53 protein-coding genes (1 of these 53 running past the window's edge) are annotated in these 57,671 nt (G+C 68.7%); 22 read left to right on the top strand and 31 right to left on the bottom strand.

Going from position 1 to position 57,671, the window contains the following annotated elements:
- Window positions 1–439: the 3' portion of an SIR2 family NAD-dependent protein deacylase gene (locus H7J06_RS00630; protein ID WP_264036043.1), read on the top strand. It extends 404 nt beyond the left edge of the window; only the last 439 of its 843 coding nucleotides appear in the window; the start codon falls outside the window, past its left edge; its stop codon occupies window positions 437–439.
- On the opposite strand, the gene H7J06_RS00625 is transcribed toward H7J06_RS00630, so the two are convergent.
- Entirely contained in the window at window positions 436–1,704 is a 1,269-nt protein-coding gene (locus H7J06_RS00625; protein ID WP_264036041.1) for a cytochrome P450, read from the bottom strand. The two genes, H7J06_RS00630 and H7J06_RS00625, sit on opposite strands and share 4 nt — an antisense overlap.
- Before the next feature lie 66 nt (window positions 1,705–1,770).
- On the opposite strand from H7J06_RS00625, the gene H7J06_RS00620 reads away from it, so the two are divergent.
- On the top strand, window positions 1,771–2,400 hold the full coding sequence (locus H7J06_RS00620) for a TetR/AcrR family transcriptional regulator (protein ID WP_264036039.1): 630 nt from the start codon (window positions 1,771–1,773) through the stop codon (window positions 2,398–2,400).
- On the opposite strand, the gene proB is transcribed toward H7J06_RS00620, so the two are convergent.
- From proB to H7J06_RS00540, 16 genes are all read right to left on the bottom strand, one after another.
- Window positions 2,397–3,500, bottom strand: a complete 1,104-nt coding sequence (gene proB / locus H7J06_RS00615) for a glutamate 5-kinase (RefSeq protein ID WP_264036037.1) — start codon at window positions 3,498–3,500, stop codon at window positions 2,397–2,399. The two genes, H7J06_RS00620 and proB, sit on opposite strands and share 4 nt — an antisense overlap.
- Entirely contained in the window at window positions 3,497–4,951 is a 1,455-nt protein-coding gene (gene obgE, locus H7J06_RS00610) for a GTPase ObgE (RefSeq protein ID WP_264036035.1), read from the bottom strand. The genes proB and obgE overlap by 4 nt, the downstream gene beginning before the upstream one ends.
- An 83-nt stretch (window positions 4,952–5,034) precedes the next feature.
- On the bottom strand, window positions 5,035–5,301 hold the full coding sequence (gene rpmA, locus H7J06_RS00605; RefSeq protein WP_149482550.1) for a 50S ribosomal protein L27: 267 nt from the start codon (window positions 5,299–5,301) through the stop codon (window positions 5,035–5,037).
- Window positions 5,302–5,317: 16 nt separating this feature from the next.
- Window positions 5,318–5,629, bottom strand: coding sequence for a 50S ribosomal protein L21 (gene rplU, locus H7J06_RS00600; protein WP_264036031.1), 312 nt, complete (start codon window positions 5,627–5,629; stop codon window positions 5,318–5,320).
- A gap of 193 nt (window positions 5,630–5,822) precedes the next feature.
- Complete coding sequence (rne, locus tag H7J06_RS00595; RefSeq protein ID WP_264036029.1) at window positions 5,823–8,528, bottom strand: ribonuclease E; 2,706 nt, start codon at window positions 8,526–8,528, stop codon at window positions 5,823–5,825.
- Window positions 8,529–8,830: 302 nt separating this feature from the next.
- Window positions 8,831–9,241, bottom strand: coding sequence for a nucleoside-diphosphate kinase (ndk, locus tag H7J06_RS00590; RefSeq protein WP_264036027.1), 411 nt, complete (start codon window positions 9,239–9,241; stop codon window positions 8,831–8,833).
- Between the two features lie 18 nt (window positions 9,242–9,259).
- Entirely contained in the window at window positions 9,260–9,598 is a 339-nt protein-coding gene (locus H7J06_RS00585; protein WP_264036187.1) for a DUF4233 domain-containing protein, read from the bottom strand.
- A gap of 59 nt (window positions 9,599–9,657) precedes the next feature.
- The gene (gene folC / locus H7J06_RS00580) at window positions 9,658–11,106 is read right to left on the bottom strand and encodes a bifunctional tetrahydrofolate synthase/dihydrofolate synthase (protein WP_264036026.1); all 1,449 of its coding nucleotides are present in this window, start codon (window positions 11,104–11,106) and stop codon (window positions 9,658–9,660) included.
- Entirely contained in the window at window positions 11,103–13,769 is a 2,667-nt protein-coding gene (locus H7J06_RS00575) for a valine--tRNA ligase (protein ID WP_264036024.1), read from the bottom strand. The genes folC and H7J06_RS00575 overlap by 4 nt, the downstream gene beginning before the upstream one ends.
- Before the next feature lie 73 nt (window positions 13,770–13,842).
- Window positions 13,843–14,370: a DUF937 domain-containing protein gene (locus H7J06_RS00570; protein ID WP_264036022.1), complete on the bottom strand. Its 528-nt coding sequence runs from the start codon at window positions 14,368–14,370 to the stop codon at window positions 13,843–13,845.
- Between the two features lie 69 nt (window positions 14,371–14,439).
- Window positions 14,440–15,693, bottom strand: coding sequence for a saccharopine dehydrogenase family protein (locus H7J06_RS00565; RefSeq protein ID WP_264036020.1), 1,254 nt, complete (start codon window positions 15,691–15,693; stop codon window positions 14,440–14,442).
- Between the two features lie 20 nt (window positions 15,694–15,713).
- A complete protein-coding gene (locus H7J06_RS00560) occupies window positions 15,714–17,696 on the bottom strand; it encodes a S9 family peptidase (protein WP_264036018.1) in 1,983 nt (660 codons plus the stop codon).
- Window positions 17,693–18,679, bottom strand: a complete 987-nt coding sequence (locus tag H7J06_RS00555; RefSeq protein WP_264036017.1) for a heme-dependent oxidative N-demethylase family protein — start codon at window positions 18,677–18,679, stop codon at window positions 17,693–17,695. Before H7J06_RS00555 ends, H7J06_RS00560 begins: the two co-directional genes overlap by 4 nt.
- Window positions 18,676–19,611, bottom strand: coding sequence for a PDR/VanB family oxidoreductase (locus H7J06_RS00550; RefSeq protein WP_264036015.1), 936 nt, complete (start codon window positions 19,609–19,611; stop codon window positions 18,676–18,678). Before H7J06_RS00550 ends, H7J06_RS00555 begins: the two co-directional genes overlap by 4 nt.
- Window positions 19,608–20,114: a dimethylamine monooxygenase subunit DmmA family protein gene (locus H7J06_RS00545; protein ID WP_264036013.1), complete on the bottom strand. Its 507-nt coding sequence runs from the start codon at window positions 20,112–20,114 to the stop codon at window positions 19,608–19,610. The genes H7J06_RS00550 and H7J06_RS00545 overlap by 4 nt, the downstream gene beginning before the upstream one ends.
- A 33-nt stretch (window positions 20,115–20,147) precedes the next feature.
- The gene (locus tag H7J06_RS00540) at window positions 20,148–21,512 is read right to left on the bottom strand and encodes an MFS transporter (protein ID WP_264036011.1); all 1,365 of its coding nucleotides are present in this window, start codon (window positions 21,510–21,512) and stop codon (window positions 20,148–20,150) included.
- A 24-nt stretch (window positions 21,513–21,536) separates the two neighbouring features.
- On the opposite strand from H7J06_RS00540, the gene H7J06_RS00535 reads away from it, so the two are divergent.
- Window positions 21,537–21,926 (top strand): winged helix-turn-helix transcriptional regulator, encoded by a 390-nt coding sequence (locus H7J06_RS00535; protein ID WP_264036009.1) that lies wholly within the window; start codon window positions 21,537–21,539, stop codon window positions 21,924–21,926.
- Complete coding sequence (locus H7J06_RS00530; RefSeq protein WP_264036005.1) at window positions 21,923–22,447, top strand: PaaI family thioesterase; 525 nt, start codon at window positions 21,923–21,925, stop codon at window positions 22,445–22,447. Before H7J06_RS00535 ends, H7J06_RS00530 begins: the two co-directional genes overlap by 4 nt.
- Window positions 22,448–22,505: 58 nt before the next feature.
- Here the strand turns inward: H7J06_RS00530 and H7J06_RS00525 are convergent, their stop codons facing one another.
- Complete coding sequence (locus H7J06_RS00525) at window positions 22,506–24,398, bottom strand: carbohydrate-binding domain-containing protein (RefSeq protein WP_264036003.1); 1,893 nt, start codon at window positions 24,396–24,398, stop codon at window positions 22,506–22,508.
- Window positions 24,399–25,318: 920 nt separating this feature from the next.
- Between H7J06_RS00525 and H7J06_RS00520 the strand changes: the two genes are divergently transcribed.
- On the top strand, window positions 25,319–26,491 hold the full coding sequence (locus H7J06_RS00520; RefSeq protein WP_264036002.1) for an FAD-dependent oxidoreductase: 1,173 nt from the start codon (window positions 25,319–25,321) through the stop codon (window positions 26,489–26,491).
- On the opposite strand, the gene H7J06_RS00515 is transcribed toward H7J06_RS00520, so the two are convergent.
- The 7 genes from H7J06_RS00515 to H7J06_RS00485 all read right to left on the bottom strand — a co-directional run bounded on the left by H7J06_RS00515 (window position 26,457) and on the right by H7J06_RS00485 (window position 34,462).
- On the bottom strand, window positions 26,457–26,960 hold the full coding sequence (locus tag H7J06_RS00515; protein ID WP_372515204.1) for a transglycosylase family protein: 504 nt from the start codon (window positions 26,958–26,960) through the stop codon (window positions 26,457–26,459). The two genes, H7J06_RS00520 and H7J06_RS00515, sit on opposite strands and share 35 nt — an antisense overlap.
- Before the next feature lie 231 nt (window positions 26,961–27,191).
- Window positions 27,192–27,518, bottom strand: a complete 327-nt coding sequence (locus H7J06_RS00510; RefSeq protein WP_275078806.1) for a transglycosylase family protein — start codon at window positions 27,516–27,518, stop codon at window positions 27,192–27,194.
- 1,030 nt (window positions 27,519–28,548) lie between these two features.
- Window positions 28,549–29,157: a molybdenum cofactor guanylyltransferase gene (gene mobA / locus H7J06_RS00505; protein ID WP_264036000.1), complete on the bottom strand. Its 609-nt coding sequence runs from the start codon at window positions 29,155–29,157 to the stop codon at window positions 28,549–28,551.
- Entirely contained in the window at window positions 29,129–30,238 is a 1,110-nt protein-coding gene (locus tag H7J06_RS00500; RefSeq protein WP_264035998.1) for a 2-oxoacid:ferredoxin oxidoreductase subunit beta, read from the bottom strand. Before H7J06_RS00500 ends, mobA begins: the two co-directional genes overlap by 29 nt.
- Window positions 30,235–32,181, bottom strand: a complete 1,947-nt coding sequence (locus H7J06_RS00495; RefSeq protein WP_308205658.1) for a 2-oxoacid:acceptor oxidoreductase subunit alpha — start codon at window positions 32,179–32,181, stop codon at window positions 30,235–30,237. The genes H7J06_RS00500 and H7J06_RS00495 overlap by 4 nt, the downstream gene beginning before the upstream one ends.
- A gap of 338 nt (window positions 32,182–32,519) precedes the next feature.
- Complete coding sequence (locus tag H7J06_RS00490) at window positions 32,520–33,368, bottom strand: PfkB family carbohydrate kinase (protein ID WP_264035994.1); 849 nt, start codon at window positions 33,366–33,368, stop codon at window positions 32,520–32,522.
- Window positions 33,369–33,457: 89 nt separating this feature from the next.
- Entirely contained in the window at window positions 33,458–34,462 is a 1,005-nt protein-coding gene (locus H7J06_RS00485) for a LacI family DNA-binding transcriptional regulator (RefSeq protein WP_264035992.1), read from the bottom strand.
- Between the two features lie 96 nt (window positions 34,463–34,558).
- Here H7J06_RS00485 and H7J06_RS00480 point away from each other — a divergent pair, with 96 nt between their 5' ends.
- The 5 genes from H7J06_RS00480 (at window position 34,559) to H7J06_RS00460 (ending at window position 39,616) form a co-directional block, all read left to right on the top strand.
- Window positions 34,559–35,722, top strand: coding sequence for a phytanoyl-CoA dioxygenase family protein (locus H7J06_RS00480; RefSeq protein ID WP_264035990.1), 1,164 nt, complete (start codon window positions 34,559–34,561; stop codon window positions 35,720–35,722).
- On the top strand, window positions 35,719–36,726 hold the full coding sequence (locus H7J06_RS00475) for a Gfo/Idh/MocA family protein (protein ID WP_264035988.1): 1,008 nt from the start codon (window positions 35,719–35,721) through the stop codon (window positions 36,724–36,726). Before H7J06_RS00480 ends, H7J06_RS00475 begins: the two co-directional genes overlap by 4 nt.
- Complete coding sequence (locus H7J06_RS00470) at window positions 36,723–37,592, top strand: sugar phosphate isomerase/epimerase family protein (protein ID WP_264035986.1); 870 nt, start codon at window positions 36,723–36,725, stop codon at window positions 37,590–37,592. Before H7J06_RS00475 ends, H7J06_RS00470 begins: the two co-directional genes overlap by 4 nt.
- Window positions 37,589–38,569, top strand: coding sequence for a Gfo/Idh/MocA family protein (locus H7J06_RS00465; RefSeq protein WP_264035984.1), 981 nt, complete (start codon window positions 37,589–37,591; stop codon window positions 38,567–38,569). The genes H7J06_RS00470 and H7J06_RS00465 overlap by 4 nt, the downstream gene beginning before the upstream one ends.
- Window positions 38,570–38,839: 270 nt before the next feature.
- Window positions 38,840–39,616 carry a TIM barrel protein gene (locus H7J06_RS00460; RefSeq protein WP_264035981.1) on the top strand — a complete coding sequence of 259 codons (777 nt, stop codon included), beginning with the start codon at window positions 38,840–38,842 and terminating at the stop codon, window positions 39,614–39,616.
- Here H7J06_RS00460 and H7J06_RS00455 read toward each other — a convergent pair.
- Window positions 39,613–40,089 carry an SRPBCC family protein gene (locus tag H7J06_RS00455; RefSeq protein ID WP_264035980.1) on the bottom strand — a complete coding sequence of 159 codons (477 nt, stop codon included), beginning with the start codon at window positions 40,087–40,089 and terminating at the stop codon, window positions 39,613–39,615. The two genes, H7J06_RS00460 and H7J06_RS00455, sit on opposite strands and share 4 nt — an antisense overlap.
- A 61-nt stretch (window positions 40,090–40,150) precedes the next feature.
- Between H7J06_RS00455 and H7J06_RS00450 the strand changes: the two genes are divergently transcribed.
- Together H7J06_RS00450 and H7J06_RS00445 are read left to right on the top strand one after the other, a co-directional pair.
- The gene (locus tag H7J06_RS00450) at window positions 40,151–40,807 is read left to right on the top strand and encodes a TetR family transcriptional regulator (protein WP_264035979.1); all 657 of its coding nucleotides are present in this window, start codon (window positions 40,151–40,153) and stop codon (window positions 40,805–40,807) included.
- A 77-nt stretch (window positions 40,808–40,884) separates the two neighbouring features.
- Window positions 40,885–41,820, top strand: coding sequence for a class I SAM-dependent methyltransferase (locus tag H7J06_RS00445; protein WP_264035978.1), 936 nt, complete (start codon window positions 40,885–40,887; stop codon window positions 41,818–41,820).
- A gap of 66 nt (window positions 41,821–41,886) precedes the next feature.
- Here the strand turns inward: H7J06_RS00445 and H7J06_RS00440 are convergent, their stop codons facing one another.
- The 4 genes from H7J06_RS00440 to H7J06_RS00425 form a co-directional block, all read right to left on the bottom strand.
- Window positions 41,887–42,705: an ATP-binding cassette domain-containing protein gene (locus H7J06_RS00440; protein WP_264035977.1), complete on the bottom strand. Its 819-nt coding sequence runs from the start codon at window positions 42,703–42,705 to the stop codon at window positions 41,887–41,889.
- Window positions 42,706–42,709: 4 nt separating this feature from the next.
- Window positions 42,710–43,768: an ABC transporter permease gene (locus H7J06_RS00435; protein WP_264035976.1), complete on the bottom strand. Its 1,059-nt coding sequence runs from the start codon at window positions 43,766–43,768 to the stop codon at window positions 42,710–42,712.
- 14 nt (window positions 43,769–43,782) lie between these two features.
- Window positions 43,783–44,775: a substrate-binding domain-containing protein gene (locus H7J06_RS00430; protein ID WP_264035975.1), complete on the bottom strand. Its 993-nt coding sequence runs from the start codon at window positions 44,773–44,775 to the stop codon at window positions 43,783–43,785.
- A gap of 165 nt (window positions 44,776–44,940) precedes the next feature.
- Complete coding sequence (locus tag H7J06_RS00425) at window positions 44,941–45,672, bottom strand: GntR family transcriptional regulator (protein ID WP_264035973.1); 732 nt, start codon at window positions 45,670–45,672, stop codon at window positions 44,941–44,943.
- A gap of 154 nt (window positions 45,673–45,826) precedes the next feature.
- Here H7J06_RS00425 and iolC point away from each other — a divergent pair, with 154 nt between their 5' ends.
- The 8 genes from iolC to H7J06_RS00385 all read left to right on the top strand — a co-directional run bounded on the left by iolC (window position 45,827) and on the right by H7J06_RS00385 (window position 54,819).
- Window positions 45,827–46,798, top strand: a complete 972-nt coding sequence (gene iolC, locus H7J06_RS00420; protein WP_264035971.1) for a 5-dehydro-2-deoxygluconokinase — start codon at window positions 45,827–45,829, stop codon at window positions 46,796–46,798.
- Window positions 46,791–47,684 carry a Cgl0159 family (beta/alpha)8-fold protein gene (locus H7J06_RS00415; RefSeq protein WP_264035969.1) on the top strand — a complete coding sequence of 298 codons (894 nt, stop codon included), beginning with the start codon at window positions 46,791–46,793 and terminating at the stop codon, window positions 47,682–47,684. The genes iolC and H7J06_RS00415 overlap by 8 nt, the downstream gene beginning before the upstream one ends.
- 1 nt (window position 47,685) lies before the next feature.
- The gene (gene iolB / locus H7J06_RS00410) at window positions 47,686–48,552 is read left to right on the top strand and encodes a 5-deoxy-glucuronate isomerase (protein ID WP_264035967.1); all 867 of its coding nucleotides are present in this window, start codon (window positions 47,686–47,688) and stop codon (window positions 48,550–48,552) included.
- A gap of 2 nt (window positions 48,553–48,554) precedes the next feature.
- On the top strand, window positions 48,555–50,501 hold the full coding sequence (gene iolD / locus H7J06_RS00405) for a 3D-(3,5/4)-trihydroxycyclohexane-1,2-dione acylhydrolase (decyclizing) (protein WP_264035965.1): 1,947 nt from the start codon (window positions 48,555–48,557) through the stop codon (window positions 50,499–50,501).
- Between the two features lie 11 nt (window positions 50,502–50,512).
- The gene (locus H7J06_RS00400) at window positions 50,513–51,388 is read left to right on the top strand and encodes a sugar phosphate isomerase/epimerase family protein (RefSeq protein ID WP_264035963.1); all 876 of its coding nucleotides are present in this window, start codon (window positions 50,513–50,515) and stop codon (window positions 51,386–51,388) included.
- Window positions 51,389–51,396: 8 nt separating this feature from the next.
- Window positions 51,397–52,890 (top strand): CoA-acylating methylmalonate-semialdehyde dehydrogenase, encoded by a 1,494-nt coding sequence (locus H7J06_RS00395; protein WP_264035961.1) that lies wholly within the window; start codon window positions 51,397–51,399, stop codon window positions 52,888–52,890.
- 89 nt (window positions 52,891–52,979) lie between these two features.
- Window positions 52,980–53,831, top strand: a complete 852-nt coding sequence (locus tag H7J06_RS00390) for a sugar phosphate isomerase/epimerase family protein (protein WP_264035958.1) — start codon at window positions 52,980–52,982, stop codon at window positions 53,829–53,831.
- 7 nt (window positions 53,832–53,838) lie between these two features.
- Window positions 53,839–54,819: an adenosine deaminase gene (locus H7J06_RS00385; protein ID WP_264035956.1), complete on the top strand. Its 981-nt coding sequence runs from the start codon at window positions 53,839–53,841 to the stop codon at window positions 54,817–54,819.
- Here H7J06_RS00385 and H7J06_RS00380 read toward each other — a convergent pair.
- Window positions 54,816–56,357, bottom strand: coding sequence for an alpha/beta hydrolase (locus H7J06_RS00380; RefSeq protein WP_372515200.1), 1,542 nt, complete (start codon window positions 56,355–56,357; stop codon window positions 54,816–54,818). The genes H7J06_RS00385 and H7J06_RS00380 overlap by 4 nt on opposite strands.
- 127 nt (window positions 56,358–56,484) lie before the next feature.
- Between H7J06_RS00380 and H7J06_RS00375 the strand changes: the two genes are divergently transcribed.
- Together H7J06_RS00375 and H7J06_RS00370 are read left to right on the top strand one after the other, a co-directional pair.
- Complete coding sequence (locus tag H7J06_RS00375; protein WP_264035954.1) at window positions 56,485–56,658, top strand: hypothetical protein; 174 nt, start codon at window positions 56,485–56,487, stop codon at window positions 56,656–56,658.
- Between the two features lie 56 nt (window positions 56,659–56,714).
- Entirely contained in the window at window positions 56,715–57,506 is a 792-nt protein-coding gene (locus tag H7J06_RS00370; RefSeq protein ID WP_264035952.1) for an enoyl-CoA hydratase/isomerase family protein, read from the top strand.
- Window positions 57,507–57,671 lie beyond the last annotated feature (165 nt).

Here is a 57,671-nt window from a genome sequence, read left to right as displayed (position 1 = left end):
GCAGCTGGCCGACGAACTGGAGGCGCTCAACCCCGGCTTCGTCGAACGCGCCGAGGCGGTCGGCGGCATCGCCGTGGCCCCCGACGCCGACGCGATGGTCGAGGAGACGTCGTCGTTCCGGTACGTCGACTGTCCGCGCTGCGGCGGAATGCTCAAACCCGACATCGTCTACTTCGGCGAGAGCGTTCCGAAGGACCGTGTGGCACAGGCATATTCGATGGTCGACGCCGCCGACGCCCTTCTCGTCGCGGGCTCGTCGTTGACGGTGTTCTCGGGGCTGCGCTTCGTGCGGCACGCCGCCGCGGCCGGCAAGCCCGTCGCGATCATCAATCGCGGGGTCACGCGCGGTGACGAGTTCGCCGCGGTCAAGCTCGACGCGGGATGTTCCGAGCTGCTGGTCCTCCTCGTCGACGAGCTCTCGCCGATCCCGGCTCCCTAGAAGGTCACCGGCAGCGAGCGCACGCCGTGGACGAAGTTGCCCGCGACGTAGGACGGCTCGCCCGCCGAGATGCCGGGCAGCTGGGTCAGCAGTTCGCCGAACAGTGCCCGCAGCTGGGCCCTGGCCACGTGTGCGCCCAGGCAGAAGTGGCGACCGCCGCCACCAAAGCCGAGGTGCGGGTTGGGTTTACGCGAGAGGTCGAAACGACCGGGCTCGTCGAAGGCCGCGTCGTCGAAGTTGCCCGACGCGTAGAACATGACGACCTTCTCCCCCGCGGCGACGTCCTGGCCACCGGGGCGGCAGTCGACGGCAGCCGTGCGGCGGAACGTCATCACCGGCGTCGCCCACCGCACGAACTCCTCGACGGCACCGCCGATGCGGTCGTCGAAGTCGGCCGTCAGCCAGGCGCGCTGGTCGTCGAAGTCGGTCAGCGCCTTCATGGCATGGCTGGCCGTCTGCCGGGTGGTGTCGTTTCCCGCGACGGCCAGCAGCACGAAGAATGCGGCGATCTCCGCGTCGGTGAGCCGGTCCCCGTCGACTTCGGCCTGCACCAGCGCGCTGATCAGATCGTCGCCGGGGTGGTCTCGCCGGTCGGCGGCGAGCGCGCCGCACACCTGATGCAGGTACATCTGGCTTCCGATCAGCACCTCCAACGGGTTTCGGCCGTTGAGGTACAGCGGGTCGCCCCACGACACCATGGCGTCCGCGGCGTCGGCCACCTGCAGTCGTTCGGATTGCGGGATGCCGACCATGTCCGACAGCGTGCGGATCGGTAGTTCCTTGGCGCAGAGGTCGACGAAGTCGGCGCCGGTGCCCGCCTCCCGCAACTCCGCGACGATGTCGGATGCGTTGGCCTTGATCGAGTCCTCGATGCGGCGCACCTGCCGCGGCGTGAACGCGGCGTGCACCACCTTGCGAATCTTGGTGTGCCGCGGCGCATCCATGGCCAAGAACGACTGCGAGGCCTCGAGCAGCTCCTCGGGCACGTTCTCGAACAGCACGCCCTTGCCGGACAGGAACGTCTCGCTGTCCCTGCTGACGGTGACGATGTCGGCGTGCCGGGTGACCGCCCAGTAGCCGCGGTCCTCGGGGTCGTGCATCAGCGCGTCCTCGACGGGCGGGTGCCAGCTGACCGGCCGGTCGCGGCGCAGTTCGGCGAAGGCTGTCTCGCGGTCGGCGGCGGTGGTGGACCAGAACGCCTTGGAGGAGAGGTCGATCGGGTCGTACGGGCGAGCCGTAGTCGGTGTGAGCGGCGACACAGTCATGGCGCTGACGATAGGTCTAGACAGTGTGTCTAGTCAAGATGTGCGCGTGCGGTCTACGCTGCCTGCATGCCGTCAGTGACCCGGAAGCCGCAGGCCGGCCGGCAGGAACGGCGCGGGCAGATCGAGCGCAAGCTGCTCGACGCCACCGAACGGCTGATGGCCGACGGCGCCAGCTTCACCGAGCTCAGCGTCGACCGATTGGCCACCGAGGCCGGCATCTCACGCGCCAGCTTCTACATCTACTTCGAGGACAAGGGCCATCTGCTGCGCCGGTTGGCGGGGCAGGTGTTCGACGACCTCGCCACCGCCGCCGAGCGGTGGTGGAGCGTGTCGCGGCGTCGCGACCCCGCCGACGTGCTGGCCGCGATGACGGCCCTGGTGGCCACCTACCGGCGCCATCAGCCGTTGTTGGTGGCGCTCAACGAGATGGCGGGGTACGACGCCGCAGTGGGCGCCACGTACCGGGAGATCCTCGCCGCGATCGCCGCGCGTCTGGCGACCGTCATCACCGAGGGACAGGACGACGGCTACATTCGCCGGGAGTTGTCGGCGCAGACGGCGGCCACCGGTCTGACCTGGATGGTCGAGCGCACCTGTCAGCAGAGCTTGCCAGGGGCCCCGGAGTCCGGCGACGGCGAGCTGGCCGCCACCCTGACCCAGATCATCTGGGGCGCACTGTATCTCGAGGCGCCCTAGACCGCGACCAGGTCGTCGGCGTGCACTGCGGGACGGCGCATGTCGGCGGGCAGGTCCGTCGTCGACCGGCCGACCATGGTGCTCAGTTCCGCGGCGTCGTAGGCGACGACGCCGCGTGCTACCACCGTGCCGTCGAGACTGCGGAGCTCGACCACGTCGCCCCCGTGGAAACGGCCCGACACCTCGGTGATGCCCGCAGGCAGCAGCGACCGCCGATGCTCGACCACGGCCCGCACCGCGCCGTCGTCGAGCATCAGCGCGCCCGTCGACTCGGCGGCGTACCGCACCCAGAACCGGCGCGACGACATGCGTTCGGGGCGTGGCGCGAAGACCGTCCCCACCGATGCCTCCGACAGTGCCGCACCCGCATCGGCGGCCGCGGCCAACAGCACCGGCACCCCCGCGTCGGCCGCCAGCAGCGCCGAGGACAGCTTGGACGCCATGCCACCGGTGCCGAGACTGCTTCCACCGCCGGCGATGACGCCGTCGAGATCGTCCGCCCCGGCCACCTCGGAGATGAAGCGGGCGTTGCCCTTTCGCGGGTCCGAGTCGTAGAGGCCGTCGATGTCCGACAGCAGGATCAGCGCGTCGGCACCGACGAGATGGGCCACCAGCGCGGAGAGCCGGTCGTTGTCGCCGAAGCGGATCTCGTTGGTGGCGACGGTGTCGTTCTCGTTGACGATGGCCACCGCGTGCAAGGCGCGCAGCCGATCCAAGGTGCGCTGAGCGTTGGTGTGCTGCACGCGCATCGCGATGTCATGGGCGCTCACCAGCACCTGCCCCACGGTGCGGTCGTAGCGGCCGAAGGCGGCGCTCCACGCGTTGACCAGGGCCACCTGCCCGACGCTCGCCGCGGCCTGCTTGGTGGCGAGGTCGGTCGGGCGCCGCGACAGCCCCAGCGGCTCGATACCGGCCGCGATCGCGCCCGACGACACGATCACCACGTCGGAGCCGGCCTTCATCCGCGCTTGAATCGCGTCGGCCAATGACGCCAGCCGGCTCGCGTCGAACATGCCCTTCGGCGTCGTCAACGCCGTCGTGCCGATCTTGACGACCACGCTGCGGGCCGTCCGGATGGCGTCGCGGTGCGCGCCGGTCACGACTGCTCGTCGTACTGGCGACTTTCCCGTCGCTGCTTGCGGGCGATCTTGCGCTCGTCGGCGCGAACCCGGTCGTCCTGTTCGAGTCTGAGGTCGGTGCCACGCCCCGACATGGTGACCTCCACGCCGGCAGGCGTCTGCGGCTCCCAGTCGAAGGTCATGTCGCCGATGGTGACGGCGCACCCCGACGTGGCGCCCTGCTTGAGCAACTCGTCCTCGACGCCCAGGCGGGCCAGTCGGTCACCCAGGTAGCCGACGGCCTCGTCGTTGGTGAAGTCGGTCTGGGCGATCCACCGCTCGGGGCGCGTGCCGCGCACCACGAAGCCGCCCTCGCCGTCGGGGGTGACGGTGAAGCCACTCTCGTTGACCGGAATGGGCCGGATGACGGGGCGCCGCGGCGCCACCACCGGCTGCGCCGCGCGATACGACGCCACCATCTCCCAGAGGGCGAAGGTCAACGGCCGCAAGCCGTCTCGCGTCACGGTGGAGACCTCGAAGACGGGCCAGCCGTACTTGGCGGCGACCTCCTCGCGGACGAAGTCGGCCAGTTCCCGGGCGTCGGGCACGTCGATCTTGTTCAGCACCACCGCGCGGGGACGCTCGGCGAGGTCGCCCAGCGAGGAGTCGCCCTGCAGCGTCGGGGTGTATGCGGTGAGTTCGGCTTCGAGCGCGTCGATGTCGGAGACCGGATCGCGGCCGGGTTCCATCGTGGCGCAGTCGACGACGTGCACGAGCACCGCGCAGCGTTCGATGTGCCGCAGGAAGTCCAGTCCGAGACCGCGGCCGTCGGAGGCGCCTGGGATCAGGCCGGGGACGTCGGCGACGGTGAATGTGTGCTCCCCCGCCGACACGACGCCGAGGTTGGGCACCAGAGTGGTGAACGGGTAGTCGGCGATCTTCGGCTTCGCCGCCGAGATGACCGACACCAGCGAGGACTTGCCCGCGGACGGAAAGCCGACCAGGCCGACGTCGGCCACGGTCTTCAGTTCGAGGGTGAGATCGCGGGCTTGACCCTTCTCGCCCAGTAGCGCGAAGCCGGGTGCCCGGCGCGCCTTCGACGACAGTGCCGCGTTTCCGAGTCCGCCTCGGCCGCCGACCGCAGCCTCGAACCGGGTGCCCTCACCGGTGAGGTCGGCCAGCATCCGGCCGTCCTCGTCGACGACGACGGTGCCGTCCGGGACACGGAGCTCTAGATCTTCGCCAGCCGCGCCATCGCGGTTGTTGCCCATGCCCTGCTTGCCGGACGGGGCGTCCACGTGCGGGTGGAAGTGGAAGTCGAGCAGCGTGTGCACCTGCGGGTCGACGACGAACACGATGCTGCCACCGTTGCCGCCGTTGCCGCCGTCGGGACCCCCGAGGGGCTTGAACTTCTCGCGGTGTACCGAGGCGCAGCCTCTACCGCCGTTGCCTGCTCGCGCGTGAATGACCACGCGGTCGACGAAACGGGGCATGAGAGGTCCTTTCCATGACGAAATCTACGTTTTGCTTCCCTTGCGCGAGAGCCGAGCTGCAAAACGTCGATCTCGACTCGGAGTTAAACCTCCGCGCGGACGGTGCGAACGATGTTCACGGTCTTGCGGCCGCGCTTCTCACCGAACTCCACGGCGCCGGGGGCGGTGGCGAACAGGGTGTCGTCGCCGCCACGGCCGACGTTGACGCCGGGGTGGAAGTGGGTGCCGCGCTGACGCACGATGATCTCGCCCGCCTTGACGACCTGGCCACCAAAACGCTTGACGCCGAGGCGCTGTGAATTGGAGTCGCGACCGTTGCGGGAGCTGGAAGCGCCCTTCTTGTGTGCCATTTAGTTCGCTCCCCTACTACTTGATGCCCGTGACCTTGACGACCGTCAGCTTCTGACGGTGGCCCTGGCGCTTGTGGTAACCGGTCTTGTTCTTGAACTTGTGGATGCGGATCTTCGGACCCTTGGTGTGCTCGAGCACCTCTGCGGTAACGGCGACCTTCTCCAGGTCCTTCGCGGCGGTGGTGACGTTCGCACCGTCGACGACGAGCGCCACCGGCAGCGAGACGGAATCGCCGGCTTCGAGCTCCAGCTTCTCCACCTTGACTATGTCACCGACCGCGACCTTGTACTGCTTGCCGCCGGTCTTGACGATTGCGTAGGTCGCCATCGTTTGCGTCATCCTCATCTTCGCTTGCGGGCGCGCGCCACCCGAGGGCTGCGTGCGCGGGTCTTGGGTGCGGGGGTCATAAGCCCCGCGTGTCGCGGGCTCAGTCGTTACCGAGCCTGCAGACAACTGTGCAAGGGTACGTGACCAGCAGGTAAAGGGTCAAACCGCGCCCCGGCCTGCGACGCCTCCGACGTCATGACACCGGCGGACCTGCAGGGCGGGCGGCCGCGCGCCGACGCCGGGGCCGACCGGTCACCGCGACGACGGGCTCGTCGTCCTCCTCGTCGGAGTCGTCGTCGGAATCCTCGTCGTCCGAATCGTCGTCGTCATCCTCGTCGGAGTCGTCGTCATCCTCGTCGTCCTCGGAGTCGTCCTCGTCGGAGACCAAGTCGTCGTCGATGACTTCGATGTCGTCGTCGTCCTCGTCATCCTCGTCGTCGTCCTCGTCGTCGAGGTCGTCCTCGGAATCCTCGGCCAACACCTCCTCGACGGGCTCGGTCGCGGCAAGGTCCTCGGATCCCTCGACCACGGTGTCCTCGGCGTCGTCGGGAACACCGTCGCCGTCCTCGTCGTCGCCGTCCTCGCGGCCGGTGGCCGCGGCCATGGCGCGGAACATCGGATGCTCACCCGCGGCGTGCACGGGAACCTTGGCGACCTGAACCTCTTCTTCGGTCCGGCCACCCTTCTTGCCGCGCTTGCTGCGCCGCCCGGTCCCCGGCTCGCTCTTGCGGCCGGCGGCCGATCCGGAGTCGACGGGATCGCCGTGCAGCATGATGCCGCGCCCGGCGCAGTGTGAACAGGTCGTCGAGAACGCCTCGATGAGCCCGGTGCCCAACTTCTTTCGGGTCAGCTGCACCAACCCCAGCGACGTCACCTCGGACACCTGGTGGCGGGTGCGATCGCGCGCCAGCGCCTCGGTCAGCCGGCGGAGCACCAAGTCGCGGTTGGACTCCAGGACCATGTCGATGAAGTCGATGACGATGATGCCGCCGATGTCGCGCAACCGAAGCTGCCGGACGGTCTCCTCCGCGGCTTCGAGGTTGTTGCGGGTGACGGTCTGCTCGAGGTTGCCGCCCGAGCCGGTGAACTTTCCGGTGTTGACGTCGACCACGGTCATGGCCTCGGTGCGGTCGATGACCAGCGTGCCGCCGGACGGCAGCCAGACCTTGCGGTCCATCGCCTTGGTCAGCTGCTCGTCGATGCGGTGCACCGCGAACACGTCGGGACCGCCGGAGGCCGCCGGCTCGTACTTGGTCATGCGGGTGAGCAGTTCGGGTGCGACCGAGGTCACGTACTCGCTGATGGTGTTCCAGGCGTCGTCACCGGAGACGACGAGTCCGCTGAAGTCCTCGTTGAACAGGTCGCGGATGACCTTGACCAGCACGTCGGGCTCTTCGTACAGCGCCACCGCGGCGCCGGCCGCCTTGCCGGTGACCTCCGTGGCCTTGGCCTCGACCTGGGCCCACCGCTCCTGCAGGCGGTTGACGTCGGTGCGGATGTCCTCTTCCTTGACGCCCTCCGAGGCGGTGCGGATGATCACGCCCGCGTCGGACGGGACGACCTCGCGAAGGATCTCCTTCAACCGCTGACGTTCGGTGTCGGGCAGCTTGCGGCTGATGCCGGTGGACGAGGCGCCTGGCACGTACACCAGGTAGCGGCCGGCGAGGGAGATCTGCGTGGTCAGCCGGGCGCCCTTGTGCCCGACCGGATCCTTGCTGACCTGCACGACGACGTAGTCGCCCGGCTTGAGGGCCTGCTCGATCTTGCGTTGGGCGCCGCCGAGGCCGGCTGCCTCCCAGTTGACCTCGCCGGCGTAGAGGACGCCGTTGCGGCCGCGGCCGATGTCGACGAAGGCCGCCTCCATCGACGGCAGCACGTTCTGGACGATGCCGAGGTAGATGTTGCCGACCAGGGACACCTGCGCGGCCGAGGTCACGAAGTGCTCGACGACGACGCCGTCCTCCATGACCGCGATCTGGGTGTAGCGGGCCCCTTCGTGCGGCGGTTCGCTGCGCACCTTGTCGCGCACGACCATGACCCGCTCGACGGCCTCGCGACGGGCCAGGAACTCGGCCTCGCTCAGGATCGGGGGGCGGCGACGGCCGGCGTCGCGGCCGTCGCGGCGGCGCTGACGCTTGGCCTCCAGGCGCGTCGAACCCGCGATGCCCTGGATCTCGCCGTCTCCGGAGGACTTGGTGGAGGCCTTCGCGGCGCGCGGTTGACGTTCGTGGACGACGGTGTTGGGCGGGTCGTCGGCCGACGTGGCGTCGTCGCCGTCGGAATCTCCGGCCCCACCACCGGTCTTGCGGCGGCGGCGGCGCCTGCGGCGACGGTTGGCTCCGTCGGCGCCGGTGCTGTCGTCGTCGCCACCCTCGTCGTCGGCTCCTTCGTCGTCCGAGCCGTCGTCGTCGGAACCGTCGTCGGAGTCGCTCTGGTCGTCGGCGCCGTCCCGGCCGTCTCCGTCACCGGGGCCGTCGGCGTCGTCGCTCTGTTCGCCACGCCCGCGACCGCGACCACGACGGCCACGGCGGCGGCGCTTGTTGGCGGGGCGGTCGTCCTGCTCGTCGTCGGAGTCGTCCGACGCGTCGTCCTCGTCCTCGTCGTCCTCGTCCAGGTCGTCGTCGGGCACCACCACGGCGCGGGGTGGCACGAAGGCGATGGGCTGGGGCGCGACGAACAGCGGCATGTACGCCGCAGGCGCGGTGTTCGGGGGCAGGGGCTCCGGCACGGGCGGCGGCTCGGGCTCGACCTCGAGGGCCTGCGCCGATGGCGCGGTACGCGGGGCAACCGGCTCGACGAAGACGTCGGCGGGATCGAGGCTCAGCTGTGCTGGCGCTTCCTCGTCTCGCTGAGTCTCTCCGGGTAGCTCGAATGGGGCGGCAAAATCACGGTCAGCCACGTACTCTCCTCAAGCCCCCGGGCGCGTCGTGCTGACGCGGCCACGCGAGGGCTTCCGCTATGGACCCGTGGAACTCTTCCCGGGCTTGTCATGGTCTCGCTCCGAGCAGTTCGTGAGAACCCTCAGTGCCTGGCTGAATGATGGCTGGACTTCGCGCCGCACTCGGAACACGTCCCAGGTGGTCGCGCTCGTCCAATCTTCATCCGGGTTTCCTGCTCCGTTATGAAGCAGGTCACCCTCGGCCAGTATCCCACATCGCGGCGCCGACTCCGACGAGGTGCCGTTCCAAGCCCGGTCGACAGCTAACGACCGGGGAACCAGAGCTCGATCTCGCGGGCCGCGGAGTCCGGCGAATCGGAGCCGTGGACGAGGTTGTCCTGCGTGACCAAGGCCAGGTCACCGCGGATGGTGCCGGGGGCGGCCTTCTCAACGGGGTCGGTGCCGCCGGCAATCTGACGGAAGGCGGCGATGGCCCGCGGGCCCTCGACGATCACGGCCACGACGGGCCCGGAGGTGATGAATTCCAGCAGCGACGGGAAGAACGGCTTGCCCTCGTGCTCGGCGTAGTGCTGCCGGGCCAGGTCCTCGCTGACGTTCTTGAGTTCCAGGGCCGCAATGGTCAGGCCCTTGCGCTCGATTCGGCCGAGAATTTCCCCGACCAGGAGGCGCTTCACGCCGTCGGGCTTAACGAGTACCAGCGTCCGCTCAGTCACGGCGAGGAAGCCTACCCGTCAGGTAGGTGGGGGCTGTTGACCGGGCAGCAGGCCACGGTCCTGACGCCGCTTGACCTCGGCGCGCAGGTAGGCGATCAGCAACCACACTGCGGCGAAGACCACGCCGATGAAGCAGATGGCGGGGTGGATGACGACGCCGGCGATCAGCACCACCTGCACGGCGAGGTTTGCCTTCAGCGCCCATGGCTTGCCCTGCACGCCGGCCAGCAGGATCAGGATGCCGGTGACGCCGAGGATGAAGCCGCCGCTGACCCACGTCAGCCCACCGTGGGAATACGAAACCACCGGCAGCGCAAGGAGAACGACGATGACCTCAAGGATCAGCGTGCCCGCCATCACCCCGCGGAAGCTCTTCCACGGGTCGGGCCCGACGGGGGGCCGCTCGACTGATTCGCTCACGACGGATCCCGCCCGAAGAGGGTGCGGGCGGCGCCGGCCGTCACGACGGATCCGGTGATGACGACGCCGCTGCCGGAGAAACCGTCGGGGTAGGCGTCATCGGCACCGCCGTCCTCGGCCAGCGCGATCGCGGTCTCGATGGCGTCGGGCAACGTCTGCGCCGTGATGACGCGGTCCGGGCCGAAGTGTTCCTCGGCGCGCATGGCGAGCCCCTCGACGTCGAGCGCCCGCGGAGATCCGTTGTGCGTCACCACGATCTGGTCGAAGGCCGGCTCGAGGGCAGCCAAGATCCCGTCGACGTCCTTGTCCCCCATCACCGAGACGATGCCGACCAGGTGGCGGAATTCGAACTCGTCGGCAAGCGCGCGGGTGAGCGCTTCCGCACCCGCCGGGTTGTGCGCCGCGTCGACGAACACCGTTGGTGCGCTGCGCATCCGCTCCAGCCGGCCGGGACTGGACGCGGTGGCGAAGCCCTCCCGGACGGCGTCGACGTCGAGCTGACGGTCCGGGCCCGCTCCGAAGAACGCCTCGACGGCGGCCAGGGCCAGCAGGGCGTTGTGGGCCTGGTGCTCGCCGTGCAGCGGCAGGAACACCTCGGGGTACACCCCGCCCAGGCCTTGGAGTTCGAGCAACTGCCCGCCGATGGCGACTTGCCTGCGGAGCACCGCGAACTCCGACCCTTCCCTCGCGACCGCGGCGTCGGCCCGAACGGCTTCGGCGAGAATGACTTCCATCGCCTCGGGGGTCTGCTGTCCGATGATCACCACGGTGCTCAGGTCGACGTCGGGGGCGACGGGGTCGGGCAACCGCTTGACGATGATGCCGGCCTTCTCGGCGGCGATTTCGGCGATCGTGTCCCCGAGGTAGTCGGTGTGGTCCAGGCCGATGGGCGTGATGACGGCGACCGGCGCGTCGACCACGTTGGTGGCGTCCCAGCGGCCGCCGAGGCCGACCTCGATGACGGCGACGTCGACCGGCGCGTCGGCGAAGGCCGCGAACGCCATCGCCGTGACGACCTCGAACTTGCTCATGCGAGGTCCGCCGGCCGCCTCGGACTGCTGGTCGACGAGCTCGACGAACGGTTCCAGTTCGCGGTAGGTGTCCACGTAGAGGGCCGGGGTGATCGGCTTGCCGTCGACGGAGATGCGCTCCACGGCCGACTGCAGGTGCGGGCTGGTGGTGCGCCCGGTCCTGCGATGCAGCGCAATCAGCAGCGAGTCGACGATCCTGGCGACCGAGGTCTTTCCGTTGGTGCCCGCGACGTGGATGGTCGGATAGGCCCGCTGCGGCGAGCCCAGCAGCTCCATCAGCGCCGAGATCCGCGTCGTGCTGGGCTCGATCTTGGTCTCGGGCCAGCGCTGGTCGAGCAGGTGCTCCACCTGGAGCAGCGCGGCAATCTCGTCGGGCGTGGGTTCGGGCGTCGGCTCGGCCGTCGGCTCGGTCACGAGAGCCCGGCGAGTCGGGCCGTGATTCGCTCGACCTCTTCCCCGGCGACCTGCTGCCGGGTACGGATCTTGTCGACGACGGCGTCGGGGGCCTTGGCCAGGAACTCCTCGTTGCCCAGCTTGGCGGTGGTCTGCGCCAGATCCTTCTGCGCGACGGCGAGGTCCTTCTCCAAGCGCTTCCGCTCGGCGGCCACGTCGACGGTGCCCGAGGTGTCCAGTTCGACGAGCACCATTCCGTTGGACAACCGGACCTCCACCGCGGCCGACGGCGTGAACCCGTCCGCGGGGTCGGTCAGCCAGGCCAGCGAGGTCACGGCCGCGATCTGCGTCGACAGGTCGGCCTCGGCGACGCCGATCAGACGTGCCGGCACCCGCTGCCGGTCGTTGAGACCCTGGTCGCTGCGGAACCGGCGGACCTCGGTGACCAGCTTCTGCATGTCGGCGACCCGGCGACCGGCGACCTCGTCGAGGGCATACCCCGACGGTTGCGGCCAGTCCGCGATCACGACCGACTCGCGGCCGGTAAGCGTCTTCCACAGGGTCTCGGTGACGAACGGCATCACGGGGTGCAGCAGCTTGAGCAGGCTGTCCAGCACGGCGGCCAGCACGGCGTTGGTCCGCCCGTCCGGCTGCTCGGCCAACTGGACCTTGGCGAGTTCGAGGTACCAGTCACAGAATTCGTCCCAGGCGAAGTGGTACAGCGACTCGCAGGCTCGACTGAACTCGTAGCGGTCGAACGCCGAGTCGACCTCCGCGCGAACCTCTTCCAACCTGCCGAGGATCCAACGATCGGCATCGGTCAGGTGCTCGGGGGCCGGCAGCGGGGCAAGGGTCGCCCCGTTCATCAAGGCGAACTTGGTGGCGTTGAACAACTTCGTCGCGAAGTTCCGCGAGGCGCGGGCGTAGTCCTCGCCGATCGACATGTCCCCGCCGGGGTTGGCGCCGCGGGCCAGGGTGAACCGCAGCGCGTCAGCGCCGTAGGTGTCGACCCAGTCCAACGGGTCGATGCCGTTGCCCTTGGACTTGCTCATCTTGCGGCCGAATTCGTCGCGGATCAGGCCGTGCAGGAACACATTCTCGAACGGCACCTGCGGACCGCGCGTGCCGCCGGCGGTGATGGCGTCGTCGTCGCCGACGAAGGTGCCGAACATCATCATCCGGGCCACCCAGAAGAAGATGATGTCGTAGCCGGTGACGAGAACAGTTGTCGGATAAAACTTCTCGAGCTCCGGGGTGCGGTCGGGCCAGCCCATCGTGGAGAACGGCCACAGCGCCGAGGAGAACCACGTGTCCAGCACGTCGGGGTCCTGCTCCCAGCCCTCGGGTGGCGTCTCGTCCGGTCCCACGCAGACCTTCTCGCCGTTGGGGCCGTGCCAGACCGGGATCCGGTGGCCCCACCACAGCTGACGCGAGATGCACCAGTCGTGCATGTCGTCGACCCAGGCAAACCAGCGCGGCTCCAGGCTGGCGGGGTGAATCACGGTGTCGCCGTTGCGCACTGCGTCGCCGGCGGCCTTGGCCAGGGATTCGACCCGCACCCACCACTGCAGGCTCAGCCGCGGTTCGATGGGCTCGCCGCTGCGCTCGGAGTGCCCGACGCTGTGCAGATAGGGCCGCTTCTCCTCGACGATGCGACCATCGGCCGCGAGCGCCTCCCGCACCGCGACGCGGGCGTCGAACCGATCCATCCCGTCGAAGCGGGTTCCGGTGCCGGCGATGCGGCCTCGTGCGTCCATGATCGACGGCATCGGCAGGTCGTGCCGGACGCCGATCTCGAAGTCGTTCGGATCGTGCGCGGGCGTCACCTTGACTGCGCCAGTGCCGAACTCGGGGTCGACGTGGGCGTCGGCGACGATCACCACCTGGGTGTCGAGGAACGGGTGGGGCAGGGTCTGACCGACCAGCGCCCGGTACCGCTCGTCGTCGGGGTGCACCGCGATCGCGGTGTCGCCCAACATCGTCTCCATCCGGGTGGTGGCCACCACGATGTGGGGCTCGTCGTCGTTCATCGAGCCGTACCGGAAGGACACCAGCTCCCCCTCGACGTCGTCGTACTTGACCTCGAGATCGCTGATCGCGGTTTGCAGTACCGGCGACCAGTTGACCAGCCGCTCCGCCTGGTAGATCAGGCCGGCGTCGTAGAGCCGCTTGAAGATGGTCCGCACCGCGCGGGACAGCCCGTCGTCCATGGTGAATCGGTCGCGGCTCCAGTCGACGCCGTCACCGATGCGGCGCATCTGGGTGCCGATGGTGCCGCCGGACTCGCGCTTCCAGTCCCACACCTTCTCGACGAACGGCTCGCGGCCGAAGTCTTCCTTGGTCTTGCCGTCGGCGGCGAGTTGCTTCTCCACCACGCTCTGGGTGGCGATGCCGGCGTGGTCCATGCCCGGCAGCCACAGCACCTCGAAGCCCTGCATCCGCTTGCGCCGGGTCAGCGCGTCCATCAGCGTGTGGTCCAGGGCGTGGCCCATGTGCAGGCTGCCCGTCACGTTGGGCGGTGGGAGCACGATCGAGTACGGCGGCTTGTCGCTCGACGGGTCGGCCGTGAAGTAGCCCGCGTCGACCCACCCCTGGTACAGCTCGGTCTCTACGGCAGCCGGATCCCACGACTTGGGTAGGGCCTGCACCCCTGGGCTGTCTGCGGATTTCGGGCTGACGGTCACCTCGACAGTGTAGGAACTCCTGACGAGCTCACGAGAAAGGCCCTCGATCGCGGCTTCTCGACGGGGTGCGGGACTACTTCTTGGCGCCGAGCAGCCCGCCGAGGATGTCGCCCAGGCCCCCGCCGCCGCCTTGACCGGCGCCCAGCATGCCGCCGAGGATGCCGCCGAGGACGTCTCCGACGCCGCCACCGCCGGACCCGTGGGAGAGCTGCTTGCCGAGGTAGGCGAGCACGATGGGCGCGAGGATCGGCAACAGCTTCTTGATCAGCTCGCCGTTTCCGGCACCACCGCCCGAGAGTGCCGCGGCGACCTGGGTGCTGTCGTTGCCGCCGAAGATCTTGGCGATCGCCTTGGATCCGTCGGCCTCGTCGACCTGGTCGACGCTGACTCCCCCGTCCAGCAGACCGCTCGCGGCGTGGGTGCTTGCCGCGTTCTCGATGCCGGCGGCGTGGCCGGGATCCTGGGCGTTCTGCCGCAGACCGCCGACCAACAGCGGCACCAGCGTCTGGACGGCGCGGTTCACCTCGCCTTCGTCGGCGCCCAGCTTGCGGGCGATGTCGCCGGTGGGAATCTGGTTGAAGAGTTCGTCGAGATCAGCCATCGGGTCACCGTCGCCTTCGCCGTTGAAGTGGTCGAGCCTGCCCGCGACAGTAGCCCCGACGACGAACCGTCACAGCCGTTCGGTCGTCAGCGTCACACCCGCGGCGGGCAGTCGCGCGAGCAGCGCATCGCCGAGTGCCGTTGCGGGCGTGAGGACGCCGTGGAGGTCGGAGAGCGCGTCGCGGTCGAGCGCCAGCGCCAACCCGCATTCGCCGAGCAACACCGACGTCGCCTTGTACCCGGGATCGCCCTTCTGCGCCATGGTCGCCCGATAGCGGGCCCCACTGGTGGTCGTGGTGTAGGTCTCGACCTTGTAGTGGCCCTTCTCGCGGGCCTGCTCGCTGGGTCCCGTCCCTGGCTTGGGCAAGATCCGCTCGACGAGACCGCGGGGCAGCTTGTCGAAGTACCGGCTGCCGAGGCTCAGCACTGCGGCATTGGCCGCGGTACCCAGCGCCGCGGCGACGGGCGCCACCACCGACGACCCCACGCTCATGTTCTCCGCATACCGGAACGTTCGGCCGTACGCCCAGTCGAGCAAGGCGTTGCTGCGCCGCACGATTCGCGCGTTGGGCGCCCCCATCGCGAACGCGCCGGTCCACACGCCGTCGAGTTCGGGGGCGATGTCGCGCCCGCGGCGCCACGGGGTGTCGGACTGGTGACCGAAGTCGGGCTCGGCGGACCGGTCGGTCGTGAGGGTGTACGGGTCGCTCATCGCCCGGCGCGCCTCGGGGTCGGTCGACGAGGTGTGCATGACCTCGAGCATCGAGGCCGCGGTGCCGCCGGACACGCCACCCGCGAAGCCGCGGAGGACGAAGTTGGTCTCCCCGAGTTCACCTGCGCCGTCGGCGAGGGCCCGCTTGTAGAGCGCGTAGACCGTGAGATCCGAAGGAATGGAGTCGAATCCGCACGAATGGACGATGCGGGCACCGTTGTCGGCGGCTTCCTTTCCGAACAGGTCGATGCTCTCCCTGATGAACATCGTCTCGCCGGTCAGGTCGGCGTAGTCGGTGCCCGCCGCGGCACAGGCGGCGACCACGGGCAGCCCGTACTTGGTGTAGGGCCCCACGGTGGAGACGACCACGCGGGTCCGCGCCGCCATGTCGTTGAGGGTGGAGGGCTGGCCGGCCTCGGCTTCGACGAGCTCCCAGCCCTTGGCCACCTCGCCGAGGGATTCACGGACGTCGCGGAGCTTGGCCACCGACCTGCCCGCCAGGGCGACGCGCGCCGAACCGCCCGCCGCGGCCAGGTACTGCGCGGTCAACTTGCCGACGAACCCCGTGGCCCCGTAGAGAACGATGTCGAATTCACGCTGCGCTTCGGTCATGGCCCCAAGCTACCGGGGCCTCATCCCAGCGTGTCCGGAAGCTCCTCGGCCTCACCGCGCAGATGGCGCCCCAGAAAGGCCAGGATCACCTGGTACCAGATCTTCGTGTGCTGCGGCGCGAGCACCCAGTGCCCCTCCGTGGGGAAGTACAGGAACCGATGCGGGCTGGTGCCGTCGTCCGCGGCGGGAAGCCCGGACCGGGTCAGCAGGTCGAACCACAGCCGCAGGCCCTCGCCGATCGGCACGCGGTAGTCCTTGTCGCCGTGGATGACGAGCGTCGGGGTGGCGATCTCGCCGACGCTCCGGTGCGGTGAGTTCCGGTCGGCCATCGCCGTCGTCATCTCCCGGGCCCACCAGTAGGCGCCGTCGGTGGTCGGCCCGAACTGGTCGAGCGCCCACAGGCTGGCGTGAGTGACGATCGCGTCGAAACGATCGGTGTGACCGGCGATCCAGTTCGCCATGTACCCGCCGAAGGATCCCCCCATTGCCGCGGTGCGGGTCGCGTCGACCCCGGGGTGCCGCAGCGCCGCCTCGGTCGCGGCCATCAGATCGGTGTACGGCGCGAAACCCCAAGCCCCCCAGCCTCGTTCGACGAAGTCCTGGCCGTACCCCGTCGACAGCGCCGGGTCGGGCATCAGGACGGCGTAGCCACGCGCGGCCAGCAGCCACGGGTTCCACCGCCAGTGCCAGGTGTTCCAACTGCCCAACGGACCGCCGTGGATCCACAACACCAGCGGCGCGGGCGCGTCACCGTCGGGAAGCACCAACCACGACCGCACCGCGGTGCCGTCGTCGGCGACGGCCGACACGTCCACCACCTCACCGGGGAGATCCGGGGCGTCCACGCAGGGCAGCACCGTCACGGACCCGTCGCGGTCGAGGCGCACGGGGTGCGGCGCCGCGGAGTACGAACTGCGCAGCGCGAAGATCGCCCCTCCGGGTGCGGGGCAGACGTCGGTGTAGGCGAAGTCGTCGGACGTCAGGCGCGTCACCGACGAGTCGGCGGGGTCGACGACGAACACCGGCCGGCGGCCCCCGTCGTCGGCGGTGACGACCAGCGATGAGCCGTCACGCGTCCACGCGACCGAGGCCGGCCACCGGTCCCAGTCCTCTGCGATCGTGGTGACCGGCTCCCCGAAGGTCATGAGACACAGCGTCATTCGTGGCGCCTTTTCGGGCGTCGAGTGCGACTCCCGGATGAACGCCACCGCCGACCCGTCAGGCGAGATCGCGGGGGTGCCCAGATCGGCGAGCGGGTCGTCGGCGACCGTCGTCCGCGTGCCCGCGGCGACGTCGACGCGCACCAGGACGTGGCGGATCGAGGCGCCAGGGCCTGGCACCGCCCACGAAACCACCGCGAAGCGGCCGTCGGCGCTGAGGTCGACGTCGGCCTCGCGCAATCCGCCCCCGGGACGGGGCGTCACGTCCCGGGAGCCGGACACGTCGACGAGATGCGGTTCGGCGGGGCCGATGTCGTGATCCCAGTGCCGCACGGGAAATCCGGTGTGCAGCACCGCCGACACCTTGGCGTCCTTGCGCAGCGCGCGCACCCGCGCGTCGTCGGCGACGTCGGCGGCCGAGGGCATCAGCGGCGCGGTGACCAACGTGACGTCGGCGGCCCGGGCAATGTGAACCGCGTCGACGCCGCCGGCGAGGTCGAGGACCGCGACGGCTTCCCCACCGCTCGAGGGCAGCCGCCACAGAGACGCCGTCGGTTCGTCGGTGCCGTCGGCGCCGGGGACCTCGCGCGTCGCGACGAAGAGCAGGTCACCGGCGGCGGTGAACACCGGTGCCGACTCCCCCTTGGTGCCGCGGGTCAGGCGGCGGGCCGGCCGCTCGCCGGCGACGTCGAGCTCCCACACCGCGGTGACGTACTCGGTGCGTTTCGCGTTCAGCTCGCTGACGGTGGTGACGGCACGGGTCCCGTCCGGCGACACCGCGAGCCCGGCGACTCTGGGCAGGGCCAGGAACTCGTCGAGATCGAAGAAGGGGGACGGCGTCATGTTCCTCCGTGATGTCGTAGCCACGCCACGATGCGGTCGCGGTGCGGGGCGAAGCCCTTGTAGTCGGCCAGGTCTTCCGGTAGCTCGGCGAGCACCGCCGCCGCGCGCAGCCGCCAGGGTTCGACGGTGACGAGGTCGCTCAACGACAGCAGGTAGGTACGGATCAGGAAGCAGATGGCCCCGGACTCGGGCAGCCGGATGAGGTGTTGCACTTCCACGCGAAGGTGGACGAGGCGGCCGAACGCGTCGTCGTCGGCGTCGACCGCCGCGTCCCGGTCCGGGGCCCACTCCGGGTAGCGCTCGAGTGACTGGTCGAGGCGGTGACCCATCGCCATCGACCAGTTGGTGCGCCGGTACGCCTCCCCCGGCTGCAATCGCACGATGAAGTCGCGGGCCCTGGTGACGACACCACTCTCTCGAAGGCGCGGTACCGGCCCGTGGACCTCGAGGAACTCCATGCCGACGTCGAAGCCGAACGACCAGGCCGCCGCGAAGGTCACGACGCCCGCGTCGACGAACAGTTCGTCGCCGCGCTGGTCGAGCAGGACGACGTCCTCCTGCACCTGAGCAGCGACGTAGGCCAGCGGCTCGGCCGGCAGGCTGGAGTCGTCGCCGACGGTGAAGTCCTGGACGACACCCAGCCGGGCGTTGCGCCAGCGCCAGGTGTCGCCGTCACCGTCCAGGGACATCACCTCGGGGTACGTGGTGGCCAATGCCCGCATCAGGGTGAGCATCGCGTCCCAGCAGGCCGGGCGCATGTGCGGCAGGACGGCATGGCGACCGGGGTCGGCGGCCAGGATCGTCGCCCGCTCGGCGAGTTCGGTCTCGTAGTCCCCGTCGACGTCGACGAGGCGGTCCCCCCACCGGCCGGTCGCGGTCGGCACCTCGGTGCCCGCCGGTGCCAAGTTGGTGCTGTACCGGTAGCTGTCGGTGGTGAAGGGGAAGGGGAAGGCGGACAACGACTTCGGGGCCACTCCGGTCACAGCGCCAGCTCCAGTCGTGGTCCGGCCGCCCTCGACACGCAACACATCATCGACTCCCCGGCCGCCCGTTCCCGCTCGCTCAGATAGAGGTCCCGGTGCAGTATCCCGCCCGCGGCGACACCGATGCGGCATTCGCCGCACACCCCCTGCCTGCACAGGTTGGGCACGTCGACGCCGCGCGCCAGCAGGGCGGCCAGCAGCGAGACGCCCGACTCGACGGTGAAGGTGGCGCCGGTCGCGCTCAGGTGAACCTCGAACGGCTCCCCGGGGTCGAAGGCGTCGGTGCCGAAGTGTTCGACGTGTACCCGGCTGGCGGGCCAGCCCCAGTCGGTCGCCCTGGCGGTGACCTCGGCCATGAAGGACGCCGGACCGCAGACGTAGAGGTGGGTCCCGAGCGGTTGATTGGCCAAGGCATGTTCGGTTGCGGTGGTGAAGGATTCGCGGTCGGTGAAGATCGTGGCGTCGTCGGCGAGCGCCTCGACCTCCTCGACGTGGGCGCCGCGGTCGCGGCGGTGGACGTAGAGCAGTTGGACGTCGCGTCCCCACCGCCGGGCGCTGCGCAGGTGCGACACCATGGGGGTGATCCCGATGCCCGCCGCCACCAAGAGGTGTCGCCTGGCACTCAACACGGGCGCGAACGCGCTGCGCGGTCCGCGGGCAGCGATCACGTCGCCGGGGCGCACTTCGTGGTGCAGCCACCGTGATCCACCGGAACCGTTGGGGCACAGCAGCACCGAGATCGAGTAGCTGGTCGGGGTGGCACCGTCACCGGTGAGGGAGTACGCGTTCAGCACGGGCCCGCACCGGACGACGAGGTGACTGCCCGGCGTGAACGACGGCAGTGGCCCACCGTCCGGCCGCGCCAGGGTGAGGGATCGGATGCCGGGGATCCGCTCGTCGACGGCGACGACCACCAGGTGCAGGTCGGTCATGCCAGCACCCCGAGGTGTGCGCCGATCCGTCGCGAGACGTGGGCCTGGACGGCGAGCCGGCGACCACAGCCATGGCAGGCGACGACGCCGCCGAGTGGCACCGCGTCGTGGGTCACCGCGCGACAATGCGCGCAGTGGACGTCCTTGGCGGTCACGTCGGTGCTGGCGACGGTGATCTCGTCGTCGCCGATGCCGATGCCGAGCGCGTGGGCCCTCAACCGGAGGCAGGCGTCGGCCGGGCCTGCGATCATCAGCCGCCACCCGACGCGCGCGGTGGCCACGTCGGCGTCGACCGCACCCGTCGCCACGTCGTCGTCGCACACCAGGTGCACGCGAGGGGACGCGCCGGGGCGGCTCTCGAGCTGCGCAACCCACTCGCTGGCGATCGACTCGCCGCCCACGAAGGCGACCACGGTCCAGTACCGGCCCGACACGTCGGCCGGGGCGCAGCGGGGCGCGACGGCCCACGGGGGCACGCTGGTGAACTCGATGGCGGGCGTCATGGCGGTCTCCGTCGAGGAAACCACACATCCGGGTCAGCGGCGCGGGTGGCGCGGCACTCGGCCGGCGAGTGCCACCGCACCGGCGCCCACCAGCGAGATTGCCGACGACACGGCGATCGCCACGTTCCAGCCGGCGGCCAGGTCGTCGCCGACGTGGGTGGCGATCACGACGAAGGAGGTGATGCCGACCGCCGCGCCGAAGTAGCGGGCCGTGTTGTTGGCCCCACTGCCCATCGCCGCCCGGTCGGCGTGGACGCTGGCGACCGCCTCGCGGCCGAGCAGGGCGTTGAGCAGTCCCGTCGCGACGCCGGCCACGAACAGCGACGGCACCAGCCGCCACGGGCTCGACTCGGTGGTCACGCCGAAGCCGAGCGCCTGGCCGGCCGCCACGACGACCAGCGCGACGGCGATCGGCACGGGCCCGGTCATCGGATGCCGCACGTGCCGGGACAGGAAGGCCGTCACGACGCTGGTGCCGGACCACACGACGACGAGGAGGCTGGCCGGCCAGATGCCGGCTCGCAGCCCCGTCTGGGCCAGGGTCGGGACGAACGACACGGTGGCGATGACGCCGGCACCCAGGACGAAGGACCCGACGGTGGCGGCGCGGAAGCGGTGGTTCCGAAGAAGTTTCGGCTCGACGAGGGGATCGGTCACGCGAACTTCGACGAGCCCGAAGCCGATCAGCGCCAGCAGCCCGGCGGCACCCAGCACCACCGATGTCAGGTGAATGCCGTTGCGCCCGAGGGTCAGTGCGCACACCAGCAGAATCATCGCCGCCGCGAACAGCCCCAGTCCACCGCCGTCGAGCCGACGCCGCTCGGCCGCGCGTGACTCACCGATGCGGGACAGGCTGGGCCACAACAGGATCAGTGCGACCACTGCGACGGCCAGGTATGGGCCGCGCCAGTGCGCCGCCCCGACGGCGGCGGACAGCACCGCCCCCACCGTGATGCCCAGACCGACGCTGGTGCCCCACACCGCGGTCGCGTGGGTGCGGCGGCGCGGCTCGGTGAAGTCGTGCGCCAGGATCGCCAGACCGCAGGCCAACACCGCGGCGCCACCCAGTCCCTCGAGCACACGACCCGCGACGAATCCCACTGGCTCCCAGGCGAGGCAGCAGGCGACGGCCCCGACTGCCATCGCGACGAGCCCGGCGAGGTAGACGCGACGGCGGCCCACGTTGTCACCGACGACGCCGGCGGCCAGCAGGCCCGCGGCCAGGCCGACCGACATGGAGTTGAGCACCCACGGTCCCGTGGCGACACCGGCGCCCAGGCCGGCCACCGTCGCCGTCAACGTGGCCATCGGGGTGACGTACGTGACCAGTACCAGCACCGTGCCCGCCGCGATGGGAACCAGGGAGGTGACGTCGCGCTTGACAGGTTTGATTTTCAAACTCACTCCTGGCACGCTAACACCATGTCGACCACGCCGCTTGCCGATCTTGCGGGCCGCCCCTGTCCGATCGCCGCCGCGATGAACGTGGTCGGCGAGAAGTGGTCCTTGCTCGTCGTCCGCGAAATCGCCCTCGGCGCTTGCCGTTTCGGAGAGATCGTGAGGGGAACCGGCGCGCCTCGCGACCGGATCGCCGCGCGGCTCAAGACGCTGGAGGCGGCGGGCATCGTCGACCGGACCACCTATCAGGACCATCCCCCGCGCGACGAGTACGGGCTCACCGCGTCGGGCCGCGACCTGCTGCCCGTGCTGGACGCGCTGTTGACCTGGGGCGCCGAGCACGCCGTGGCGTCCGACGACCCGTTGCGCCCCAGCCGCTATCGCCACTTCGTCCGACCCGAGGAGACCACGTGACCGACGATCAGGGATGGGGCGAGAAGCGCTCGAAGGTCGTCACCTGGCACGACCCCGCACCCACCACGGCCAAGGGCCTGTCCATGGCGGGCGTCGACTACCTGCGCGCCATCGTGGACGGGACGCTGCCACCGCCACCGATCTCGGGGCTGATGACGTTCGCCATGTCCTCCGTCGAGCCCGGCCGCGTGGTCTTCACCTGCGAACCCGACGACTCGGCGTACAACCCGATCGGCGCGGTGCACGGTGGATTGGTCTGCACCCTGCTCGACTCGGTGGCCGGCTGCGCGTTGCACAGCACGCTGCCGAAGGGCAAGGGCTACACGTCGATCGAGATCAAGGTGAACTACCTGAAGGGCGTGCGGACGTCCAGCGGACCGCTGACCGCAATCGGCACCGTCGTCAAGGCCGGGTCGCGCGTCGGCTTCACCGAGGGCGTCGTCACCGACGCGAGCGGCGCCATCGTCGCGACCGCGTCGAGCACCCTGCTGGTGTTCGACCTCCCGACGCCGGGCCGATGAAGCGTCGAGGCGTGAGCCGCAGCTTCCTCGTCGTCGGCGCCGGCATCTCCGACGTGCCTCAGCCGGCAGCCGGTGCCAGTACCCGCAACTTCGACCACGGGATCTTCGCCATGTCGTAGTAATCCCACGACAACCCGGCATTCGTCCAGGCCGCGCCAGGATTGGCGGCGGTCGCGCCGGGCACGGTTTCGAACGCGAACGCCATCCGCGCGGAACCTTGGTCGACGACGTAGGCGCCGTAGGTCTGCAACGTCTTGGCAATGACCTTCTCGCCTGCCGTGATGCCCGGGATGGCATCGACGTTGATGGACGGGTCCAGCTGGATGCGGTACCCCTCGGGGATCGGCACCGCCACGCCGGCGAGGTTGGCGCCGTCTGACTTGATGGCGGGGCCGACGAATGCGGGCCCGGCGATGTCGGTGGCGAAGACCAGCGCGTGGTTGACGCCCGTGTTCGCAGCGACTGCAGCACTGAACTCGGCGGCGGTGATTACCCCGGCGTAGCGCGAGATGTTGCTTGCCGTGGCCGATCCCGACGCGTCGACGCCATTGCCCTTGAGGTCGGTCATCCCTCCCCACGAACCCGACCAGGTATTGGTGGCGCTGTCGTATTTGGCCTGCCAGATGCCAAAGACCTTGCCCGTCACGGGGTCCTGAACCGTGATTTGCCCGTCGGAACCGGGGGGCACCTTGGTACCCAACGGGATGGGCACCGTGTAGGTGCCGAACGGATCGCTCCCCCACGGCTGGGTGAGCTTGACGTCGTATCGGGGGGTGCTGCTGGTAATCGCCGACGCGGGTATCACCGTGACGCCGTAGTCGTAGAGATCCGCTATCCGGGACGCGCTAGGGGCCGAGAGGTAGCTCACCCAGGTCGCACTGTTGGCGGCTGTTGCCGCGTTCGCCGAGATCGGCTTCCACAGCCAGTCGGCCCCGTTGAAGAAACTCGGAGAGCTCGTCGTCGGCGAGGTCGGGGTGGTGGGCGTCGTCGGTGTCGTGGTCTGCTTGGCGACGACGGTGATCTTGTCTACCCGCAGGTTGCGGTCCAATCCTGGCCACAGGTAGAGGTCGTTCGTGAACGCGACGCTGACGGTGTGAACTCCGGCAGCAATGGTCACCGGCACGTTGTAGTCAAGCCACGTCGTAGACGACACCTGCGCCGTCGAGACCACCTTTCCGTCGACGGAGACGGTCATGCTGGGTGCGCCGAAGAACTGGTCGCCACGCGCACGGATCACGATGTTCGTCGACGCGGGCAACGAAAGAGTGGTTGACGCAGTCGAATTCGACGCCAGCAGCAGAGCCCCCTGACCGGAAGCGGAGGATTCCTGGTACGCCCCTCCGGCCCCGGACGGCGTGAGCGTCATGGCCTCCGCCTCGATTACCGGATTGGTCACGGCAGTCGTCGTCGCACTGGTCGCCGCGGTGGTCGTCGCGCTGGTCGCTGCGGTGGTCGTCGCGCTGGTCGCGGTCTTGGGGACGACCGCGGCCGACGTGGCGGCGACCACCTGCGCTGCGGCGACTTGAGTAGCGGCCTTGGCGGCCGTCGGCGTCGTCGCGTTGCCAGTTACCGAATCGGGCTCGCGACGCGTCGCCGCCAAGAGCGTCAGCGAGAGCGACGTACCGTCGGGAGTCGCGGGCACCTGTCCTGCCGGTGCGGCACTCGTCGCCGTCGCCGTCGCCGTCGTCGTCGGCACAACGGACGACGCGGTTTCGACGGCCACTGCGCTGGTGACGGCGGACACCTTCGGTGTGGTCCGAGCGTCGACCGAGGTCGACGTGACGCCAGTCGACTCGCCGGATGGCGTCTGCGTCTTCGAAGCCTGCGTTGCCGCCGAATTCGAACGCGCCGTCGTTGCGGGACGCTGGTTGGTCGGTGCGGGACGCTGGTTGCCCGTGGTCCCGGCGTCGCGATGGCTCACGGCCCGCGCGGTGGAACTCGACGAATTCACCGAGGCGTCCGTGGCGGCCGCATCCAAGCGACCCGTGCCCGCGGCACCCGTAGGCGTCGAACGTGGCGCGGACGAGGCCGGGTCCGAAGCACTCGCCGACTGCGACTTGGGACCTGCGCCAGACGTGGACGACGACTCGTTGGATGACGACGCCGAGGATCCGCCGTCAGCGCCTTCGGCATGGGCAATACCCGCGGTCGCCATCGCGGTACCGATCCCCAAGGCGACTGCGAGGGCTCCAATTCTCCCGATGAGCAACGAATTAGGGATAGTGAGAGGTTTCGCCTCCCCCGGAGTGCTGGTTCGGAATGCAGCAGACGACGACTTCAGAACCGACATCTCGGACCCCTGGTTATGTCGAAGCGGGTGTAAAAGGTCATTTGGAAAGCACTGCCCTGCCGCGATCTACCTCGCCAGCGGAAACTTACCTCCTGCCCATCCGCTGTGAACAGTTACGCGAAAATTCGCTAAACACTCTGTTCAGCAGTTCATTCAAGAATCTCAGTTAACTCAACACGCGACGTTGCCACTTATCTTTTGGCGACTCCCCTTGAGATGAGGACACGGCCCCTCTGCTGGGCGAGCAGGATGTGTGACAATTTTCAGCAAACAACTCGTGCGTCACCACGATGGGATCGGTCTGCACAACCGACCAACCCGCCGCGCCGAGACAGGCGGCGCCGGAACCCAATTCGGGACTGATCGCGGGTCCAACCACTCGGGGCACGTTCGAAGGCGATCGTCGCGAGCCGTGGGTTGATCTTCGAACCCCTGTCGCGCCTACACCCGCGCGCTGACGCAGGGCAATGGCTACACGACGTGCAGCGGACCGCTGACCGCCACCGGCACCGTCGTTCAAGGCCGGGTCGAGCACCCTGCTGGTGGTCGACCTCCCGACGCCGGGCCGATAACGTCGAGGCGTGAGCCGCAACTTCCTCGTCGTCGGCGCCGGCATCTCCGGACTGGCGACCGCGGGTGCGTTGCAGCGCCGAGGACATCGGGTGACGGTCCTCGAGGAACGCGTCGACGCCTCGTCGGGGACGGCGATCACCATCTGGCCCAACGCCTTGGCCGCTCTGGACCACATCGGTCTCGGCGACGCCGTCCGCGAGTCCGGTGGCCGGGTGTCCGCCGGCGCGATGCGCTGGTCGGACGGCACGTGGCTTCGACGCCCCGCACCCGAACGGATCGTCGCCGCCCTCGGTGAGCCCTTGGTCGTGGTGCGGCGGTCGGTGCTGACCCGGATCCTGGCGGATGCGCTCGCCGACGGGACCGTCGAATCGGGCGTGGCGGCACGCGAACTCGTCGTGACCGCAACCGGCGTCCGGGTGACGACGTCGGACGGCGGGGCACGCGAGGTCGCCGCGGTGATCGGCGCCGACGGGATCGGCTCCATGGTGGCCCGCCACCTCAACGGAACGCTCCGCCGCAGCTATGCCGGATACACCGCATGGCGTGGCGTCGCCGGTTACGCGCTGGACCCGAACCTCGCCGGCGAAACAGTAGGCGTCGGAACCGAATTCGGGCACGTGCCGCTCGGGGCGAATCACACCTACTGGTTCGGCACCGAGCGTCGCCCGGAGGGCGACACCTCTCCCGGTGGCGAACTCGCCCACCTCCGCGACAAGTACCGCGGGTGGGCTGATCCGGTGCCCGCCCTCCTGGCGGCCACCGACCCGGCCGACGTCCTACGCAACGACCTCTACGACCGCGAGCCGGCTCGCCAATGGTCGCGCGGTTCCGTCGTACTGGTCGGCGACGCCGCCCATCCCATGCGACCGCACCTCGGCCAGGGCGGTTGTCAGGGCCTGGAGGACGCCGCCACGCTGGCGCGGTGCGTCGACGTCGTCGACGACCTTCCGGGGGCGTTCACGCGGTACGCCGAGCTGCGTCGCCCGCGAGCGCTCGCGCTGACCCGGGAGTCCAGGCTGTTCGGGAGGATCGTCAACGCTCGGCCCGCGCTTCTGGGCGCCGTGGCGATGCGGGCGTCGGCGGCGATACCCGAGGCAATCCTTCGGCGACACCTGGCGTCGGTGGCCGGACGGTCGGCCTTCGTGCTCAGCTCCGACCGGTCAGGGCACCCATCGGGTTGAGCAGCGCAGAGCACATCTGGCGGGGGTTGATGAGGCCGAGCAGTCCCTGGGTTGGCATCGCCTGGCAGCCGGTCGCGGGCTGCGCCGGGCTGATCGACGAGACGTTCCACACGGCCGGGGTGCCGCCCTGGACGCCGCACTTGGGCCATGCGCCGGGACCCTGGCTGGCGAGGACGTTCTCGGCGACGCGGATCTGCTCCGCCCGCGACGCCGTCGCGGGCGAACCGACGCCGCCGTTGGCGCTCCAGGTGGCGGGCTTGAATTGCAGCCCGCCGTAGTGGCCGTTCCCAGTGCTGGCGGCCCAGTTGCCGCCCGACTCGCACTGCGCGACGGCGTCCCAGTTCATCGAGTCGGCGTGCGCGGTGCCTGCGGACATGCCGGTCGACATCGCCATGGCGACGATCGCGAAGGCACCGGTCAGCAGAACGAGCTTGAGGCCGCTGGTGAGTGCCTTGCGGAATCCCTGGATCTTCACGAGTGCGGTCCTTCCCCGACCGGTTGACACGAGGACCGCGTTAGCCCCTGGCTAATTGACGCGGTCAACGGGTAATTCGTGGGGTCGATCACATGCGTTACAGAAGCGACGAAAGTTCTTTATCGAGACGTGATGGAAGCCAGGGAAAGCTGAGCTAGGAGGGTCAAAAGAGAAAGCAGCGCCGGGCGTGTCGCCCAGCGCCGCTCTCGCAGGTTCCTCGTCGAGCTATCCGCGTCGTCCGCAGACCGGCCAAGCGCCGATGCCCTGGCTCTTCAGCACGTTGTTGGCCACGCGAATCTGCTCGTCCTTGCTCGCCTGGTGCGGCGAACCGCTGCCACCGTTGGCGTGCCAGGTGCTCATCGTGAACTGCAGGCCTCCGTAGTACCCGTTGCCCGTGGCGGTCGACCAGTTGCCGCCCGACTCACAGGCTGCGACGGCATCCCAGTTGACGCCGCCGTCCGCATTCGCGGTCCCGGCTCCCAGCGCGATCGGGGCCACGGCGAGCGCCCCGGCGATGGTGGCCAGGCCAAGCGTATTGCGGGTGAACTTCAACTTCTGTCCTTTCGCCACGCGCGCACCAAGGACACCTGCGGGGTACGCAGGCGTAATTGCCTGAAGAACAGGCGAAAGGTACTGGGCCGTGCCGTCTCGGTCGGGCACGACAGTGGGCGGCTCGACATGCCACGCCGGGCGGTCACCCGACGGCGGTCACCGCACCGGATTTCGTCCGGGCCCTGTGTCCGCCCCACTCACACGCTGGTTCGTGGTTTGTGTTTCATTTGCTCCGCTCGTGGAGACCCTTGAAAGGTACAAACGTTCTCGCGGAATGCGAAACCCGCCGCGCCGCGTGTGCCCGTTCGATAACGATCGGATAACGACGATCCGTAGCAGCATTCGCGCAGGTCATCGCAGAGTTCGACGGAGCCCCCGAATTTCTCTGCCCCCAATCCGAAAGTGAGTCAAATCACGCGTCGAATGTGACGTGGCGCACGAAATGGAAGTCCCAGGCGTCACAACCACCACTCAGAACGGCTCTACACCAGCATGATTGGCGAATTCAGCCCAGGTGACGCCGAATTCGTTCGCTGAGAGACCGAGTCGCGTGGTCGGTCATTCATGTCGAAAAATGTTGTCGCACTGGGCGTTCCGACTAGCCACCATTTTCCGTCGCAGCTCGGTGACGATCACACTCTTCGCTGGTGGAAACCAATTGTGTTTCTGTGCAGACCATTTGGCCACCGACTTCCCCGCAACGCATCCGTCGTTCGAGGCGACCCACCCCTGCTCCTCGAACCGTCCCGCGAGCACGACGGCGAGCGAAATTCCCGACCGCTCCCCACGAAATTCGCAAAGGCAATGCGCTGCTCCACCTTTGGCCCAGCACGCGCGTCGCGTGGTCGTGAACGTCGTTCCGCCACAATGGATCACACGACATGCGCACCAAGCCGCCGGCAGCACGCAGCGAATGGCCGGGTCGGATTACCGCGTGAACGTCCCCGCCATTTCGTCACGCCAATTGCGAATGAATGCGGCAACGCCAGAAATGGACCGCCGTCAGCGTCACAATTCACCATTTGCTGGGTCAGCTCGTCATCCCGAGGTCGGCCGGAGCGTTCACATTGGACAACGCGCGCTGCTCGGACATCACCACGCGTTGCACGTCGGCGACGTCGGCCAGTGCCCGCATGCTGCGCTGACCGGCGGACACCAGTTCGTCGGCCCGCACCGCCAGGTCGGTCCGGTAGACACCGGCCAGATAGTGGTCGCGGCCGTCCCACGGCAGCACCACGTCGACGCCCAGTCGCACGGACGGGCCGACGAGCTCGTCGATCAGGTCGACGGTGAGGTACGGCATGTCGACGGCGCAGACGAATGCCCGTTCCACGCCGGCGTCGGCGGCGGCGCGCAGCCCCCTGGCCGTGGCCAGAAGTGGGCCGACGCCACGGACGTCGTCGCGCAGCACCTCGGCGTCGAGCGGAGGCAAGGGTTGACCTGGCGCGGCGACGACGAATATCGGCGCACATCTGGCGGCCAACGTCGACACCGTCCGTTCGACGAACGTGCGGCCGTCGAGCTCGAGCGTCGCCTTGTCGCGACCCATTCGCCTCGAGGCACCGCCCGCCAGGACGATGCCCGCGAGCGGAGTCTGACCGGTGCTGCTGCTACTCGACGTTCCAGGTGTCCTTGCCACGAAGCAAGGATTGCAGAGCCGAGGTGTCGTGGGGCTTGGATTCCATCGCAGAGGCCACCTGATTGCGTGCCATCTCGTCGTACGTCGGCCGACTCACCTGACGGAAGATGCCCATCACGGTGTGTTCGAGGTTCTGCTCGGACAGCCGCGACAGCGCGAAGGCGTACGCCGGATCGTCGATCGTGGCGTCGTGCACCACGATCTCGTCGGCCGACACGTCGGCGGTCTTGGCGACCTCCAGTCCGAAGCCGGACTTCACGACGCAGTACGCGCCGTCGGTGCCAAAGGTGATGGGTTCCCCGTGCTTCACGTTGACCAGCCGGTCCTCGGAGCCCTCCTTGCGGAGCGCGTCGAAGGAGCCGTCGTTGAAGATCGGGCAGTCCTGCATGATCTCGACGAGTGCCGCACCGCGGTGGCTGGCGGCCGCCCGCAGCACCTCGGTCAGGCCCTTCTTGTCGGAGTCCAACGCACGACCGACGAAGGTCGCCTCCGCGCCGAGAGCCAACGACACCGGGTTGAAGGGGTGGTCGATCGAGCCCATGGGTGAGGTCTTGGTGACCTTGCCGACCTCGGAGGTCGGCGAGTACTGGCCCTTGGTCAGACCGTAGATCCGGTTGTTGAACAGCAGGATGGTGATGTTCACGTTGCGGCGCAGCGCGTGGATCAGGTGGTTGCCGCCGATGGACAGCGCGTCGCCGTCACCGGTGACGACCCACACCGACAGGTCGTCGCGGGCCAGTGCCAGACCGGTGGCGAAGGTCGGCGCGCGGCCGTGGATGGAGTGCAGGCCGTAGGTCTCGAGGTAGTACGGGAAGCGGCTGGAGCAGCCGATGCCGCTGACGAACACCATGTTCTCGCGCTTGAGACCCAGCTCGGGCAGGAAGCTGCGGATGGTGTTGAGGATGACGTAGTCACCGCATCCGGGGCACCAGCGCACCTCCTGGTCGCTGGCGAAGTCCTTGGCCTTCTGCGGCTCGTCGGTCGTCGGCACACCGCTGACCTTGGTGAGGGCGGTCAGTCCCAGATCCGAACCAATCAACTGGGTCGATGCGCGATCCGCTTCGCTTCTCGCTGTGGTCATGCTTGCGCTCCTTGGGCCGTCGCCGGAATCTCGATGGTGGCCGCAGCCAACCGGGCGAACTTGGCCTTGTCGGTTTCCTTGTCCCGCAACGTTCCGTCGAGGGCCGATTCGATGATGCCCTCCACTTCCTCGGCGAGGAAGGCCATGCCCTCCACCTTCGTCACCGACTGCACGTCGACGAGGTACTTGCCGCGCAGCAGCAGCGCCAGCTGACCGAGGTTCATCTCGGGCAGCACCACGTTCGGGTAACTGCGAAGGACGTCGCCGAGATTGCCGGGCAGCGGGTTGAGGTACCGCACGTGGGCGTGGGCCACCTTGACGCCCGCGCGCCGGGCCCGACGGCAGGCTTCGCCGATGGGTCCGTAGGAACTGCCCCAACCGACGATCAGCAGCTCAGCCTCGCCGCTCGGGTCGTCCACGACGACGTCCGGCACGGTGATGCCGTCGATCTTGGCTTGGCGCAGACGCACCATCAGGTCGTGGTTCTTGGGCTCGTAGGAGATGTTGCCCGATCCGTTGGCCGACTCGAGCCCGCCGATGCGGTGCTCCAGCCCCGGCGTGCCGGGGACGGCGAACTGCCGGGCCAACGTCTCGGGATCCCGGGCGTAGGGCTGGAACGGCTCACCCTCCTTGGCGAAGGTGTGGTCGATCGCCTCGAAGGTGCTGACGTCGGGGATGCGCCACGGCTCGGAGCCGTTGGCGATCGCGCCGTCGGACAGCAGGATCACCGGGGTGCGGTAGGTCAGCGCGATCCGGGCCGCCTCCACGGCGATCTCGAAGCAGTCCGAGGGCGACTGGGGTGCGAGCACCGCGACCGGGGACTCGCCGTTGCGGCCGTAGAGCGCCTGCATCAGGTCGGCCTGCTCGGTCTTGGTCGGCAACCCGGTGGACGGACCGCCGCGCTGCACGTCGACGACGAGCAGCGGCAGTTCCGCCATCACGCCGAGTCCGATGGCCTCCGCCTTTAGGGCGACGCCAGGGCCCGAGGTGCTGGTGACGCCCAGGGCGCCACCGTAGGACGCCCCGAGGGCCGCACCGATGCCCGCGATCTCGTCCTCGGCCTGGAAGGTGAGGACGTTGAAGTTCTTGTGCTTGGACAGCTCGTGCAGGATGTCCGACGCCGGCGTGATCGGGTAGCTGCCCAGCATCACCTGCGTGTTGGCCAGCTGGCCGGCGACGACGATGCCGTAGGCCAGGGCGGTGTTGCCGGACACCTGACGGTATTCGCCGGACTTCAGCTTCGCGGGCGAGACCTCGTAGGTGGTGCCGAAGGCCTCGGTGGTCTCGCCGTAGTTCCAGCCCGCCTTCAAGGCGAGCACGTTGGCTTCGGCGATCTCGGGCTTGCGGGCGAACTTCTCCCGAATGAACCGCTCGCTGTGTTCGAGCTCGCGGCTGTACATCCACGACAGCAGCCCGAGCGCGAACATGTTCTTGGCCCGGGAGCCGTCCTTCTTGGTCGCGCCGATCTGTTCCACGGCGCCCAGCGTCAGCGTGGTCATGGGGACGGCCTGCACGACGTAGTCCGAGAGTTCGTCGGTTTCCAGCGGATTGGCCTCGTAGCCCACCTTCGCGAGGTTGCGCTTGGTGAACTCGTCGGAGTTGGCGATGACCAGACCGCCGCGCGGAAGGTCGCCGACGTTGGCCTTCAGCGCCGCCGGGTTCATCGCGACGAGAACGTCGGGGCGGTCACCGGCGGTGAGGATGTCGAAGTCGGCGATCTGAATCTGGAACGACGAGACACCGGGCAGCGTGCCCTGTGGTGCCCTGATCTCGGCGGGGTAATTCGGCTGTGTCGCAAGGTCGTTGCCGAACAACGCGGCTTCGGTGGTGAACCTGTCACCCGTCAACTGCATGCCGTCGCCGGAGTCACCGGCGAAGCGGATGACGACCTTCTCGAGCTTCTGCCGGGAGGATGAACTCGTACCGGCTTCGCTGCCGCTCACAGTCACGACCCCCGCCTTTCACACTTCACGAAGAGGAGGCATTGCCGCGTCGCTGGGGTGTGCGCTTTCGCGCCCGCGCCGCCGGGTGGACGTCAGCCTCTTCTTATCTGTCACTGGCAGTACCGATTATTGCACTGCTCTTAGGCTGGCCTTTACCGGCCAGCCACGCGCGCCGTCCGACCAGCGGCGGGAAACATCCTGTTCACGAGCGTGAAGGCGAACGGCCAGCGACGATTTTGTGGTTTTCGTCACGTTCGCCGCGGCGCGAATCCTAAGAAACGAAGCTACCCGCCGGTAGAAACTTGACGGGTGTCGAGTTCGACCGTCCGGACCTGCGCCTACACCCGGTCGGGTGACGGCACGGGCAGCCGCTTCTCGAGCTCGCGGGCAACCAGTTCGCTCGCCCGCTCGGCCGCGGCCACCGGACCCGCACCCGCCGCCCGGTTGGCGACGTAGCACGCCGTGAACATGTCACCGGCTCCCGTGGCTTGCACTCCGGTGACCCGCCAGGCCGCGGGCACGCGGACGACGTCACCCTCGGTGTAGATGTCGCACCCCTCCGAGCCCAGCGTCACCAGGATCTCGGGCACGCCCAGCCGGTCGGCCGTCGACGCGTCGAATTCGCCGTCGGCGACGATGACCGCCTCGTCCTCGGCCAACTTCAGCACGCTGATGTCGCGCAGCAGGCCGTGCGGGTAGTCGCGGTCCACCGCGAGCGGGCCCACCCGGTCGGCGCGCACCAGACCCTGACCGTCGTAGGCCACGCGGTGGCCGCGCTCGGCCAGCAGCGCCAGCGTGGACTCGGGGAAGTCCGCGCGAAGCAGCGGCGCCAGGTGCACCCACGTCGTCTCCGGGTTCGCGGTCTCGATCTCCTCGGTTCCCCAGACGGGGCCCAGGGCGGTGACGGACATCGCGCGGTGGTCGACGTCGACGTAGTCCAGCCGAAACCCGGCGGTCCGATCGGAGTCGATGATCCGGACGAGCGACCCGAAGCGATCCAGTACCCCGGTGAACAATTGATGGTCCTCGGGGGCGCCCATCGCCACGATCTGGCCGACGCCGCCCGCGTACTCCAGCGCCACGCCCGCAAACGAGGCACACCCGCCGGGACTGGGCGGGGCGCCGTCGATCTGGTCGACTGCGAGGTTGCCGAGGACGGTGACGCCGTCGACGAGCTGTGGCCGCACCGTTCGAATCTCCTGCTTTCCGTCGGCGCACCGGAGTCGCCGTGAGGCGAAATGGTATCTGGCCCCGCCGGGAATCGACGACTCGTTGGTCAAGCGGGCAGGTTGTAGGGGGTGATCACCTGGATCGGCGCCGGCCGGGCCGCCTCCGGGGGCAGGGCTCCGTGCCGCTGCAAGATCTGCCGCATCGCCACCCGGGCGTCGGCGCGTAGATCGTTGTGCAACACCACCGAGATCCTGCCGTCGCGCAGCAGTCGCCGGTTGTCGACGTCGAGGTCGTGGGCGATGAAGACCTTGTATTCGCGTCCCAACTTCTCGAACGCGGCGACCGTCGCGGTGTTGCCGCCGCCAGGTGAGTAGACGGCCTCCAGCCCGGGGTGGCGCTGCAGGGCGTCGAGGACCAGGCGCTCGGTGGTGGCGTCGATGCCGTCGCTGTCGCTGACCTCGACGACCTCGCGACCGGACCCGCGCAGCGCGGACCGAAACCCGACCTCGCGTTCACCCTCGCCGCGAAAGACCGTGCCGCTCAACGTGATCAGCACCCCCGACGGCGCGGCGCCGAGCCACTGGTCCATCAGGTAGGCCGCCGTGACCCCCGCCCCGTGGTTGTCGATGCCGACGTAGGCGCAGCGTGCGCTGTTGGGCACGTCGGTCGAATAGGTGACGACGGGCACGCCGGTGCCGACCAGCCGGTCGACGGCCTCGGTGACCTTGGGGGCGTCCTGCGCCTTGAGCACGACGCCGTGGCTCCCGCGGATCTTGCCGAGCACCTCGGCCATCTGCGCCGTCGACCCCGATTCCCAGAGGTGAAACCGGGCCCGCACCATGGCCGGCGCGAAGGCGGGCAGTTCGGCCTCGATCGCGGCGCGGAAGGCGTCGGAGAACCGCTGCGGGGTCTGCATCACCACGTCGACCAGGAAGCGGCGGCCGTTGAGGCGCAGCTGGGCGCGCTGCTTGTCGAGGTCGGCGATGGCCTGGGCGACCTCGGCACGCGTGTTCTCGCGCACCCCGGGCCGGTCGTTGAGGACGCGGTCGACCGTTGCCTCGCTCAGCCCGGCCTGCTGGGCGATCTCGCGGACCTTGTAGCGGTGCGGCACGTTCCCTCCCCTCCCGCCCTCCGTGATTTGAGCTGAGGTGTTTTTGACGGTTTCTTGGTGTTGATTGCGGCGCTCGTCACAACAAGACTAGCGGCCATGGCCTCATCACTCACCACCGCGCACCGAGCGTGGATCGAGTCGGCGGATTGCGATCTCGACGACTTCCGCGCCCTCGTCGCCACCCCCACCGACGCCGCCGACTACCCGCTGGCGAGCGACGTCCGTCTGGGCGCCCTCGTCTACTCCGCCGAGACGATGGCAACCGCGGACCGACACGAACTCCAGACCGAACTGATCCGGGCGCTTGCCGACGGTCCCGGCGTCGTGGTGTTCGAGGGCGTGTTCGACCACTCGACGGTCGACCGGGCCAGCGAGGCGTTCACCGCCCTCATCGCCGACCAGCGCGCGGCAGGTGGCGCCGCGGGCGACCACTTCGGCAAGGCCGGCGTCAACGACCGGGTCTGGAACGCCGCACAAAAGCTCGCCCTGCACTCCCCCGGGGTGTTCGCCGACTACTACGCCAACGACGCTCTCGCCATCGTGTGCGAGGCGTGGCTGGGACCCCGCTACCAGGTCACCTCGCAGGTCAACGTCGTCAATCCCGGTGGTGCCCCGCAGGTTCCGCACCGCGACTACCACCTCGGCTTCGTCGACGAGGACCAGCTGGCCGCCTACCCCGCGCACATGCACCGCATGTCGCCTGCGCTGACCCTGCAGGGTGCCGTCGCCCACTGCGACATGCCGCTCGAGTCCGGCCCGACCATGCTGCTGCCGCACTCGCAGAAATTCCTCGGTGGATACATCGCGTTCTACCGGCAGGAGTTCGTCGACTTCTTCGCCACCGTTCAGGTGCAGGTGCCGCTGCGCAAGGGTGACGCGGTGTTCTTCAACCCCGCCCTGATGCACGGCGCCGGCGCGAACACCTCGACCGACATCCGCCGGATGGCCAACCTCCTGCAGATCTCCTCGCCGTTCGGCAGGGCGATGGAGTCGATGGACCGCGCCGCAATGGTGCGCGCCGTCTACCCGGCACTGCTGGCCATGAAGGCGGCAGGACGCACCGATCGCGAGCTCCGCAACGCGGTCAACGCGACCGCCGAGGGCTATGCCTTCCCGACCAACCTCGACCGCGATCAGCCGATCGGCAGCCTGGCACCGCCAAGCCAGGTCGACACCGTTTTGTCGGCTCTCGCCGACGACCTCACCCCCGCAGCCCTCGACGACGTCATCGCACAACACATCACAAGGAGAATTTCATGACCACCCTCGGCGTAATCGGACTCGGCCGCATCGGCGCGTTCCACACCGAAACCCTCAGCAATCTCGACGGTCTCGACGGTCTCGTCATCACCGACGAGCGCACGGACGTCGCCGAGGCCGTGGCCGCCAAGCACGGCGCGAAGTTCGTCGCGACGGTCGACGAGTTGCTGTCCTCCGGCGTCGACGGCGTCGTCGTCGCGGCCGCCACGCCCGCCCATGCCGAGCTGACCTTGGCTGCCGTCGAGCGTGGCATCCCGACGTTCTGCGAGAAGCCCATCGCGTCGACGGCCGTCGAGAGCGCCCGCGTCGCGGAGGCAATCCTCGCGTCCGGCGTGCCGGTGCAGGTCGGCTACCAACGCCGGTACGACGCGGCGTTTGCCGCGGCCAAGCGCGCCGTCGACGACGGCTCGCTCGGGAAGCTGCACACCGTGCGTAGCACCACGATGGACCCCGCTCCCCCGCCGCTGGACTACATCAAGGGCTCGGGCGGCATCTTCCGCGACTGCGCCGTGCACGACTTCGACGTCATCAACTGGATCACCGGACAGCGCGCGGTCGAGGTGTACGCCACCGGGACCGTGCAGGGTGATCCCCTGTTCGCCGAGTACGGCGACGTCGACACCGCCGCGGTCATCGTGAAGTTCGACGGCGGTGCCCTGGGCGTGGTGTCCAACGCGCGCTACAACGCCCGCGGTTACGACTGCCGCCTGGAAGTCCACGGCTTCGACGACAGCGTCGCCGCCGGCTGGGATCAAGGTGTGCCGCTGCGGAATACCGACCCCGACAACGACTTTCCCACCGGACCGTCGCACGGGTTCTTCATGGACCGGTTCACCGAGGCGTTCCGCACCGAGCTGGCCGCGTTCGTCGAGGTGACCAAGGGTGGTCCGGTCCTCGGCGCGACGGTCGCCGACGCGGTCGAGGTCGCGTGGCTGGCCGAGGCAGCCACCGAGTCGCTGCGCCGGGGTACCCCGGTCACGATCGCCGAGGTGCGCAACTCGTGAGTGCTCTCAAGATCGCCGGAGCCCCGATTTCCTGGGGTGTGTGCGAGGTGCCGGGCTGGGGCTTCCAGTTGGAGCCCGATCGGGTGCTGACCGAAATGCGCGGCGCCGGGCTGACGGCCACCGAGCTGGGACCGGAGGGCTTCCTTCCGACGGACACCGAGAAGCTGAAAGACGTTCTGCACGGCCATGATCTGGCGTGTGTCGGCGGCTTCGTGCCGGTCGTACTGTTCAAGGAGGACCACGACCCCGCCGACGACCTCGCCGGCCCGCTCGAGTCCCTGGTCGCCGCCGGCGCCGGCGTCGTGGTGCTTGCCGCAGCCACCGGCGCCGACGGCTACGACTCGCGGCCCGTCCTCGACGACGCCCAGTGGGCGAGGCTGGTTGCCAACCTGGACCGGTTGGCCGGCATAGTGGCCGAGAGGGGCTTGCTTGCGGTGCTGCATCCCCACGTCGGCACCATCGTCGAGACGCGCGCCGACGTCGACCGGGTGCTGCAGGGTTCGTCGATCAAGCTGTGCCTGGACACCGGACACCTGCTGATCGGCGGCACCGATCCGCTGGAGCTGGCCAAGGCCGTGCCGGGCCGTATCGCGCACACCCACCTCAAGGACGTCGACGCCGCGCTGGCGGCCAAGGTGCAGTCCGGTGAGCTGACCTACACCGAGGCCGTCAAGGCGGGTATGTACACCCCGCTCGGCACCGGTGACGTCGATGTGGCCGGAATCGTCTCGGTGTTGCGGGACAACGGATTCGACGGCTGGTTCGTGCTGGAGCAGGACACGATCCTCGACGGCGAACCCGCCGGGGAGGGTCCGGTTCGCGACGTGCTGGCGAGCGTGGCGTACCTGCGGGAGGTCACGTCGTGAGAATCGGCATCCTCGGCGCGTCCCGGATCGCCGAGGCGGCGATCGTCGGTCCCGCGGCCGAGCTCGGCCACCGTCTGGTGGCCGTGGCGGCGCGGGACCGTTCGCGAGCGGAGGTGTTCGCCGAGAAGTACGACGTCGAGCGGGTGCTCGACGACTACCAGACCGTGATCGACGACCCAGAGGTCGACGTCGTCTACAACCCCCTGGCGAACTCCCTGCACGCGCCGTGGAACCTCGCGGCGATCGCGGCAGGCAAGCCGGTGCTGAGCGAAAAGCCCTTCGCCCGTGACGAAGTCGAGGCGCGTGAGGTGGCCGAGGCCGCCGACGCGGCGGGTGTGACGGTGTTGGAGGGTTTCCACTACTTCTTCCACCCGGTCACCCGGCGCGCGTTCGAGCTCGCCGGTGACGGCACCATTGGCGCCGTCACCCACGTCGAGGTCAGGATGGCGATGCAGGCACCCGCCGACGACGACCCACGCTGGTCGCGAGACCTCGCCGGCGGGGCCCTCATGGACCTGGGTTGCTACGGGCTGCACGTCATGCGCTCACTCGGCCGTCTCGCCATGCCCGGCGTCGAGGGCAAGCCGTCGATCGTCCGGGCGCACGCCGAGCAGCGGACGCCCGGAGTGGACGCGTGGTGTGACGTCGAACTCGGCTTCCCCGGCGGCGCCACCGGACTGACCGCGAATTCGATGGTGGCCGAACACCGTTCGTTCACGATCCGCATAGCGGGAACGGCGGGCGACCTGCTGGTGCACGACTTCATCAGCCCGAGCACCGACGACCGGCTGACCATCACCACCGAGTCGGGCGCGAGGGTCGAGCACCTCGGCACCACGGCGTCCTACACGTATCAGCTCGAGGCGTTCGCCGCCCACGTCGAGCACGGCGCCGAGCTGCCCTTCGGCACGGCCGATGCGGTGGCCAACATGGCGTTGGTCGACGCGGCGTACCGGGCGGCGTCCGTTGTCCGGTAGCGCGGTGGTTCGTCAGTCGCGCCTTGAGGTCCGCGGTCGTGTTGCGGCGCGCTCGTGCCAGCGCAGGCGTAACAGCAACACCCGTCGGTGGGCGCGGAAGGACAGGCTCAACGGGTCGCGCCAGGCCGCGGTGCGGGCCCCTCGATCGTGGTCGACGTCCATGCGTCGATTGTGCCGTCCCGGTGGAAATGGCGCGTGGTGGCGCGCGTCACCGGAGGGCGTCGCGCCGATGAACGATCTGCCAACTCGGCCGAGCACTAGGGTGGCTTCGTGAGCGACTTCGAACTGGCCGTCAGCGCCGAGATGGTGTTCACCGAGCTCCCGATCGTCGAACGCGTGCGTCGGATCCACGAGCTCGGGTTTGCCGCCGAGATCTGGAGTTGGCACGACAAGGACCTGGACGCGCTCGCCGCGACCGGCGCCACCTTCACGTCGATGACGGGATATCTCCACGGCGATCTGATCGACCCGCAGACCGCCGACGAGGTGGTCCGGACGGCCGAGTTGAGCGTCAAGGCCGCCGAAACCCTTGGTGTGACGCGGCTGAACCTGCACACCGCCGAGCTCGTCGACGGGTTGCCGGCCCGGCCTCGCCTGCGGGCGACCGGAGCGATGTGGGCCACCGCCGTGCGCACGCTCGAACGACTGGGCGAGTTGGGCGCGGCGGCGGGTGTGACGTTCGTGGTGGAGAACCTCAACACCATCGTCGACCATCCCGGAGTGCCGCTGGCACGCGCCAAGGACGTGCTCGCACTGATCGAAGGCGTGGCCCACCCCAACGTGAAGATGATGCTCGACCTCTACCACGCCCAGATCGGCGAGGGGAACCTGATCGAGCTGGTTCGCCGCTGCGGTCCCGCCATCGGCGAGGTGCAGGTGGCCGACGTGCCAGGCAGACAGCAGCCGGGCACCGGCGAAATCTACTATCCGGCGGTCGCAAAGGCGTTGCACGAGATGGGATATCGCGGCACGGTCGGGCTGGAGGGCTACGCCTCCGGCGACGACGTGGACGCCCTCGAGGCGTTCCGCGCCGCGTTCACCGTCTAGGCGAACCGGTCGGCGAGGCGCTGCAGCGTCGCGGTGATGCCGTCGGCATTCTTCTTGTCGTAGCCGAACGCGGTGATCATCAACGGCACCTTGGCGGTGCTGTAGTCGAACGTCTCGGTGACCTCGGTGACGGTGTCGCCACCCTGCGTCGACTCGGCCAGCTCCCATCGCCACTTGTGCCCGAGGGGATGCTGCCACTCGACGACCGTGCCGTCCCGAGCCTCGGTGACGGTCGAGACGATCTTGTAGGGCACGCCGTACTGCTTCATGCCGACGGTGAACTTGTCGCCCAGGGCGAGGCGATGCGGGCCCTTGACGTCGACGTCGCGGACCGTGCCCGAGCCGTCCAGCTCGGGGTGGCGATGCGGATCGCCGACGATGGCGAAGATCTCCGCCGCGGGCGCCTTGACGAGAACGCGGCGCGCCACTCGTCGTGCACCGGCGTCGACCGTGGTTACCACTGAAACCGTCATGTTCTGCCACATACCCCGCTGGTGGGGGTGCGACACGCGTCTCGCACGTAACCTCAAGGGCGTGACCGACGCCGCCGACGGAGTGCCAGTGAGCCTGCGGGAACGGAAGCGGCTGCGCACCCGCGTCCAGTTGGTGGGAGCGGCCGTCGAGTTGAGCCGGCGGCACGGGTTCGCGAACGCGACCGTCGAGCAGATCGCCGCCGCGGTCGACGTCTCGCCGCGAACCTTCTCCCGCTACTTCCCCACCAAGGAAGCCGCGATTCTCTCGGTCATCCAAGACATGGCCGAGACCGCACGGGTGCACCTGCAGAAGGTGGACGACGCCGTCGGGCCGCTCGACGCCCTCGTGGAGGCGCATCTTCAGATGCTCGACGACGTCCACGGCGGCCGACATGCCGTGACGCCCACCCTCTTGGCCGGCGCGCTGCTCGTGATCGGCGAGTCGGCCACCCTTCGCCCGTTGGCGATCGGCACCACGCACCAGGGCCTGCTCGAGTCGATCGCGCACCGGATGGGCGTCGATCCCGACGCTCGCGGACCCTGGCTGGTCATGCGGGTCTGGTTGTCAGCCCTGGCATGCGCGTCCCGCGAGGTCGGGGTCGAGGTCGCCCTGGGGCGGTGTGACCCCACCCTGACTGCGAAGGCGATGCGTCAGCGGGTCGTCGACGTTCGCGCCGAGCTCACCGACCTGGTGCCGCCCGCAGCGAGTGACGCCTAGAGCACGGGCACTCGTTGCCAGGTTCGACGGGCACAATAGGTAGTGGAGCTAGATACCGACGGCGGAGGGAACGGGCAATGGCCAGGAGCGATGACGACACGTGGGACATCAACGAGAGCGTCGGTGTCACCGCCCTCGGCGTTGCCGGAGGTCGGGCGGCCGAGACGAGGAGCCCCAACGCCCTCATCGACGATCCGTTCGCGAGCCTGTTCCTGGACGCGGCCGGTGACGGCGTCTGGAAGATCTACCTCAGCGACGAGCCCCCGGCCGAGCTGGCCGAGGTCGACCCCGACTTCGGGAAGCGCACCGAGGCAATGAAGAGCTACATCGGCTCGCGCACCAAGTACTTCGACGAGTTCTTCCTGGACGCGGCCGCCGCGGGTATCGCTCAGTCCGTCATCCTGGCTGCGGGGCTCGACGCGCGGGCATGGCGACTGGCATGGCCGCAGGGCAGTGTGGTCTACGAGATCGACCAGCCAAAGGTGCTCGCCTTCAAGCTCGAGACGCTGAAGTCCCACGGCGCCGAACCCGTCGCCAGGCTCGTCGACGTCGGCATCGACCTTCGCCACGATTGGCCGAAGGCGTTGGTGGAGGCGGGTTTCGACCCCTCCGCCCCGACGTCGTGGTCGGCGGAGGGGCTGCTGCCATATCTGCCGCCGGAGGCACAGGACCTGTTGTTCGACCGCATTCAGTCCCTGAGCGCACCGGGTAGCCGGATAGCGGTCGAGGCCTTCACGGGGGACTTCTTCAGCGACGAGAGCGTCGCCCAGCGCAAGGAACAGATGGAGAAGTATCGGGAGGTCGCGCAGAAGCTGGGCAGCGACGCCGGGACCGACATCGGCGAGCTGCTCTACGACGGACAGCGGACCGAAGTCACCGATTGGCTTGGCGCACATGGCTGGACGGTCACGGCCATCAGCGCCGAGGACCTGCTGGCCGGTTACGGCCGGGCACTCCCGAGCGACGTCGACGCGCCCGTGCCGAACAGCGTGTTCGTCGAGGGCCGGCTCTGACCCCTCCGCACGACGACCCCGCCGGCCAGTGCGGCCGACGGGGTCCGTGGAGTCGAAGGGGCCGACCTACTTGCGGCCCAGTTCGTGGGTCAATGCCTCCAACTCGTCACCACCGGCCATCTCCTGGGTGAGCCGGTCCAGGGTGATGTCGTCGTAGGAGCAGTCGAGCTTCTGCCTGCCACGGTTGAGCAACACGAAGTGATCGCCCACCATGTGCGCGTGATGCGGGTTGTGCGTGATGAACACCACGCCGAAGCCCGCCTCCTTGGCCGCGGTGATGTACTTCAGCACCACCCCGGACTGCTTGACGCCCAGTGCCGCGGTGGGCTCGTCGAGGATCAGCACCCGGGCCCCGAAGAACACCGCACGCGCGATGGCGACGCATTGCCGTTGCCCACCCGACAGCGACCCGATTGGCGCGTCGACGTCGGGCAGTTCGATGCCCATCTTCGACAACTCCGTCAGCGTGGTCGCCCGCATCGCGTTGGCGTCCAACGAGAACGGGAACGACTTCTTGCGGATCTCCTGGCCGAGGAAGAAATTGCGCCACACCGGCATCAGCGGGACGACGGCCAAGTTCTGGTACACCGTGGCGATGCCCTTGGACAACGCGTCGGCGGGTGAGCCGAACTTGATCGACTCGCCGTCGACCAGCAGGTCGCCCTCGGTCTGCTGATGCAGACCAGAAATGATCTTGATCAGGGTGGACTTGCCCGCGCCGTTGTCGCCCAGGATCCCCGTCACCTCGCCGGCGTGCACCCGCAGGCAGATGCCCTTCAGGGCGGTGATGTTGCCGTAGGCCTTGCCCACGTCCTTCAGTTCGACCAGCGGGACCTTCCCACCGGAAGGGGCGTCGTGACTTGGCTTTTCAACTGTGGTGGTCATCGAATCACTTCTTCGCTGCGTAGTTGCGGAAGGCGTTGTTGGCGATCACCGCGAACAGCAGCATCGCGCCGAGGAAGAACTTGAACCAGTCCGGGTCCCAACCGGCGTAGACGATGCCCTGGTTGGTCATGCCGAAGATGAAGGCACCGATGGCCGCGCCGATCGCGGTGCCGTAGCCGCCCGTGAGGAGGCAGCCGCCGATCACCGCGGCGATGATGTAGAAGAACTCGTTGCCGATGCCCTGACCGGACTGCACGGTGTTGAACGCGAACAGCAGATGCATGCCCACGAACCAGGCGCAGAACCCGACGAACATGAAGAGTCCGATCTTGACCTTGGTGACCGGAACACCTACGGCCCGAGCGCTGTCCGCGTCTCCGCCGACGGCGAAGATCCAGTTGCCGACCTTGGTCTTGAACAGCACCCAGGTCGCCACCGCGGTGAAGGCGAGCCACCACACCACCGTGACGCGGATGCTGACGCCGAACACGTCGAACGACGACGCGAAGACCTTCTGCGCGGAGTCGAACCCGGCCATGTCACCAACGCTCTGCGTGGCCACCTGCCCGGAGACCAACTTGGTCACCGCGAGGTTGATGCCGGCCAACATGAAGAACGAGCTGAGCGTGATGAGGAAGCTGGGAATCTTGGTCTTCATCACCAGGAAGCCGTTGAGGAAGCCGACGGCCAGCGCGAGCACCAGCGCGAGCACCGCTCCCACCCAGAGGTTGAGGTGCAGGTTGTAGGCCAGCATCGACGCGGCCAGCGAGCTGAACGTCACGGCCACGCCGGCGGAGAGGTCGAACTCCCCGCCGATCATGAGGACCGCCACGCCGCACGCCATGATGCCGATGGTCGAACTGGCGTACAGCACGGTGGCGAGGGAGTTGGCCTCGCGGAACGGGGGTGCGACGACGAGGAAGAAGACGAAGATGCCGATGGCACCGATGCCCGCCCCCATCTCGGGGCGAATCAACAGCCTCTGCAGGCGATTTCGCTCCTTGACACGTTCGTCGCGCACCACCTCGTGGCCGCCCACGTTGAGGTCTGTTTGCGTAGTCATGTTTCCTCCCGCTCCTAGCGAGTTCCGGCCTTGGCCAGGTCGGCGACGGCGTCGATGTTGCCCTGGTCGATGAACGACGGTCCGGTCAGCGTCGCCTGACCGCCGCCGATCAGGTTCTTGTTGTTCTTGTAGAGCCACAGCGCGTCGATGGCGAGGTAGCCCTGCAGGTACGGCTGCTGGTCGACGGCCCACTGGACCTTTCCGCCCTTGATGGCGTCGACCAGGGCCGCGTTGGTGTCGAAGGTGACGATCTTCGCCTGGCTGCCCGCGTTGCCCAAGGACTGAACCGCAGTCAGAGCAATCGGCGCACCGAGCGCCACGACGTGGTCGACGGTGGGATCCTGCTGCAGCTTGGCCGTGATGGTCGCCTCGACGGACGGCATGTCCTTGCTGTTGACGTTGAGGATCTCACTTTCCCCCTTGAAGCCTTCCTTGACTCCGGCGCAACGGGATTCGAGGGCCACCTGACCCTGCTCCTGGATGACGCAGACGATCTTCTTCGCGCCGTCGGCGTTGAGCTTCTCGCCGGCGGCGATGCCGGCCAGCTTCTCGTCCTGGCCGAAGTACTCCTGCACGCCCATCGACTTGAAGTTGTCGAAGCCGGAGTTGAACGCCACGACCGGAATGCCCTTGGCCTCGGCCGCCTTCACCGCGGGGGCCATCGCGTCGGGCTTGGCGAGCGTGACGGCGATGCCGTCCACGCCGCTGTCGATGGCGCTCTGAACCAGGTTGGCCTGGTTGGGCGCCTCCGGGTCGTTGGAGTACCGGAGTTCGATGTTGTCCTTCTTCGCGGCGGCTTCGGCGCCCTTGCGAATGAGATCCCAGAACGAGTCGCCGGGCACTTCGTGGGTGATCATCGCGACCGTCATCCGCGGGGTGTCGACGCTGCCCCCGCCTCCAGAGCCTTCACCGGACCCGGCGGGCTTGCCGCCCGTGCTCGAACACGACACGAGCCCCAGGGCGATTACCCCTGCACCGGCGGCGGCTGCAAGCCGAACAAACTTCATCGTCTCTCCTGTCTGCGGGTGCCGTGGGACACGGCCTTGAGACGATGTAATACGGGTCACACGTGAAAGTCAATACTTTGTTCGGACATTAGGACTGCAGGTCATATCCGAATGGGCGCGACGAAGTTAGCCAGCCGGATCGAGGGCTGGCCGTCGAACGACCGGCTAACGGTCGACGAGCGTGGTCTCGAAGTAGTACCGCGAGGCGCGGTAGCAGTGGTCGCCGTATTCGACCGCTTTGCCGGAGTCGTCGAAGGCGGTCCGGCTCATCGACAGAAGTGGGACACCGGCCTTTTCGCTCAACAACCTGGCCTCGGTGCGCGTCGCGGGCCGAGCGCCGATGCGCTGCCTGGCCAACCGGATGTGCACACCCCGGGCGCGCAACGCCTGATACAGCCCACTGCGTTCGAGTTCGTCGGCCTCGGGCGCCAATTCGACCGGAAGATAGTTGACCATGACCGCGAGCGGCTCACCGTTGGCGCGGCGCAGCCGCTGGATCGTGACGATCTCGTGGCCGCTGGCGAGGTTCAGCTGGGTCGCCACCTCGTCGTCGGCCTGGCCGACCTGGTAGTCCAACAGTTCGGTGGTGGGTTCCTGCCCGGCCCTGGCGAGGTCGTCGAACAGGCTCGTCAGCTCGACGCGACGGTGCACGGGACTCTGCACCACCTGGGTGCCGACCCCCCGCTTGCGCACCAGCAGACCCTTGTCGACGATCTCCTGAATGGCCCGACGCGTCGTCGGCCGCGACAGCGTGAGGCGCTTGGCCAGGTCGAGCTCGTTCTCGAACCGGTCCCCCGGAGCCAGGTGGCCGTCGCGAATGGCCGCCTCGATCGCCTGCGCCAGTTGGTAGTACAGCGGAACAGGGCTCGAGCGGTCGAGCTCTACGTCGAGTGGCACGTCGACTCCGATCTCAAGTGACCAGGCAAGACTGGGCCTCAGGGTAACACCGACATGACCGCAAGTCTGAATGTCAGGACAAACTCTTGACAGACACGAGTGACGGGGGGCACAGTCGTGGAGAGCCTCAACCCAAACCGACCCGGGAGCTGACTTGTCCACCTCAGAGCCGTTCGACGTGCTGGCCATCGGTCGCAGTGGCGTCGACATCTACCCACTGCAGATCGGCGTAGGCCTCGAGGAGGTCGAGTCGTTCGGCAAGTTCCTCGGCGGGAGTGCCGCCAACGTGACGGTCGCCGCCGCCCGGCTCGGCAACCGCGCGGCGTTGATCTCCGGCGTGGGCGACGACCCGTTCGGTCGCTTCGTCCGCAACGAACTGGCCCGGCTCGGGGTCGACAACCGCTATGTCGCGACCCACGACGCGTTTCCGACCCCGGTCACCTTCTGCGAGATCTTCCCGCCGGACGACTTCCCGTTGTACTTCTATCGCAAGCCCAGCGCACCGGACCTACAAGTCACCCCCGGCGAGATCGACGCCGAGGCCGTCCGATCCGCGCGGCTGTACTGGTCGACGGTGACGGGGCTGTCCGAGGAGCCGAGCCGCAGCGCGCACTTCGCCGCCTGGGAACATCGCGGCCGGGCGCCGCTGACGGTGCTGGACCTCGACTACCGACCCATGTTCTGGGATAACGCCGCCGCCGCAACCGAGCAGGTTCAGCGCGCCCTGCAGCAGGTCACCGTCGCCGTCGGCAACCGCGAGGAGTGCGAGATCGCCGTCGGCGAGACCAACCCGCACAAGGCGGCCGACGCCCTCCTCGACCTCGGCGTCGAGCTGGCGATCGTCAAGCAGGGCCCGCGCGGCGTACTCGGCAAGACCAGGCACTCCTCGGTGACCGTGCCGCCCAACGAGGTCGACGTCGTCAACGGCCTCGGCGCCGGAGACAGCTTCGGCGGCAGCCTGATTCACGGTCTGCTGCACGGCTGGTCGCTGGAGAAGACGCTGCGCTACGCGAACGCCGCGGGGGCCATCGTGGCGTCGCGGCTCGAGTGCTCGACCGCCATGCCCACCGCCGCAGAAGTCGCCGAATTGGCCGAACGGACCGCCGAGGAGGCCGTCAATGTCTAGCGCAACCTCCACCGCTCTGTGCCCCGACTACGCCGCCGTGACCGAGCTGCGCGCCGCCGACCCGGGTGCCGTCGCCCGCGCCTGGGACACCAGGACCACGCGCCCGACCATCCGGGGCGACGGCCGGCTGATGATCGTCGCCGCCGACCACCCCGCGCGTGGTGCGCTGGCCGTGGGCAACCGCCCCACCGCGATGAACAGCCGCACCGATCTGCTCGACCGACTGCGGGCCGCACTCGCCGAGCCGGGCGTCGACGGCGTCCTCGCGACGTCGGACATCCTCGACGACCTCCTGCTCCTCGGGGCGCTCGAGGACAAGGTGGTGTTCTCGTCGTTCAACCGTGGCGGTCTGGCCGGCGCGGCGTTCGAATTCGACGACCGGATGACCGGTGCCACCGCCGAGTCGACGGCAGCCGCGAAGATGAACGGCGGAAAGATGTTGTGCCGCATCGCCCTCGACGATCCCGGCACCGTCGCGACCATGACGGCGTGCGCCAAGGCCGTCGACGAGCTCGCCGCGCGTGGCCTCATCGCCATGCTCGAGCCGTTCATGTCCAGCCGCGTGAACGGCAAGGTCCACAACGACCTGAGCCCCGACGCCGTCATCAAGTCGGTGCACATCGGTCAGGGCCTCGGGTCGACGTCGGCCTACACGTGGATGAAGCTGCCCGTGGTCCCCGAGATGGACCGCGTCATGGAGTCCACCACGATGCCGACGCTGCTTCTCGGTGGCGACCCCGCCGACCCGGACGAGGCGTTCGCCTCCTGGGAGAAGGCCCTCGGCCTGCCGTCGGTGCGCGGCCTCATCGTCGGACGCACGCTGCTGTACCCCGCCGACGACGACGTGAGTTCCGCCGTGGCGACGGCCGTTTCGATGGTGCGTTGACATGCACAGCGAGCTTTACATCCCGGCCCGCAGCGCCGAACTGCCCTTCACGGTCGACGTCACCCCGGCGTCGGCGGGGTGGACCGAATCCTCCCTGCAGGTCCTCGAACTGGACGACAGCCAGACCGCCGAGCTCCACACCGGCGACACCGAGGTGATGATCCTGCCGCTGGCCGGTGGCGGGACGGTCGAATGTGACGGCACCACCTTCGAATTGTCCCCGCGTGCATCGGTGTTCGACGGCCCGTCGGACATGGTGTACCTCGGCGTCGACCAGACCTACGTGATCTCCGGCGAGGGCCGGTTCGCCATCTGCGGCGCCCGCGCCAGGACGGCGTTTCCCAACCGCCGCGTGGCCGCCGCCGACGTGTCGGTCGAGTTACGGGGCGCGGGCAACTGCAGCCGCCAGGTCCACAACTTCGGCACGGCAGGCGTGTTCGAGGCCGACTCGCTGATCGCCTGCGAGGTCATCACCCCCGGCGGCAACTGGTCGAGCTACCCCGCCCACAAACACGACCAGAACACGCCGACCGAGTCCGAGCTCGAGGAGATCTACTACTTCGAGATCGCCCCTGGCCCAGACGGTTCCAGAGGATTTGGCTACCACCGGGTGTACGGCACGCCGGACCGGCCGATCGAGGTGCTCGAAGAAGTCCGCACCGGCGACGTCGTGTTGGTGCCGCACGGCTATCACGGCCCGTCGGTTGCCGCCCCCGGCTACCACATGTACTACCTGAACGTGATGGCCGGACCGGGCGCCGAGCGCGCCTGGAAGATCGTCGACGACCCCGAGCACGCGTGGCTCCGGGGCACGTGGGACGACCAACCGATAGACCCCCGCCTCCCCCTGCACCAGACAGGAGCATGATCATGGTCTCCACCGCACCCAAGCGGGCCGAGAAGATCGCCGACACCGAACCGACCGTGCGACTCACCGTCGCCCAAGCCACCATTCGGTTCCTCGGCAATCAGTACGTCGAGCACGACGGCACCCGCACCAAGTTCTTCGCGGGCGCCTTCGGCATCTTCGGGCACGGCAACGTCGCCGGCCTCGGTCAGGCCCTGCTGCAAGACGAGCTCACCGCGATCGAGACCGGCACCGAGCCGTCGCTGCGTTACGTGCTCGGCCGCAACGAGCAGGCCATGGTGCACAGCGCCGTCGCCTACGCGCGGCAGAAGGACCGGCTGCAGACGTGGGCCGTCACCGCCAGTGTCGGGCCCGGCTCGACGAACATGCTGACCGGCGCGGCGCTTGCCACCATCAACCGACTGCCCGTCCTGCTGCTGCCCGCCGACACCTTCGCCACCAGGGTGAGCTCCCCCGTTCTGCAGGAACTCGAGTTGCCCTCCTCTGGCGACGTCACCGTCAACGACGCGTTCAAGCCGCTGTCGCGCTACTTCGATCGGGTGTGGCGGCCCGAGCAGCTGCCCGCCGCCCTGCTCGGCGCGATGCGCGTGCTGACCGATCCCGTGGAGACGGGTGCGGCAACGATATCCATTCCCCAGGACGTGCAGGCCGAGGCGCATGACTGGCCGGAATCACTGTTCGCTCAACGCACCTGGCACGTCGCACGTCCGATGCCGGAGCGATCCGTCATCGCCCGGGCGGCCGAGGTCATCCGCGCGGCGAAGAAGCCACTCATCGTCGCCGGTGGCGGCGTCATCTACTCCGACGCCACCGATGCGCTCGCCGCGTTCTGCGAGAAGACCGGCATCCCCGTCGGGCAGAGCCAAGCCGGCAAGGGCTCGCTGCCGTATGACCATCCGCAGTCCGTCGGCGCCATCGGGTCCACCGGCACCACCGCCGCCAACGCACTGGCCACCGAGGCCGACGTCGTGATCGGAATCGGCACCCGCTACAGCGATTTCACCAGTGCCTCCCGCACGGCGTTCAACAACCCCGACGTCAAGTTCGTCAACGTCAACGTGGCATCCATCGACTCGGTCAAGCAGGGCGGCGTCAGCGTCGTCTCCGACGCCCGCGAGGCCCTCGAGGCCCTCGGCGTCGCCCTGGGCGACTATTCGGTGAGCGACGACTATCGAACTCGCACGGCGGATCTCGCTCAGGAGTGGGACGACACCGTCTCCGCGGTGTACAAGCTCGACGACGACGTGGCGCTCAACCAGAACCAGGTGATCGGTCTGGTCAACACCCTGTCCGATCCGCGCGACGTCGTGGTCTGCGCCGCCGGATCGATGCCGGGCGACCTGCACAAGCTGTGGCGCACCCGCGATCGCAAGGGTTACCACGTCGAATATGGCTACTCCTGCATGGGTTACGAGATCGCCGGCGGCATCGGGGCCAAGATGGCCGAGCCGGACCGCGACGTGTTCGTCATGGTCGGCGACGGCTCCTACCTGATGATGGCCACCGAACTGGTGACCGCCGTGCAGGAGAACGTGAAGGTCGTCGTCGTGCTGGTACAGAACCACGGCTTCGCCTCCATCGGCGGACTCTCCGAGGCGCTGGGCTCTCAGCGGTTCGGCACGGCCTACCGCTACCGCAGCGACGACGGCCGCCTCGACGGCGACCAATTGCCGGTGGACCTGGCCGCCAACGCCGCCAGCCTCGGCGCCGACGTGATCCGCGTGGTCACCGCGGCCGAGTTCACCGATGCGGTCAAGGTCGCCAAGGCCAGCGACCGCACGACGGTGATTCACGTCGAGACCGATCCGCTGATCTTCGCCCCGGACAGCGAATCCTGGTGGGACGTACCGGTGTCGGAGACGTCCACCCTCGAGTCGACCCAATCCGCCCATCGAACGTACGCCGACTGGAAGAAGATCCAGCGTCCGTTCGTCCGACCCAGCGAATGACACGGACCGCCATGAAGATCGCACTCGACCCCACCCCGTTCCACCACGACTACGAGTTGCTCGAATTCCCGCGCGTGGCGGCCGAATTGGGCTACGAATACCTGCAACTCACCCCGCACCGGGACTTCATCCCGTTCTTCAACCACCCGCGGGCCGACGACGACCTGGTGGCCAAGTTTCGCAAGGCCTGCGACCACGCGAACGTCGGCATCGCCTCGGTCCTGCCGGTGCTGCGCTGGTCGGGTCCGGACGAGGACGCCCGCGAAGCGGCCGTCCGCAACTGGAAGCGCGTCGTCCAAATCACCGTCGACCTGGGCGTCGACGTGATCAACACCGAGTTCTCCGGACGGCCGGAACGCGCCGAGGAATCCGAGCGGGCGTTCTTCCGGTCCATGGAGGAACTGATGCCGATGTTCGAGCGCGAAGGCATCGACGTCCGCATCGATCCGCACCCGGACGACTTCGTCGAAGACGGCTTCGAAGCGGTGCGCATCATCCGGGGCGTCAACTCCCCCAACCTCGGCATGGTCTACGTGGCGTGCCACACCTTCCACATGGGCGGCAACATGATCGAGATCATGCGCGCCGCAGGCGACAAGCTGCGCCTGGTGCACGTCGCCGACACCATGGACCACCATCGCAGCCACGGCCTGCGGTACATCACCAACCCGCCGGGCAACGCCGCCCGGGTACACCAGCACCTCAAGATCGGCGACGGTGACGTCGACTGGGACGAGTTCTTCTCCGGGCTCGCCGAGATCGGGTTCTACGACCGTCCCGACACCGTGATGGTGTCCTCGGTGTTCGCCGAGGACGAGAACGCGCACGAGGTGTCGCGCTACCAGCTTGCCACCATGACCGACTACGTCTCCAAGTACACGAAGTGAGAGCAGACATGACCACCACCATCGGCCACTGGGTGAACAACGACGCGTTCCCCGGCACCAGTTCCGACACCGCGCCCGTCACCAATCCCGCGACCGGAGAGGTCACCGGCGAGGTCGCCCTCGGCAGCGTCGACGACGCCCGTGCGGTGATCGACGCCGCCGCGGCGGCGTTCCCCGCCTGGCGCGACACCTCCCTGGCCAAGCGCACCCAAATCCTGTTCACCTTCCGCGAATTGCTCAACGCCCGCAAGGGCGAGCTGGCCGAGATCATCACCAGCGAGCACGGCAAGGTCGTATCCGACGCGCTCGGCGAGGTCAGCCGTGGCCAGGAGGTCGTCGAGTTCGCCTGCGGCATCCCGCATCTGCTCAAGGGCGGCTTCACCGAGAACGCCTCGACCAACGTCGACGTCTACTCGATCCGCCAGCCCCTTGGCCCGGTGGCGGTCATCTCCCCGTTCAACTTCCCGGCCATGGTGCCGATGTGGTTCTTCCCCATCGCCATTGCGACCGGTAACACCGTGGTGCTCAAGCCGTCCGAGAAGGACCCGACCGCGTCGCTGTGGCTGGCCGCACTGTGGAAGGAAGCCGGGCTGCCCGCCGGTGTCTTCAACGTGCTGCAGGGCGACAAGACCGTCGTCGACGAACTGCTGACCAACCCGAAGATCAAGTCCGTCAGCTTCGTCGGGTCCACCCCGATCGCGCAGTACGTCTACGCCACCGGCACCGCCGCGGGCAAGCGGGTCCAGGCCCTCGGCGGGGCGAAGAACCACGCCGTGATCCTGCCCGACGCCGACCTCGACCTGGCCGCCGACTCGATGGTCAACGCCGGCTTCGGCTCTGCCGGTGAGCGCTGCATGGCCATCTCGGCATGCGTGGCCGTCGGCCCCATCGCCGACGACCTGGTCGCCAAGATCGCCGAGCGCACCACGCCGCTGAAGATCGGCGACGGCACCAAGAACACCGACATGGGCCCACTGGTCACCAAGGCCCACCGCGACAAGGTCGCCTCCTACGTCGACGCCGGTGAGGCCGACGGCGCCAAGATCGTCGTCGACGGGCGCACCGTCACCGCCGACGGTGGCGCCGAGGGCTTCTGGTTGGGCCCCACCCTCATCGACCACGTCACCCCCGAGATGAGCGTGTACACCGACGAGATCTTCGGACCGGTGCTCTCGGTCATCCGCGTCGAGACCTACGACGAGGCACTCGAACTGGTCAACGCCAACCCCTACGGCAACGGCACCGCCATCTTCACCAACGACGGCGGCGCCGCCCGGCGGTTCCAGAACGAGGTCGAGGTCGGGATGATCGGCATCAACGTGCCCATCCCGGTACCCATGGCGTACTTCAGCTTTGGCGGCTGGAAGGCCTCGCTGTTCGGCGACAGCCACGCCCACGGCACCGAGGGTGTGCACTTCTTCACCCGCGGCAAGGCCGTCACCAGCCGCTGGCTGGACCCCAGCCACGGCGGCATCGAACTCGGCTTCCCCCAAAACGCCTGACCCACACGCCATCGAGAGTGCGGTGAGATCGCCGTGTCGTCCGACATCGCGATCTCACCGCACACTCGACACGCGGTTTGGAGGATGTAGTGACCACACCAGCCCTGGTGGCTACCGCATGGACCAGCGCAGGCAACACCTCGCCGATGCACCAACCCGCCGTCAGTCCGGTACCCGTCGCCGAACGGGTGAAGGCCGTTGCCGACGCCGGCTTCTGCGGCCTGGGATTGATCGTCGACGACCTCGTCGTCATCCGCGACGCCATGGGCTTCGACGCGCTCAAGGGCCTGATCACCGACGCGGGACTGACCCACGTCGAGATCGAACTGCTCGAACGCTGGTGGATTCCGCGCGGCGCCGCGGGGCACACCTACGACGTCCGCGACCTCCTGTTCGAGGCGGCCGACGTGCTGGGCCCCGCCATGATCAAGATCGGGTCGGAGAATGGGCCACCGGCGACCGACCCGCTCGCCCTTGCCGCACCCCTTCGTGAGCTCGCCGAGCAGGCGCAGGCCCACGGCACCCGTGTCGCCATCGAGACCATGCCCTTCTCGGCCATCGCCACGGTCCCGACGGGCGCCGAGATCGTCTCGGCGGCAGGACATTCCGCGGCGGGGTTGCTCGTCGACGCCTGGCACGTCTTCCGGGCCGGCACGTCGCTCGCCGAACTCCGCGCCACGCTGACGCCCGAGATGATCTTCGGCGTCGAACTCGACGACGCGGTGGCCGAGGTCGTGGGCACGCTGTTCGCCGACACAGTCGACAACCGCGTGCTGTGCGGCGACGGAGCCTTCGACCTCACCGGTCTGGTGGCGACCCTGCGCGAGCTGGGGTTCGACGGGCCGTGGGGCGTGGAGATCCTGTCGACGTCGTTTCGGGCGCTGCCGGTGGACCGCGCCCTGCGACTCGCGGCGGAGTCGGCGCTGACCGTCCTGCGATGAGGCGACAATGGTCACCATGCCATTCGCCGAACTGCACCTGCACCTCGAGGGCACCCTCGAACCGGAGACGATCCTGCGCCTCGCCGAGCGCAACCGGATCGACCTGCCCTACGCCGACGTCGACGAACTCTCGGCGCAGTACGACTTCGCCGACCTGCAGTCGTTCCTGAACCTGTACTACGCCAACATGGCCACGCTGCAGACCGCGGCGGACTTCGCCGAGATGACCGACGCGTACCTCGCCAGAGCCGCACGCGCCGGGGTCCGACACGCCGAGGTCTTCCTCGACCCCCAGGCCCACCTGAGCCGCGGGATCGCCCTCGAGGAGGTGATGGACGGCGTCTCGACTGCGCTGGCGTCGTCGCTGGCGACGCACGGCGTGAGCAGTGGCCTGATCATCGCGATGCTGCGCGACCACAGCGCCGAGTCCGCCATGGACGTCCTGGAAGCCGTTGTCGCACTGGGCAGTCCGATCGTCGGCATCGGACTGGACTCCGCCGAGGTGGGCCACCCACCGTCGAAGTTCGTCGAGGTGTTCGCCAAGGCGCGGGCCGAGGGTCTACACCTGGTGGCGCACGCCGGTGAGGAGGGGCCGCCCAGCTACATCTGGGAGGCCCTCGATCTGCTCGGTGTCGAGCGCGTCGACCACGGCATCCGCTGCCTCGAGGACGACGCCCTGGTCGAACGCCTGGTCACCGAGCGGACGCCGTTGACGGTGTGCCCACTGTCGAACGTGCGGCTGCGCGTCGTCGACGACATCGCCGACCATCCGCTGTCGGCCATGCTGCGGCGGGGTCTCAACGTCTCCGTCAACTCCGACGACCCGGCCTACTTCGGTGGCTATCTCGACGACAACGTGAGGGCGGTGCGCGACGCGCTCGGCCTCGACGAGGCGGCGCTGACCACGCTGGCCCGCAACTCCGTCACCGCGTCCTTCGCCGACGACGCCCGCAAGGCGGAGTTGCTCGCCGAGATCGCGGCGGGTTAGCAGGTGGTTCCGGCGGCGGGCAGCGCGAGGTCGACGAGGTATCGGGTGGCGGCCTCGTCCACGCACGAATCGCCTTCGAAGACCACCGTGTGTTGCGTGCCCTCGAAGGTCAGCAGCGCGCCGTGCAATTCCTTGGCCAGGTTCACCCCCGCCTGATACGGGGTGGCCGGATCGTGGGTCGTCGAGACCACGAGGACCGGCGGCAGGCCGGGCGCAGCCGCCGCGTGGGTCGTGCGCGTCGGCGGCACCGGCCAGAAGGCGCAGTCGTCGAGCGGCGCGTTGCCCGTGAACGGCCCATAGGTCATGAACGGCGCCACCTTTCGCATCTGCCGGTCTTCGTCGACGACCTTCGCGCGGTCGGTGACGGGCGGTTGGTCGACGCACGTGACGGCGATCTGGGCGTCGTTGCTGTTGGCGTAGTGGCCCTGCTCGTCGCGTTGGGAGTAGTCGTCGGCCAGCTCCAGCAGGGTGTCGCCGTGGCCCTGCGCGAGTTCGGTCAGGCCGTCCGTCAACTGCTTCCACGTGCTCGGTGAGTACAGCGCCATGGTGGTGCCCGTGATCGCGTCGCGGAAGCCCAACCCGCGCGGATCGTGGGTCGGCGCGGGCTTGGCCAGCAGGGGGTCGACCAGGTGGTGGTAGACGTCGACGGCCTTGGTGGGGTCGGTGCCGAGCGGGCACCGGGCGTTCTTGGCGCAGTCGGTGGCGTAGTCGTCGAAGGCCTTCTGGAAGCCGGCCGCCTGGCTGACGTCCGATTGAATCGGGTCGGCGTCGGGGTCGACGGCACCGTCGAGGATCATCGCCCGCACCTTGTCCGGATAGGCCTCGGCGTATGCCGAACCGATCAGGGTGCCGTAGGAGTAGCCGAGGTAGGTCAGCTTGTCGTCGCCCAGCGCGGCGCGCAACGCGTCGAGATCCTTGGCGACGCTGGCGGTTCCGACGTTGGCGAGGAACTCCTTGCCCATCCGGTCGACGCAGCGCTGCACGAACCGCTTCTCGGAGTCCTCGATGCGGGCGACGCCCGCGGGGCTGTAGTCGACCTGCGGGTCGGCGCGCTCGGCGTCGGCCTCGGCGTCGGAGTTGCAGCGCACCGCCGGCGTCGACGAGCCGATGCCGCGCGGGTCGAATCCGACCAGGTCGAACCGCTGCCGAATCTCCGCCGGCAAGCCCTCCACCATGCCCGCGGCCGCGTCGACCCCCGACTCGCCGGGACCGCCCGGATTGACCACCAACGATCCGATCTTCTCACCGGTGGCGGGAAAGCGGATCAACGCCAGGTCGGCGGTGCCGGCGTCGGGCTTCGCGTAATCGACCGGCACGGTGAGCTTTCCACACTCCGCGCCCTCCGGGGGTTGTGCGTCGCCCCCTCCGGACACGACGCGACACGGACCCCACTGCACGGTCTCGCCCGCCCGTTCCGCGCTGGCCTCAGGCTTGCCGGCGACGGTCCCGCCGCATCCGGCCGTCACCGCGCCGACCATGGTCACCACGGCCAGGACCAACAGTGACCGACCCGCGCCGCGACGGTGATTCCAGCTCATTGCCGTCATGCTGCCAGGGCCACCTGGGAGAACCTCGCGACCTTCGCACACCGGCGCGTCAACCGCGCCGCCTGCGGGTATGTCGCCACTGCCAGAGCCAGAACGTCGAGTGCGATGTGGGGACGACATGAATCAGCAGTGCGCAGGCAGCGGCCGGGAACTGCCGGGTGAGCCGCCCCCTGACACGGCGGTGGCCTGTCCGGAGTGCGGCCGCGAGGTGCGGATCGACGTGCAGGAAGCCGAGCATGGCCAGCGCGTCGTGATCGAGGACCACCAGGGAATGGTGGACGTCTCCGGTTGAGCCGGTTGACCGGACCTCCCCGGGCACGTCGGCAACCGGGATGACACCCTGACACCGTGCCGACTGAACCCACCACCGTCGTTCGATCCGCCACTCCGTCGGGCGCCGAACTGGCCACCCTGACCTTCGACCACGGCCCTCTGAACCTCTTCGACCAGGCCATGTTCGATTCGCTGGCAGCCAACGTCGCGGAGCTCTCAGCCGACCCGCCTCGCGCCGTGTTGCTGCGCGCCGAGGGCAAGGTGAACTCGGCGGGCGTGGACGTCCACGTCTTCCAGGGGCTGACCGAGCAGCAGGGCGCCGACCTGTGGCGCACGCTGTTCACCCAGATCATCGCGCCCGTCGAGGCGTTGCCATGCCCGGTCGTGTTTGCCGCACACGGCCTGACGCTCACCGCAGCGTTCGAGATCGCGCTGGCGTGCGACGTCATCCTGGCCGGGCCGCGCGCCAAGTTCGGACTCGTCGAGACCGTCGTCGGGCTGACACCGTCCATGGGCGGACCGCAGCGGCTGGCCGAGCGGGCCGGATCGGGCCGGGCGCGGGAGTTGGTCATGACCGGCGACGTGTACGACGCGGCCACGATGGCGGCATGGGGCGTGGTGAACGCGGTGCACGACGACGTCGAGTCGGCGGCTCGCGCGCTGACCGCCCGCTTGGCCGACGGACCGACGAAGGCACACGCGGCGACCAAGGAGATCATCGCGGCGTGGCGCTCGGGCGGTGTCGGTCACGCCGACGGCGTCACCCCGGAGGTGTCGGGTGCGCTGTTCGCGACCGAGGACCTGAAGGGCGCCGTCGCGAGCTTCCTCGAGCATGGACCGGGCAAGGCGACCTACCAGGGGCGCTAGCTGTAATGACCAGGCAGGTTGTGAACGGCGTGGCTTCCGAAAGTAGGTGAGGACCTCCGGTATCGGTGTGGTTACCACACGCACCCCAATACCGACGGCGTGGCTTCCGAAAGTAGGTGAGGACCTCCGGTATCGGTGTGGTTACCACACGCACCCCAATACCGA

Source organism: Mycolicibacterium hodleri (assembly GCF_025822245.1).
GTDB lineage: Bacteria > Actinomycetota > Actinomycetes > Mycobacteriales > Mycobacteriaceae > Mycobacterium > Mycobacterium hodleri.
This window is presented reverse-complemented; position numbering and strand designations above follow the sequence as displayed.

Excerpts from the sequence above, each read along its gene's own strand:
- H7J06_RS00625 (WP_264036041.1), bottom strand. The coding sequence starts at position 1,704 with ATGACTGTGTCGCCGCTCACACCGACTACGGCTCGCCCGTACGACCCG.
- H7J06_RS00620 (WP_264036039.1), top strand. The coding sequence starts at position 1,771 with ATGCCGTCAGTGACCCGGAAGCCGCAGGCCGGCCGGCAGGAACGGCGC.
- obgE (WP_264036035.1), bottom strand. The coding sequence starts at position 4,951 with ATGCCCCGTTTCGTCGACCGCGTGGTCATTCACGCGCGAGCAGGCAAC.
- rpmA (WP_149482550.1), bottom strand. The coding sequence starts at position 5,301 with ATGGCACACAAGAAGGGCGCTTCCAGCTCCCGCAACGGTCGCGACTCC.
- rplU (WP_264036031.1), bottom strand. The coding sequence starts at position 5,629 with ATGGCGACCTACGCAATCGTCAAGACCGGCGGCAAGCAGTACAAGGTC.
- H7J06_RS00585 (WP_264036187.1), bottom strand. The coding sequence starts at position 9,598 with ATGGCGGGCACGCTGATCCTTGAGGTCATCGTCGTTCTCCTTGCGCTG.
- H7J06_RS00570 (WP_264036022.1), bottom strand. The coding sequence starts at position 14,370 with ATGGCTGATCTCGACGAACTCTTCAACCAGATTCCCACCGGCGACATC.
- H7J06_RS00565 (WP_264036020.1), bottom strand. The coding sequence starts at position 15,693 with ATGACCGAAGCGCAGCGTGAATTCGACATCGTTCTCTACGGGGCCACG.
- H7J06_RS00560 (WP_264036018.1), bottom strand. The coding sequence starts at position 17,696 with ATGACGCCGTCCCCCTTCTTCGATCTCGACGAGTTCCTGGCCCTGCCC.
- H7J06_RS00550 (WP_264036015.1), bottom strand. The coding sequence starts at position 19,611 with ATGACCGACCTGCACCTGGTGGTCGTCGCCGTCGACGAGCGGATCCCC.
- H7J06_RS00545 (WP_264036013.1), bottom strand. The coding sequence starts at position 20,114 with ATGACGCCCGCCATCGAGTTCACCAGCGTGCCCCCGTGGGCCGTCGCG.
- H7J06_RS00535 (WP_264036009.1), top strand. The coding sequence starts at position 21,537 with ATGTCGACCACGCCGCTTGCCGATCTTGCGGGCCGCCCCTGTCCGATC.
- H7J06_RS00500 (WP_264035998.1), bottom strand. The coding sequence starts at position 30,238 with ATGACCACAGCGAGAAGCGAAGCGGATCGCGCATCGACCCAGTTGATT.
- H7J06_RS00480 (WP_264035990.1), top strand. The coding sequence starts at position 34,559 with ATGGCCTCATCACTCACCACCGCGCACCGAGCGTGGATCGAGTCGGCG.
- H7J06_RS00475 (WP_264035988.1), top strand. The coding sequence starts at position 35,719 with ATGACCACCCTCGGCGTAATCGGACTCGGCCGCATCGGCGCGTTCCAC.
- H7J06_RS00455 (WP_264035980.1), bottom strand. The coding sequence starts at position 40,089 with ATGACGGTTTCAGTGGTAACCACGGTCGACGCCGGTGCACGACGAGTG.
- H7J06_RS00445 (WP_264035978.1), top strand. The coding sequence starts at position 40,885 with ATGGCCAGGAGCGATGACGACACGTGGGACATCAACGAGAGCGTCGGT.
- H7J06_RS00440 (WP_264035977.1), bottom strand. The coding sequence starts at position 42,705 with ATGACCACCACAGTTGAAAAGCCAAGTCACGACGCCCCTTCCGGTGGG.
- H7J06_RS00435 (WP_264035976.1), bottom strand. The coding sequence starts at position 43,768 with ATGACTACGCAAACAGACCTCAACGTGGGCGGCCACGAGGTGGTGCGC.
- H7J06_RS00430 (WP_264035975.1), bottom strand. The coding sequence starts at position 44,775 with ATGAAGTTTGTTCGGCTTGCAGCCGCCGCCGGTGCAGGGGTAATCGCC.
- H7J06_RS00415 (WP_264035969.1), top strand. The coding sequence starts at position 46,791 with ATGTCTAGCGCAACCTCCACCGCTCTGTGCCCCGACTACGCCGCCGTG.
- iolB (WP_264035967.1), top strand. The coding sequence starts at position 47,686 with ATGCACAGCGAGCTTTACATCCCGGCCCGCAGCGCCGAACTGCCCTTC.
- iolD (WP_264035965.1), top strand. The coding sequence starts at position 48,555 with ATGGTCTCCACCGCACCCAAGCGGGCCGAGAAGATCGCCGACACCGAA.
- H7J06_RS00400 (WP_264035963.1), top strand. The coding sequence starts at position 50,513 with ATGAAGATCGCACTCGACCCCACCCCGTTCCACCACGACTACGAGTTG.
- H7J06_RS00395 (WP_264035961.1), top strand. The coding sequence starts at position 51,397 with ATGACCACCACCATCGGCCACTGGGTGAACAACGACGCGTTCCCCGGC.
- H7J06_RS00385 (WP_264035956.1), top strand. The coding sequence starts at position 53,839 with ATGGTCACCATGCCATTCGCCGAACTGCACCTGCACCTCGAGGGCACC.
- H7J06_RS00380 (WP_372515200.1), bottom strand. The coding sequence starts at position 56,357 with ATGAGCTGGAATCACCGTCGCGGCGCGGGTCGGTCACTGTTGGTCCTG.
- H7J06_RS00375 (WP_264035954.1), top strand. The coding sequence starts at position 56,485 with ATGAATCAGCAGTGCGCAGGCAGCGGCCGGGAACTGCCGGGTGAGCCG.